Below are 57671 nucleotides of genomic sequence, written 5' to 3'. Positions count from 1 at the left end.
TGGTAAGCACGTAATCCCCCATTTTTACAGGTACCGTGAGATCATACAAAACAGCCACTGTTCCACCACCTTGTATTTCTGCTTTTATGTCCGAAATGATTGTCCCGTCTTTCTTCTGTATTTCAATATCAACTAATTTCATTATGCTATCTCCTTATCATTACCAACAAAACTGTACAGGCTTATCTTTTCTTCCCTAGCCTTGTAATGTTTTCCGTTTGTTTCCCATGTTTTTTTGATCCTGTTTTCCAAATCCAAGAATTGTTCTTCAGTAAGCGCTGCCATTTTCTTCTTGAAGTGCAACAGCCCAGTATTCTTGCCATAGAAACCCCACCAACGACCGACATTCTGGAATTCAGAGGGAACGACATGTTGATGTTCCTTTGCTTTTCCTTTCTCCTTTCCAATATACCATGCTAAATAACAGACCAATCCTTGCTTTGCCTTTCTGACCTTGTCAGCTTCGATACCAGCTTTCTTATGACTTGTAATTGCAAGCAATTTTTCTTCTTTGGTGTATTGATCCAGCGAGGTGATCCACTTTGCCACCAAATCAGGCCATGAGGCCAAGGCCCATGAACGTAGGTTTTCCACGGGAACGGGAAATCTGGTAATTATTATCAGATGAAAATGAGGCGCACCCCTTTTCTGAAATTCCAGTTTCCATGCAAAGGCTATCTGGCCGTATTCCTGCCCAAATCTTTTCAGTCTTTTTGCAAAGGCATCGAATTGTGATTTAAGCACTATGCCATCCTTGGGATAGATAGCTGGATACGTAAGAGTCAATTCCCGTATCGTATCCACTGGTATCAGTTCCCAGTCCATGGTAAGCAATGCCTCAAAGAATCGTTTACGACTTTTCATCGAATAATTTGTTATCGTACTCCTGTTGTATGCCTTATTGGCAGGAGGCAGATACATCTTCTTTTTAATAGTCAGCATATTTGGAGTGATCTCGGCAATATAGGTGATCTCTCCCCTTTCCCGATAGGCAATGCTTCTGAGTTCCAATTGATGCCATTCAATGGGAAATCCGTTGCGTTGCTCAAATCGTTCCGCTACTTGCCTGAAACTATATTTCTCTTCATTCTTGAGCAAGTATATTTGCTCAGCATTCAGTCCCTTCCATGAAGTTGATGGTTTTTGAACAAAAGGTATTTGTTCTTTCCTTTCGCCTGAAACGGCGAGATATGGAATAATAGATAAACCAGTGGATTTTTCATCCACCGATTCCATATCCTTCTTGGCATCACTATCTTCAAAAAGATCATATTGCTTCACGATCATTTTCAAAGCCCTCCATCGGCACTACTCCATGCCTATCCAACCAAGCAATAAGATGCGCTTCACTGAAACGCACGCTACCGCCTATCTTGTAGAAGGGAATCTTCTTTTGCGACGTGAGCCTATACATGGTAGGCTTGCTGACTTGAAGAAACGCAACCGCTTCTTCAACCGTTAATAATTTGTTCATTTCTGAACTCCCTCGAAAAGCGTGAGGGTTGCCAAAGTTTTCAACTTGTCGTATCTTGTATCCATCGACATACAACAAGTGCTCTTAGCACCTACTCGGCTTCGGTAGCGCCAACTATCGGAGCCGATGCTTTTCTAATAATGTTTTTCACTTCTTATCAAGTGTTGTCATTATTATAGGTGCGTTTTTGAAAGTGTCTCAAAATTTGAGACTAATTTTGTGAACTATTTTTTATTTCTTTTCTATATATATTGTTATAGTTGTATTGTTTTTATATAACTTTTCAAAAAATGTATTTTTCTATATTATAAATGGCTTGTTGTTCGCTTGTTAGCAAAGCACATAAGGCTGACCATCCTTTGCACCATCTTTATACCATTGTAATTTCGCATTCACTTTTTCTACATCAATGACAAGATGTAATCCTAGGAAATAATCGTACCCACCTTCATCTTTTCTTGTGGTAAAACCCATTAGCTTTTTATGATCTAGTTTCCAATCTCCTGAATTATTGGATTTTTTCATTTCGACTACTAGAATATTATCACTATTTACGAGTCTTCTATGAACTATAATATCGGGATATGTGGCAACTTCAGAAAAAAACATTTCCAACCTTTTTATATCTGCTTTCTCGTGTTCTTCTTTCAACATCCTTTCATACTCATCTTTTATGATATTCAAATATTTGGGTTGACGCACTCCTTTTTCATAATTTCTGTTATACTCTACATCAACATTTGCTTCCAAAAACAATTCTTCTTGTTGTAAGTATTCCGCTAATTTATGAGCTAAGGTTCTCTCTCCAATCGTATTAATAATTATTTCTTTTTCTTTCTCTAAGAGCATCTTAACGCATTTATTGGTCGTCTCTTTAATTGAATTCTCGGCTTCCAGTATTTTCCCTTTACCTTCTATTCTCATGTATCTTCCTCTTTATTAATTTGTACTGTTCCATCGAATTTAAAAGATCCTTAGTCTCAGGTTTTTTACATTGATATAAATCGCTATGAGAATGCCCTATCATAAATCTACAACATGTATCGTGAGCACTTTGTATCTGTTGTACAATTTCATAATCTATGTAGACTTTAGATAAGTTTCCAATTCTTATTTGCTCATCGAATCGGAGAACTACCCCGTTTAATAAATCATGTGAAACTAAAACTTCATAACAAGTTCGTAAAGCAGCAAATCCATTTTCGATAAAGGCTTCCCTCATTTCAGGAGATTCACATTTTATCGCTAATTCATAATATTGTTGGACTTTAGTTAGTTTTTGGAACCCTGCTTCATATGAAGGAGTATTATTTAAATGGACATATCCAGGAACCCCATCAATTTCCTCGATCCAATGGCAAGTCACTAATTCTTGATTTGCGATGTTTTTAATTAATAAATACATAAAAGACAAATCGTGGGTAAATATTATTACCTGTTTAGTGTCCACCTCTTTAACTATCCTATTTGCAATTTCTTCTTTTCTATATGCATCTAAGGAAGTAACTGGATCATCGAAAATAATTCCTTTATTAATTTCTGAAAGATATATTTCTGAAAAGAAATCAGCAAGAGCAATGATTTTTTTCTCGCCCTCGCTAAGTATTGCTTTAGGATCATGATCTTTCATTCTTAATTGGCGTAATGTTTTTCCTTTATTACCAGTTTGATTAATATCAATACCAAAATTTCCATTTAGGATTTCGCATTCTTCATTGAATTGTTTAATATATTTTTGACCATAATATTTTTCAGATAGATTTCGTTCAGTCTTAGTTATTTTAGTTTTTGTTTTAAGAAAATTTGTACTTTCAATTCTGTTTATCCATTTCAAATCTTCAACATAATTTTTTAATAATTCATATAGAGAGTTAAACTTTTCTTTATGTATTAGATAAGTTAATCCCGATTTCAAGTCTTTCATTTCAGAATTCAATTTGTCACTTGAAAGATTCACTATTTTTGCATCCAATTCCTTAACAACATTTACTAATTCAATATCATCTATAACAATATTTATAGAAGAAAATATTAATTTATTGTTTATATTATCGATAATTCTATTTGAAAATTCTTTTAAATTATCTATATGCCTTTGCAGCGATTCAAAACCTTCTTTTCTATTTTCCAACATCCATTCAGTTAAAACATCTTGTTTAGGAAAAATATTAAAATTTTGATCTATAGTATTTTGTTTTAAGTGTTCTAAATTTTGTCTCGCTTGTTTTGCATTTTCTTCTTTATGGGATTGAATAAATAATTTATAACTTTCAATTAATTTTATTGCTACGCCTGACAAAGGTTGTCTACAATATGGACAAATATCTCCATTTTCAGGAAATTTTTGTCCACTTGAATTTTCTTTTTTTGCAAACTCTTCTGCAGATAATATAAAAGCCTTCCACTCTTTAGTACCCAACTCTTTTATACCATATGCTTCTAATTTCTCTAAACCTTCTGCTTTTGCTTCTTCTTCTTTTTTAACACAATCTTCAATACTTTTACTTATAGTTTTCTGTTTATCGGAATTGAAATAATCGTTCAACAAACCAATTTTCATTCTTGCAGTTTTTATATAGTCAATTATTTTTTTGATCTTTATGATTTCATTCTCTTTCCCTTGATTTTCAAGTTTTTTTCTATCGTATTCATTTTGCAGATTTTCCTTTCTCTGTTTATCCTCTCCTGTATATAATGCGTATTTTTGTACATCTTCATCTTTAGTCTTTTCTGATAATTTTTCTACAAATGTTTTAATCTCAGATTCACCTTCAAACAAGACAGGAAAGCTATTTTCACGTCTTTTGGAATTTACTTCTTGGTTCTTATATTCTTCTATTTCGGAAACGGCTTTCGTCAATTCCGCAAAATAGTGCAATCCTGCAGGATGGAATCCAAATTCATTCTTATTTGATAGTTGCTGATCGATACCTTTATCATCAAAAACAACAAATTGATCAAATTCTGGTTGAGAATTTTCTGTAAACATTAAAGATTTTTCTTCTTTATCGATTTGAAATGTAAATTTTGCATTCGTTGCACAAGTTATGTTGTTATTTTTTATATTAGGTAATATATCTTCTTGATATTTTGAATGAAAAGCCTGTTTCAACAATCTAGTATATCCAGATTTTCCTGATCCATTTCTTCCATAAATAATCGTTAATTTCGGATTAAATTCAAGTATCTGATTGTTTCTTAGAGCATTTACTCCTTCAATATTTTCTAGTTTTGCTAAATATAAGTCAGAATTATATTTTCTTTCTTGTGAAAGTTTGTATTCTATTCTTAATTCCTTCTTTTCTACAAAATCACACAGCCCTAAGGATTCCTTTAGATATTCATATGTTTTATCAATATCATCTTTTTCAATCCTTCTTCCAGCAAGGATTATCTCTGATAAATACTTTGCCCAATAAGGTAATTCTGATACAAATTCTTTTATATCGTTTTCTAGAGTTTCTAATTTATCTGTCATTTTAATCCTCGATTTAATTTTCTAGAAATCACTATTTTATAACTTTAAGGTGATATATCATGCCTATGTATTTCTAATATTTTAGCATAGTTATTTCACAATTAGCCTATTTTTTGATTAATATTTTTAAATTGAATCTTTTTATCTTCTTTTTGTTAGCACAGTATTATAACATCAGAAGAATTTTTTGATGTTAAATTCTCACTATTTTTCCTACCCCGTTCTTCCTCGTTGAGCGCTTTATAAAAAGATTTTTGAAAAAACATCCAAAAATGCATCAAAAAGGGGAATATACATCAATTTTACTTGATAAACGTTGATAAACACTGACAAAACAGAATTTTTTAATTCCTTATTAATTAGTTAGTTATGATAGTTTATGATAAAATCTGATAAACCGTATGGGGCTCCTTCCAAGCTGAAGAAACGGGTTCGACTCCCGCAAGGCGCTTAAAAATTAAATCATTTATTTACAACTATTTACAAAACCTACACTTCAGCGTGTAGGTTTTTATTTGATTTCACATTGTTTGACTTGCATCATAACAACATCGCAAATGATTGGCTCAAATCATTTTCTTGCGGGATGTTGTCAAAAGATCAGTGATAGAATTGTATGCCAGCTTTTTATGGAAAACACCTTTCTTTGAGGGAATTGGGGACTCTTTTCCAACATCACGCGTTTGTAGCTTGACGAAATCAGAGATCAAGGTAAGGATTGCCCAATAGAGGATATGGATGGAAAAGCAATATATTGTTCTGAAGCTCAATAATATGGGTTACCGTACAAGAGAACTGGAAACGGGAAATATAGTGTCATTGAAGAGCGACATCGACTTCGAGACATTTGAACTTGAAACTATCACCGTTGAGGTTGAGAAAGAATGGATATTCAAAAAGAATTCCTATGTATCAGGAAAGTTGCTCAAACATGAGTTAATTCTTGCAAACCTCGATGTTCCTCCCCTTGAATATGAGAATATTGAAAGAAATAGGTATGTATTCAAGGATTATTCAGGCTATGGATTCTATACTCCCGGCAGAGATCCAATATCTGAGGCACTGAGAATGGACCCCAAAAGAGGGTACGATGCCCTAGCCAGGTTATGGGAGCATTATCCACAGTGCATAGATGCCCTTGTCCAGATGGGAATGATGAATTTTAATTCAACTGAAAGGTTTAAGGGTGCTTTCAATTGTTTCAGTGGAGCGACATACATTGCAGAGCAGAATTTCCCTGTAGATGAAACAGCACAGTTTCCTTGGTTCTTTAGCAACAACAGACCATATCTGCGTGCACTACTTGCTCTTTCCTGCTGGTATTGGAAGAATGGCGATTTTGATGAAGCAGCATTACTGGCAAGAAAGATTCTGAGGATCAATCTTAAGGATGACCAAGGAGCAAGGCACATTTTGGAGGCTGTCAGGAACAAAGAAGTGTTTAGGCCTGACTTCTAGACGGTAAATACGATAATTAGATACACGAGCATCAAACCACATAGGTCCTATCAACATGAAAATTCCATCCAGTATATTGGCTCTTTCCAGATAGTTTCTGATAAAATCTGATTAACCGTATGGGGCTTTTCCCAAGCTGAAGAAACCGGTTTGACTCCCGCAAGGCGCTTAAAACTAAATTAATTATTTATAACTATTTATAAAGCCTACACTTTAGCGTGTAGGTTTTTATTTGATTTTACAATGCTTGATTTATATCAAATTGGCATCAAGACAATGGCTAAGTCCAATAATTAGGGAACAATGTTTGTGATATGATGCATCCAAGAATCTTGGTTATTGAATTTCCGTCAGTTCCTGAATAACACGATCGAAGAAGGCTTTCCCAGGGGCAAGAGCTTCTCCCTCTCCTACCGCCAGGGAAAGTTCCAATTTGGTTCCTAGCGTTGCAATCCCGAGAATCTTGCTGTTATTGGGTACCAACGGAGGAACGAAACAAAAAGAGGAAAGATGGTAAGGACCATACTTCTCTTCAATGGGAATACGCATCAAGTTGGAAAGGCCTACCTGTCTGGGTTTGCCTTTATAACCGAACATTGCTTGCATCCTACTTGCGGTCTTGTTGGAATAGCCATCGTAAGCAGCAAAATATGCCGCATCGACCAAAGTCGGGCTCAAGGCTTGCAGAAATCGCAAAAGGAAATACAACTTCCCTTTATCACCTGTTTTTGCCTGAATCTGCTTCTGAACTGCCAAAGCATTCTCATGAAAACTTTTTTTATAATGGTAGCAATATTTAATTGTAATACCTGAAGCATAGTTTCCCATTCCTCTGTACCCTTCAGGACGGACACTGGCGGCCATTCCGAGTGCCATTGCCTTTCCTTCCGCCTTGAAACAAATGGTAGCAAGAATGCTATTAAGGGTAAGATGCCATTCCTTGGAATATTTCACTAGCTTCCCAAGGACTTCCGCCTGTATGGTATGACATAAAACCTTTAGTTGCCGATCGACCCAATAGTGATTGAACATTCTCCGGTAATCAGAAAACGAAAACACCTTACCAGTCTGTTCCCATTTGCGATTCAGGACATTGAGCATGAATCGAATCAGGGGAGAAGCAAATCGAACATTTTCAAGAGAAGAAGGAGAAAGCAAACATATTGGTTTTTCTTCAAGGGTTTTTCCTGCAAGGGACTTCATGATGTCCTCTACCAAAAAGACTATTGAAAGTCCATCTCCTGCAAGGTGATGGGCAATGATTACCAGACGTATAGTTTCTTTTCCCGGTAGTGCAAAGAAACGAATCAATTCCCCCGATTCAAGATCAAAGCTAATTTTGGATTGTTGGACAACGACAGTTTCCCAGGATTCTTCGGAAACACAAAATGAATATCTCCCTTTGCTCATCGGGCAATAGAAAGCTCGCCCCTCGGCATCAAGTTGAATTCGCGAATGAAGTATTTCGTTGGCCGATACAGCCTTTGCTATTGCCATTTCCAAGGCAATAAAATCCACTCTCCCCTTGATGTCGATCATTACAGCTACATTTATGCTTGGAGAAAAAAGATGCGTACGTTCAAACAGGATTTCGCTTTCCATAATTCAGAACCCCCTATTCATTCTTGCTTTGTCCGAAGGTGTTGCCACATATCCTGCATTTGTCCAACTGTCACAAAAAGCACATGAACAATGATAAAACGTGCTAATTAAAAGCAAATCATTCCTTTTTATCCAAATTGTCAGTTGCAAGACAAAACCGTATCCAGATTTTTTCAGCCTTGTTTTATTATATGATTCAAACAGTGAAAGTAAAGAAATCCCGGTAACTGATAAAGAAAAAGGTCATCTGTTAAGCAGATTGGCTGGTTCCCTTCATTCCATATTGGTTTTCAATGTAACTTTTCCAGCATAAAAAAGGCTGCTGCTTCATCGATGAGGCAACAGCGACAGTATTCTTGGATTTATTTTATTTATCCAAGGTCTTATGAGTACCATCACAGAAAGGTGGTGTCTTTGTGTGTTTGCATCCGCAAAGATAAGCAGTGCCGGTTTTTTCAGCAGTAAAGGCTACTGGAGTAAATTCTGTGCCATGATGGGAACCATCGCAAAACGGTTGGTTCTTACTTCGTCCACATGCACACCAATGGTAACTTTTGCCTGCCTTGAGTTCAACGGCAAAAGGTCCTTTCTGTGCAATTTTTGGCTCTTCCATTAATTTCTCCTTCAGAAAACACGTACTATTTTCCTTGATTCAAGTATATTCCTTTGGTCAGAAGAGTCAATCAACCTTTCATCTTGAAGGACTTGCCTTTTAAACCGGAGAACACTCCCTTTTCAGGAATTTTCTTGATCATTTGCTTTCTGAACCACTTTCTAATTTTCGGATAATTTATCAGGGAAGAAAAAAATATTCGATCAGATACATCGTTGCAGTAATTCCTGCATTCTGATAAAGCCTGTAGCTATTTATTTACAGCTATAAGTATAAATTAAACTTTGACAACGAAAACTATAGGGTGTTTAATAAAAGATGGTTCAAGTAATTTTTTAAGGAGGGACACGTTATGGATGTTGTATTGATTATGGTATTGGCTTTTGTCGGCTATATCATCGCATACAAACTATACGGTGAGTTTATCGGGAAAAAGATTTTCCAGATTTCAAACAAGAACAAGACCCCTGCAGAAGAATTCGAAGATGGTGTCGACTATGTGCCGACAAAGAAAGGAATCATCTTCGGGCACCATTTTACCTCGATTGCCGGAACAGGACCGATAGTAGGCCCGGCCATAGCCGTAATCTGGGGGTGGTTGCCTGCCTTGATCTGGGTTTTCGTAGGCTCTATTGTCATGGGAGCCGTGCACGATTTCTCGGCCTTGGTCATGTCCTTGAGAAACCAAGGAAGATCAATTTCCGAGATTTCTGCCCAATACGTAAGCAAAAGGATTCGCTATGTTTTCTTTCTTATCGTATTCATTGAATTGTGGTTATTCCTTGCAATTCTGGGCATGATCATCGCAGTCATCTTCCATATGTATCCTCAGGCAGTATTCCCTGTCTGGATGGAGATCCCCATTGCCGTAACCTTGGGCTGGGCAATTTACAAACGAAATGCCAATGTAACAAAAGTTACTGCCCTAGCCGTAGTGGCTATGTATATCACCGTAGTGCTCGGACACTGGATACCCTTGGATATGCCAGCTATCGGGAGCATGCCGGCTACAGGAACCTGGACAATCATATTGTTCATCTATGCCTTTATCGCTTCCACCTTACCGGTAACGACATTGTTGCAACCAAGGGATTATATCAATGCCTGGGAATTATTTGTTGCAATGGCCGTTCTTATTTTGGGTATCATCGTAGCAGCCTTCAGTGGGTTGCATTTCGTTTCCCCTACCGTACAGGCCCATCCGAGCGGGGCCCCTTCTCTGTGGCCGTTCCTGTTCATAACAATTGCATGTGGAGCCATTTCAGGATTCCATGCCGTGGTAGCCTCTGGAACGACAGCAAAACAAGTTGCGCATGAAGAGGATGCAAAATTCGTAGGCTACGGTTCCATGCTAATGGAAGGAGCCCTTTCCGTGTTGGTCATCATTGCAGCTACAGCCGGAATTGGCCTTGCAGCACGAGGAGATACCACATCCATTACAGGTTTGGCAAAATGGACCGAGCACTATGCTTCCTGGAGCACAGCCGCCGGGTTGGGTGCAAAGGTAGGAGCCTTTGTGGAAGGCTCAGCCAACATGATTACGTACATCGGAATTCCCAAATCACTTGGCTTGATCATCATGGGAGTCTTTGTAGCTTCCTTTGCAGGAACTTCCTTGGACACCACGGCTCGTCTCCAGCGGTACGTCATCCAGGAATTACTGGGAGCAAACCGTGTTGGGGCTTCCGATAAGAAAAATTTCTTTACCAACAAATACGGGGCTACGATCATTGCCTTGCTTGCTGCGGGAATCCTGGCTTTCTCAACCGGAGTCGATGGTACGGGAGCCTTGGCCCTTTGGCCGTTATTCGGGGCAAACAACCAAGCACTGGCTGCCCTGGCCTTGTTCACCGCTTCCGTGTACCTCAAACGCAATGGAGGCTTGAAGTATCTTGTAACCTTCCTTCCGGGTTGTTTCATGATGTTCATGACTACCTGGGCTTTGATAAGCAACGAGGTTACCTATGTTGGCACAGGAAAGATTTTGCTTGGTACCATCAACCTGATCATCATACTGATCGTCCTGTTTGTCGCTTTTGAAAGTTTCTTGGCATTGTTCAGGAAACCAGAGACAGCTGTACCAAAACCGGCCAAGGCCTAATTCTTTTCTTACGGGGAACAGGACAATCGCTTCTGATTGTCCTGTTTTCCGAAATCGAGAACCTATCAACGGATGGAAAAAATGAATGAAAGAATATTTCAAAAAATTAAGATAAAGGGATATCTTGCCATTGGCTTCTCCTTGGCAGGATTCCTTTTTGTGTTCGTTGTACATCGGTTTTTTCCATCCCTGCATAGAGGTCCTGGTGCCAGTCGGCTTAGTTCTATCATAGGCTTGATGGGAACGACACTATTCTGTGTTGCAATTCCCATCCTGCTTAGAACCGGTTTTTTTCAGAAAAGCACCAAGACCAAGGGACTGGACTCCAAAAAATTTATCCATATGGAACTCGCATGCATCATTTCAGTGTGTATCGGCGAACTATTCATGCTCGTTTCCTACTATATTCCCATTTATACCTATCATCTCTATTTGACTGTCCTTGTAGGAATCTATGGAATATATTCCATTTTTCCCTCCAAGGAATCCTACAAAAAGGAATTGAGCAGTTTTGGGGTACATGATGACAAAGATTAAACAACTTGCAAAAGCCCTTGGAGAATTCCTTGCTGGCATTCATACAGCTTCAATGTACAAGGCAACGGCACAGATAGAATACGAAATCAAGGAAATGGAAAACTCCTTTACCTTGATGTTGTTCGGAAATTTTGTTGGATTGCCCTCCCCGCCGATGCCCTTGGCCTTTGATCTATTGCCTTTCATGGCTGAGGATTTGGATAGGATGTTGCTTAGGGCTTCCCAAACGGGAAATGGACTGAGCGAACTGGCAAGTATAATGGGAGAACCCTAATGGCACATTTGCATATATTCATCGGTAAAGGAGGTGTAGGGAAATCCACTTGTTCCTCCTTGGAAGCCCTGAGGTTTGCCCAGGATACAAAGAAGGATATCCAATTGGTATCCATGGATCCTGCCCATAATCTTCATGACCTATTTGAAAGGAAACTCAGTCCAAGGCAGACAAGAGTATTGCCAAACCTTGCAGTCAAGGAATTTGACCTTGAGAAACAAAGCCGCGAATATATGGCTTCCACTCAACAGGAATTGAAGGGACTGTATCATTATCAACAAGCCCTGAACATAGATAAGTATTTTAACATCCTGAAGTTTGCCCCTGGCATGGAAGAGTATGCATCCCTCTTGGTTCTGGAAAAATGTTTCAAGGAGAAGAAATTCGATGAAATCATCATCGATACCCCTCCTACGGCCCTGACTCTCAAAACCTTGGCTTTGCCGAGTATCAACCTCCATTGGGTCACGCAGTTGATGAACATGCGAGAAGAAATAGTACAAAAGAAAAATTGCGTTGCAAACATTCGCAAGGAAAACCTCAATACCCTGGAGGAGGATCCTATTTATCGTAGGCTCCTGCATATGCAAGAACGGTATACTGCATTGAACGAGAAACTGCAGGATACGGCCTTTACCGAGATCGTGCTGGTAATGAACGAAGATGAGTTGAGCTTTGCAGAAAGCCTCATGATACAGAAACAACTGAAGATACTCGAAATCAAGATCAGCAAGGTTATCATCAATAAGAGTACGGGCCTTACAGAACGGGCAAGACTCATCTCAACCTCATTTTCCGAGGCTTCCATTGAACTGGTACCCTTGGAAAACAATCTGCTTCAGGGAGTGGAAAACTTGGGAATGTTTAGTAAAAAGATCTCAATATTCCAATAGTTTCCCATTATTTAAATACAAACGGCAACCACCAAGAAATGATTCCTCGTTTTTTCCTTTCAAAATGGGTAACCTGATGCCTTCCAGTCAGTAATTTGTTATACTATCCGCCGGAGGACCGATGGAAACTATATTGAGGCGTTATGCCCGTCTTATACTATCGACACAGCTTAAATTGGAGAGGGGTGATTCCCTTTCCATCAATACCGAAGGAACATTCATGGAATTCGCCAGGCTTCTTGCAAAAGTAGCTTGCGAAATGACCCTTCAGGTAGTAAATATCGTGGAAACCAATCATGGCAAAGTCGTACAGGTCCTACAGATAGACCCGGTTGAACCGGAAATATTCCGGCCAGAAACCAAAGGTTTTGTAATGTGCCATCTTTTTGGATTGGATGACACTCCCTATCGCGGAGAAGAAGAACCAAGCTCCCTGGCAAACAATGTAGGGCTTCTGGGCTCTTTTGGCTTGCTCAGCGAACCAGTCTTTCTGGATCGACGCATCGCAGTGCCTTGGGCCAATTTACCCCTTCCTGGACCGGAATGGGCCATGCAGCTCCTTGGTTCAACAGCCACTGAAACGGAAATGTGGAATCTGTTCGCAACATTATTCAGGCTTGAAGATGACAATGGTCCTGTTTTCTGGGATAGCCAAGCCAATGTATTGCATTTCCGCAAACAAAAGCTCAACAAACTCGGACCCTTGGCCCTTACTGTCACCGGATCAGGTTGGACGATCACGACAAATATGGCCAGGGATACCCTCTGGGCAGGAGGGATGCACACAGTCTCTTCCGGCAGAAAGTTCATTCCGGCCCTTCCTATGCAACAAGTATTCACATCCCTTGAGTGCACCAAGACTGAAGGGACAATTTCCAGTTCCCGTCCTTTCCTCTTGCTTGGAAAGACTGTTGAAGAAGCTATGTTTACCATTGAGGGCGGGAAAGTGACCAGTTACACTGCCGTCAAGGGAAAAGAAGCCCTTGATGCTTTCTTTTCAATTGATGAGGGATCGAGGCAAGTGGCGGAACTCTCCTTGGCTGACGATGATACCTTGGAAAGTCGTTACCTTGAAAAAGGAGTGCATGTTCACTTCAACAAGGCCATGACCAGTCATATCGTATTCGGTGGATTCAATCTCGCAACCCTTACTACCCAGAACTCAAGTGAGGCAATCGAGGCCTCGAGGCTCTCCCTTTCCTTGGTTCGACTTGAAGTTCCGGTTGGAAGCAACAGCCTTTCGGTGCAAGCCAGGGACAAGGAAGGTAACGAGACCCTTTTGATGGAAGAAGGTGTTTTCATAGATTAGGAGAATATAGAATGGATACCAAACTTATAGATACCTATGCTGACCTTGTCGTAAGACGAGGGATCAATCTGCAGAAAAACAAGAGCCTGGCTATAATGACCGGGCCAGGAACGTATTACTTTGCCAGAGCATTGTCAAAGGCTGCCTACAGGGCAGGAGCATTGCATACACAGATATTTCTTGATGACCTGGATGTACTTGCAGCAAGGCTTGATAACCAGGATGAAGAACAGCTGAAACAAAATCCTACCTTCATGAAGAATTTCGATTATGAAATGTGTTCGGAAGGTTGGGGATATATTCGCATTGACAGCACAGAGGACCGACTAGACCATGCTCACTTGGACAATGAGAAGAATCAAATCCTGGGCAAGGCCAAACGTCAGTTCTCGGCAACTCGTTTCGATAAATTGATGCGTCACCAACTTCCCTGGTGCGTATGTTGCGCCCCGGGGCCTTTATGGGCCAGGCAAGTACTTGGAGATGAGGCAACAACCGATGATATGTTTGAAGTCCTCAAACCCATTCTGCTTTTGGACAGAAAAGATCCTATCGCAGCCTGGGATGAGCATGACAAAAAGATCAAGGAACGCCAGAAAAAGCTCAATGAGCTGCATATCGACAGCCTGCATTATAAAAGCCCGGTTACTGACTTTACCATTGGTTTCGATACTCATTCCCGTTTTATCGGAGGCTCCGAGAAACTTCCTGACTCCAGGTCCTTTTTCCCAAACCTCCCGAGTGAAGAGCTGTTTACCACTCCTGACAGGAACAGGGCAAACGGATACATCACCACTACCCGTCCCGTTTCGGTGCTCAATACCAGGACAGAAGAGATCAGATTGGAATTCAAGGATGGATATGTCGTCGATTACCGTGCAAAGGTCGGCCAGGATGTGATGGATTCTTTCTTTTCAATAGATGAGGGAACCAAGCGTATAGGGGAATGTGCCCTGGTGGATGAATCAAACCCAATTGCAAAAAGCGGATTGATTTTTGATTCCATCCTGCTTGACGAGAATGCATCTTGCCATATTGCGCTGGGTGATGCCTATCCTTCGTGCCTGACCAATGGGGAAGAACTCTCCACCGAAGAAGAATTGCATTCCTTCGGATGCAATACTTCCTTGATGCATGTTGATTTCATGGTAGGGTCGAAAGAGATGGATATCATCGCTACAACCCGCGAAGGCAAGGAAATCCAAATAATGAAAAGCGGATTGCTTACGTTTTAGTTCAAATCGGAAATTAGCTTCAGCCCATCGAGCGTGTGCATCGGGGAAACCTGGTTAACGCGCGAGATGAGCGGAGCTATTGTACTGCTCAAGCCTCCGGTGGATATTACATACACCTCTCGCCCCAATTCCAGCTCGGTCTGGGAAATTATTGAAGTTACCATCCCGGCATACCCGAACATGATACCACTACGAATCGAATCCTGACTATTTCTTCCGATAACTGAAGAGGGAATCTTCAGTTCGACCTGCGGCAATTGGGCAGTATTGCCAAACAAGGCATTCACTGCAGTTACCAACCCAGGAGCTATGGAAGCCCCCGGTACAGATCCATCCACATCGACGATGCTGAAAGTAAGGGCAGTCCCGAAGTCAATGACGACCACGGCACTGTCAGGATGCAGATAATGTGCCTGGGAAAGATTGCAAATCAAATCCGCCCCGAGTTCTGGGGGAATCGTTTCATTCTTTAGCCCGGTCTTGACAAATCGGTCCACCATCAGCGGCTGAATACCGAACATACGGACGACATTTTTCTGTATTGCCCTGGTCAAATTGGGCACAACGGAGCTGATGATTGCCCTGTCGATATCCTTGGTATGCAATTGCGAATGAGAAAATAGGCTCTCAAGCACTACAAAATATTCATCGGAGGTTTTCCGCTGATCACTGTAGATACGAAAAGACTGCACCCAGTTCTTTCCATCATGAACGGCGATTACGATGTTTGTATTCCCAATATCTACGGCAAAAAGCATTCAAGCACCTCCCTACAGGGCAACGGTATGACTGGCAGTTGTGTATTTCTCATCACGTAATGCTTTTATGGTGTCATCATTGAAATAATCCTCGAACGTTATCATCCTGTCAATCGTGCCACCGGGAGTGAACTCGACTATTCTGTTGGCTATGGTATCGACAAACTGATGGTCATGACTATTGAACAATAATACACCTGTAAAATCAATGAGACCATCATTGAGGGCACTGATTGATTCAAGGTCAAGATGGCTGGTAGGCTCGTCAAAAATCATACAGTTTGCTTGTTGGAGCATCATGCGTGAGAGAACACAACGAACCTTCTCACCACCGGAAAGGACAGTACAATCCTTGAGAGCCTCGTCCCCGGAAAATAGCATTCTTCCCAAAAAGGAGCGCACATTGGTATCATCCTTGTCTTCGCTATAGGTCCGCAACCAGTCGGTTATGGAAACATGTTCTGTAAAGAGACTAGCATTGTTCTTCGGGAAATAGGCCAAACTTGTAGTCACGCCCCAGGTAAAGGTCCCTTCATCTGGTTCCATATTTCCACTGAGGATCTCGAACAAAACCGTCTTGGCATAATGATCAGGGCCTACAAAGGCAATTTTGTCACCACTATTGACCATAAGATCGAAGTTATCAAGAATTTTTACACCTTCGATGGTTTTCGTCAAACCACGTATTTCCAAGATATTCCGGCCACAATCTCGAAGTGGCTTGAAGGCAATATAGGGGAAACGCCTGGAGGACGGCTTTATATCATCAATGGTCAATTTATCTATCAATTTCTTTCGACTGGTAGCTTGCTTTGCTTTTGCCACATTGGAGGAGAATCGCTGGATGAATTCTTTCAATTCCGAAATTTTCTCTTCCCTACGCTTCTTGTTATCCTTCATTTGCTTGGCTGCAAGCTGACTTGACAGATACCAGAAGTCATAGTTTCCGACAAATAGTTGTATCTTGCAAAAATCGATATCGGCAATATGGGTACAGACACAGTTAAGGAAGTGCCTGTCATGGCTTACGACAATAACCGTGTTATTGAAATTTTCCAAGAAATCCTCAAGCCAATGAATGGATTCCAAATCAAGGTGATTGGTCGGTTCGTCAAGAAGCAGGATATCAGGGTTCCCGAAGAGAGCCTGGGCCAAAAGTACACGGACCTTTACGTTATCTTCAACCTCTGACATTTTCTTGTTTTGAAGATCAGTCAAGATTCCCAAGCCATCAAGCATCTGCGCGGCTTGGGCTTCAGCTTCCCAGCCACCCATATCGGCAAAATCGCCTTCCAACTCAGCGGCCCTGAGGCCATCGGCTTCCGTGAAATCTTCTTTTGCATAAATCGTGTCACGTTCCTTCATGACCGAGTAGAGTTCTTCATACCCCATGACAACGGTCTCAAGAACAGAATACTCATTGAAGGCAAAATGGTCCTGTCTCAATACAGCCATACGTTGCCCCGAAGAAATGATCACTTCACCAGTGTCAGACTCAATTTCCCCAGAGAGAATTTTCAGGAACGTAGATTTACCTGCACCATTCGCTCCGATAATACCATAACAGTTCCCGGGCGTGAATTTAATGTTAACTTCTTTGAACAGAACTTGCGTTCCGTAAGAAAGACCAATGTTTGAAGCAGTAATCATATCGCAATTATTCCTTATATCTCAGTATAGCTAAAAAAAAGAGCAACCTACAAGGTTGCCCCACAAAAACCTTTAGTTCCTAGGGGAATCGAACCCCTATTTAGAGACTGAGAATCTCCTGTCCTAACCATTAGACGAAGGAACCGTAAACTGGGATGGAGGGATTCGAACCCCCAAAGGCAGAACCAGAATCTGCAGTGTTACCATTACACTACATCCCAATAAGAAATCCTGTGCAAGAATACGGAAACGGTAGGGTTTTGTCAAGTAGCCTAAAAAATGTTCTAGGGATTATTCCCCTTTATATTCAAGCAATACATCAACCGGATACCCTTTGAGAACATCCTCATAATTAAGAAAAGGAAGTCCTATTACTCCCAAGAAACCTACGACCTGGGCACCATGTTCCTCAAAAAGAGCAGCGGCTGCCTTCAAGGTTCCCCCTGTTGCAATCAAGTCATCGACAAGCAATACCTTTGAGCCTTCAACGACATCGACTTCATGTACGCACACGGTGTCACTGCCATATTCCAATTCAAAACTTTTCTTGAAGGATTTTCCCGGAAGCTTTCCCAATTTCCGTACCAAAGCCAAGGGAACTCCCAGTCTTTCGGCCAAAGGAGCTGCAAACACAAAGCCTCGGGCTTCAATACCGGCAATGGCATCGAGGGGACGATCCTTGCAAAGTTCTTCCAACCGATCGATACAAAACCTGAAAGCCTCGGGTACTGCAAGAATTCCTGTGATATCGTAAAAGAGCACGCCCTCTTTCGGGAAATCGGGAACTTTCCGAATTACGCTGTCCAAATCATACTGTGTGTCCATAAGCCTCTCATCAAGGGTAGTTTTTTTTAAATGCACTTACACGAGCGCTAGCCGATTCATCAAAGGTGGAACGAAAACCATCACTAAGATACCGATAGGCAAGTCCTGCGATCATTGCTCCATTGTCAGTACATAGTTTCAAGGAGGGAAACGTAACTTCATAACCACCCTTTTCCAGGTCTTTCAACTCACTGCGAAGCAGACTGTTGGCAGCAACCCCGCCACCGGCACTGATTCGTTTGAGTCCTGTGTCTTCAAGGGCAAGCCTGACCCGCTTGAGCAACATACCTACCGCGGTACGCTGGAAGGAAGCGGAAATATTTTCGGGGCTCTTTTCGCTTTCACCATCCCAAAATTTATCCAATTGGTTTATTACAGCCGTTTTCAAACCACTGTAAGAAATATCATAGGGATGGTCACCTTTATTCAGGGAGGCTCCCGGGAAAAGGAAAGCATTGGGATTACCCGTCTTTGACAGACGATCAATAACCACTCCCCCGGGATAACCGAGTCCATAATGCTTGGCTACCTTGTCAAAAGCTTCTCCGATTGCATCATCGACGGTCGTTCCCAGAACTTCGATCTGGTCATAGCCTTCCACCCTGCAAATGACAGTATGTCCACCTGACACCAAGACACCTAAATACGGATAGGCAAGAGGCGTCTCTATCTGAGAGGCATAGAGATGAGCACGTATATGGTCAATGGTAATGAAGGGAATGTCCAGGGTAGCGGCAAATCCCTTTGCAAAATTCAAACCTACCAACAAGGAACCCAGTAGACCGGGCCTGTTGGTAACTGCTACCGCATCAATGTCCTTATTGGTCAATCCAGCCTTTGCAATGGCCGATTGCACTACCTGGGCAATCCATTCAGTATGCAGCCTAGAAGCAAGTTCCGGAACTACTCCTTCATACGGCTTGTGCAATTCAATCTGGGTGGCGATTACATTACTGAGAATCTCCCGTCCATCACGGACAACTGCAGCAGAACATTCATCGCAGGAGGTCTCGATTCCCAGTACGTTCATAGGTCATCCTCTTCTTCATTATCAAAATCATCATCAGTGAAATCATCGTCCTCGAAAATATCAAATTCAGATAATTCCAAAGGAAAATCATCCTCTGAAACCAATTCAGCAATATCACTGAGCTCCAGACCATGATCTAGTGCCCCTGGAAACATATCCAAGAGAAATTGGGCGACATCTGGCTGCCAACTCTTTCCTACCTTGGCAGTAACCTTGGATCTATTTGTATTCAACAGTACAACACATTCCTGAGCCACAGCATGGTTGAATATTTTATTTGTCTTCAATTTTCTTCCTCTTATCAGCAACAGCGTACTGACAATATCTTTGAAGGTCAAGGCAAGTTTACGCTTGCAATATCCAAGAGAATACTATAGGCAATCGTTGTTCGCAAGGATGATAACACGACTGTACAGCATCGAGAAAATCCACATGAATTGCTTCCCTATATCTATTCTACTTCATAAATGTGTATAATACAAATATATACAATTTTTAAAACAGGAGCAGATATAGTGAAGGTCCCAAAAAAAATAACGATTATAAGTTCCATTGCAATACTGATGATTGCTTCCTTGAACATGGGATGCACCGTTCTTCTTGCCAGACATCCACGGCATCCAAAACCAAATCCCATCATAAGAGTGGATATGGGAATCCAGAGCAACCCGGTTCCGCCGCCACCACCACCACCGCGCCTGTAAACAAATCTTTCCCAAAAAAACCTGATGTCAAGAAATCACTATGAGGATATCTTTAGTTAAAATCCTATATCCAAAACGAGATTTCTTTCAAGCTGGATAGTAAAAACAGGAACAGGAACGAACCTTTTATTCCTATTTTGTCACCATATTTTTACTGGTGACACTTTGTAACCACTTTTTTCGTATCCCATCTTTACCATGTCAGTCTTTTACGTTAATATGCTCACGTTAAACTGTATTTTTGTATGTAGATCTCCATTGTTTAACGGTAGGTAATTGCCAAAATAGCTCAGCGGTAGAGCAGCTCACTCGTAATGAGCAGGTCAAGGGTTCAATTCCCTTTTTTGGCTCTTTATTATAAACGGTAACCATGTAATATGTGGGTTACCGTTTTTTTCGGCCTTCCCGCCAGGCTATGCATCTTCAAGAGAGTAACGCATTGGCACAAAACGGATACCCTCTACTGTCTGTTCAGAAGTGAGATCCTCAAACCCAAGATGGTGATAGAAGGGAATCCCGTAAGGCGAGGAATTGACAGTAATCTCGTTTATTTTTGGAAATTGTCCCTTACTTTCAAATACCAATTGCTTGAAAAGGCCAGTTGCAATACCTCTCCTCTGATACTCCCTATCCGTAAAAAACAAACAGATATGAGACTTATTTCTCATAACCAGGACCGAAACTAGGGTATCCTGCACCAATCTTCCCCACATACGGTTGGTGCCGTTCTTACAGGACTCCCTGAAACCTTCGTTATCCAAAATTTCCTTGCGAAAAAAGGAGATGCCCTCTTGCGTATAATCCGGCGCTTCGAATTCCATGAAGGTTTTCCACACCAGGACTAGTACTTGATCAAGATACTCCATCCCCAATTGTTTCACGATATAGTCCATGCTCACCTCTGTCCTATTTCAAATCAGCTGTATCAGATTTTTCGCATTTTTTGATAAGTTCATCCAATTTCTGCCCAACTTCAGTATCGATCCTTCCTCCATGATAACAAACTATCAGGCAAGGATGCATATCCCGTATCTTTTGTATCGAGGCAAGGGTTTGTTCCATATCCAAGGTAAACTGCGGATTAGCAATGACAAAGGCACTATTCTCGATAGCCAAGGCATCACCGGCAAGCAATATTTCTTTTTCTTCCAGATACAATGATACATGCCCTGGAGTATGACCAGGAGTGAAGATCGCCATTATTCCCTCGGCAATATACCCTTCCTCCACTATTTCAGTATCTACAGGGCAAGGTTCAATCGTCCTCAGATAGGCAGAGAACTTCTCCCCAAATTCCTTGTAAGGTCCCTTGATCGTTTGATTGAAGGCATCGGCCTGCACAAGTCGCAATGAATGCTTCGTCCCATCGATATACGGAGTTTCTAAAGCACTTGCAATAATCTCGATTTGTCCAAATCTCTTCTTTATTGCTCTCAAGGATCCCATATGATCATGATCCTGATGGGAAATCACCAATTTAGTCACCTTAGGGAAGGAGGAAGCAACCAAAGCCAATTCCTTTTCAAAATCTTCCAGTTGATCAGGGAATCCTGCATCAAAGAGAATAACCTCTTTTCCGGTATCAATAAGTACAGGATGGATGCTGGTTATTGAAGCTCCAATCTGTTTTTCCAAATGCAATATGCTGTATTTCATTGCCTTACCTCCAAACAGAATTGGAAGTATACACAAGAAATCTAGATTTTATCAGAATTTTTCAAAAAAAATACATGAACCAAGGAAAGACGAACAAAACCCCAAGCCAAAAAGGCTCGAGGTTTTGATTGTTATCAATTTTCAAGAATCTTGCCGGTTATTTTTTCTTTGCCGCAATTACAGCCTGGGCAGCTGCAAGACGGGCAATGGGAACCCGGAAAGGAGAACAGGAAACATAGTTCAAGCCAACCGATTGACAGAAAGCAATGGTCTTGGGATCACCCCCATGCTCGCCGCAAATGCCAAGCTTGATATCCGGCCTGACTCCTCTTCCAAGATCAGCGGCTATCTTGACCATCTTCCCTACACCGTCGATATCAATGGTGGCAAACGGATCGTAATCATAGATCTGTTTGTCAGGATCATTGACATAAGGGCCAAGGAAGGAGGCTGCATCGTCTCTGCTGAAGCCACAAGTCATCTGGGTCAAGTCATTGGTACCAAAACTGAAGAACTCGGCTTCCCTGGCAATTTCGTCAGCAGTGATGGCAGCCCGGGGAACCTCGATCATAGTCCCGATCTTGTACTCAACATGCAAGGCCTGTTCGTCAAAGATCGTATCAATAACCTCGATGGCCTGTTTCTTGCAAAATTCAAATTCCTTGTAGTTTCCTACCAAGGGAATCATAATTTCGGGGAAGACCTCGATTCCTTTTCTCTTCACATTGATAGCTGCCTCAATGATGGCCCGTACCTGCATGCGAAGAATCTCTGGATAAATGATTGCCAGACGGCATCCACGGAAACCAAGCATTGGGTTGAATTCATGCAAGGCACTGGATTTTTGGGCGACTTCCTCAACGGAAATTCCCATCTGAAGAGCCAATTCATGACGACTGGTATGATCATTCGGAAGGAATTCATGCAAGGGAGGGTCGAGCAAGCGAACCGTTGCAGGAAGTCCATTCAATTCCGTAAAAATCCCTTCGAAATCGCCCCTTTGCATGGGGAGCAACTCTGCAAGAGCCTTCTCGCGTTCAACTATGTTGTTTGCTAGAATCATTTTCCTGATGGACATTATTCTGTTGCCACCAAAGAACATGTGCTCAGTTCTGCAAAGCCCGATGCCCTCTGCACCCAAGGCAACCGCCATATGGGTGTCGTTGGGAGTATCTGCATTGGTATAGACCCCCATGGTCTTGATTTCATCGACATATTCCATGAACGTCTTGTAGTTCTGGTACACAATCGATTCAGATTCCTTCATGTTATTGTTGAGTACCTGGACTATCTCTGAGGCACGGACAGGAATCTTGGAAGCATAGATTGCACCGGTAAACCCGTCGATCGAAAGGTAATCACCTTCGTTGAGCGTAACACCATTGACCTGCAGATATTTCTTTGGTTCATTGATCCGGATTTCACCGGCACCGGAAACGCAAGGGCATCCCATTCCCCGGGCCACAACTGCTGCATGGCTGGTCATACCACCACGACAGGTAACGACGCCCTTGGAAATAGCCATACCACCGATATCCTCAGGACTGGTTTCAGTACGAACCAAAATTACATCCTTGCCTTCGGCCGCCATCTCCTCGGCCTTGGCAGCAGTAAAATATATTTCACCGCTGGCTCCCCCTGGAGAGGCATTCAAGCCCTTGGTAACTTGCTGGAGATTCTGGTCCCTGATTACCTTGATATCGAGAATAGGAGCAAACAGCTTGCCGAATTCACCCGCAGGTACCCGACTTACTGCAGTTTCCTTGCTGATCAAGCCCTCTTCAACCATTTCTACCTGGGTTCTGAGCCAACTGAAGATAGTTCTTTTTCCGTTTCGGGTCTGCAGCATAAAGAGCTTCCCTTCCTGAATGGTGAACTCTACATCCTGCATATCATGGTAATGCTTTTCAAGAATTGAACGAATGCCTACCAATTGATCATATACTTCAGGGTTAACGGCCCGTAGGGTCTCAATGGACTGGGGAGTCCTTATTCCCGCAACGACGTCCTCCCCCTGGGCATTCATAAGATATTCACCGTAGAAACGATTTTCTCCTGACGAAGGATCCCGAGTAAAGGCAACACCCGTTCCACTGGTATCCCCCATATTGCCAAAAACCATGCACTGGACATTTACGGCGGTACCCAAGAGTCCCCTGATGTCATTCATTTGCCTATATTTAATGGCACGTTCATTATTCCAGGAACTAAAGACGGCATCGATTGCCTTGAATAGCTGGTCCTGGGGGTCTACAGGGAATTCTTCCCCTGTAAATCGCTTATAGAGTCTCTGATAACGTGCGATTACTTCATGTAGATCATTGCTGTCCAATTCAGTATCAAATACTTTGCCTTTTTCGTCTTTTACATCCTGCAAGGCCCGTTCAAATTCATGATGGGGAACACCCATTACGACATCACCGAACATTTGCATGAATCGTCTGTAACTATCCCAGGCAAATCGTTCATTCCCGGTCTTTGCAATCAAGGCTTCAACGGAATCCGGGTTCAATCCCAGATTGAGAATGGTGTCCATCATACCTGGCATTGATTGCGCAGCCCCGCTTCGAACCGAAACGAGCAAGGGATTCTTTGCATCCCCTAGCTTTGCACCCATCAATATTTCCAATCTGTTGAGGTTTTCAAGTATTTGCTCACGCATGTCCTTGGGGTATGCCCCCTTATTTGCGCTGAAATAAGCACAAGCCTCAGTGCTGATCGTAAACCCCGGAGGCACAGGAAGCCCGATGCTGGTCATTTCGGCAAGGTTTGCACCTTTTCCACCGAGGATATCCTTCATCTGGGCAGTTCCATCTGCCTTGCCGGAGCCAAAAAAATAGACATAGTTCGATTTCTTTTCCGTCATTCTTGACTCCTATCTTTTCACTTTTATTTGCAAGCAAAATCGTATCTGTTCGACAGGTAGCTGTCAATCAAATAAAATGTAAAACTCTATTTTTTTTTCATTCAATTTCTTATTAGATAAATATTTGTCGACTAATTAATTTGAAACAATATTCCAATTTCAGACAACAGGAGAATAAACAAGAGCAAAAAGGACATTGCAAATAGTTAGCATTGCATGAATTAGGGAGCCTTCCAGCCATATATAAAAAAAGATTTTTTTCGATGACTTTTTCCCTCATCTCTTTTTTCGGCAGGTTCCATCCAAGAAAATTGATTCCCTATGAAAACTCATTTTTTTAAGTTTCTCATTTTATGCAACGCAAAACCGCCATTTCTGGCGGCTTTGCAAAGTATTTGAATACAAGGAACAGGTAACCTTGCTTGCAAATTTCACTAGCTTGCAAGCAACAATACATCAACTATTCTGGTTGCTTGCCAATATAGGCCAGGATACCCCCGTCGACATACAGCACGTGCCCGTTTACGAAGTCAGAGGCTTCGGAGGCAAGGAACACCGCGGGGCCCGTCAGGTCCTCGGTCGTCCCCCACCGTGCAGCCGGAGTCTTTGCTACGATGAAGCTGTCGAACGGATGCCTGGACCCGTCTGCTTGCCTCTCGCGCAAGGGAGCTGTCTGCGGGGTAGCGATGTATCCGGGTCCGATCCCGTTGCACTGGATGTTGAACTGCCCGTATTCACTGCAAATGTTTCGGGTGAGCATCTTCAGTCCACCCTTTGCCGCCGCATACGCACTGACCGTCTCCCGACCCAGCTCGCTCATCATCGAACAGATGTTGATGATCTTTCCCTTGTTCCTCTCGATCATCGAGGGCAGTACTGCCTTCGATACGATGAACGGTGCATTCAGGTCAATGTCGATTACCTTGCGGAAATCGGCCACGTCCATCTCGATCATCGGCGTGCGCTTGATGATCCCTGCGTTGTTCACCAGAATATCTATGGGTCCCAGCTCCGCAGTTATCTTTGATACGGTCGCTATCACCGCCTGCTCGTCGGTCACGTCGCATACGTAGCCCTTGGCCTCGATGCCCTTCTCCTTATAGGATGCAAGGCCCTTGTCGACCAAGGCCTGGTTGATATCATTGAAGGCTATTCGTGCCCCGGCCTGAGAGAATGCCGTTGCCAAGGCAAAACCGATACCGTAGGAGGCGCCCGTAACGAAGGCTACCTTTCCCTTGAGTGAAAATTTCTGTGTAAAGTCCATAGTATGTCCTCTTTTCCCGATAACCTATAACAGGTCTTCAGTCTTGATCCCATCCATATCGGTATAGGTACGGTTTTCTCCGCACATCGACCAGATGAAGGTATAGTTGTTAGTTCCCGCCCCACAATGGATCGACCAGGACGGATTGATCACCGCTTCTTCATTATGCACGAGGATATGACGAGTCTCGCTGGGTTCTCCCATGAAATGGAAGACAGTCTGATCAGAAGGCACCTCAAAATAGAAATAGACCTCCATCCGTCTCTCATGGGTATGGGCAGGCATAGTATTCCAGATACTGCCTTCCTCCAACTGGGTAAGGCCCATGGACAGCTGGCAGGTATCCAGCACATCTGGATGGATGTATTGGTTGATCGTCCGCTTGTTACTTCCTTCCGTCGAGCCTGCCTGCACATGCTTTGCCTCGGCGAAAACAATCTGCTTGGCAGGAAAGGCCTGGTGAGCCGGCGTGGAGTTCATATAGAACTTGGAGGGGTTCTTCGCATCCTTGCTGGCAAAGGTGACCTCTTTGGTGCCCTTCGGCAGGTAGAGCCCGTCGAAATGCACGATATCATAGGTAGTCCCATCTGCAACGACGACGCCATCGCCACCGATGTTGATGATGCCCAGCTCCCTTCTCTCCAAAAAGTAGTTGACCCCGAAATCCTTCATTGGATCAATGTTCTTTGAAAGCGAGACTACCTGGCCAACCGGCATGACCCCCATGGTCACGATCCTATCTACATGCGAGTAGACAGCGCTTACATCGTTGGCCACGAAAATATTCTGGATGAGAAATTCCTTCCTCAATTCCTGCGTGTTCATGCGTGAAAACGGTTCTTTTCCTGTTGAATAGCGAATATCCATTGCAAATGCTCCTAAAATATAAGATAGAGGGCCTCATGAGCCCTAAAAATCATTCAAAGGGAACAGTTGTTTACCTTCGGCTCCCCTGTTTTGCATTTCTAAATTCCCCTGATCTGATCAATTACCTCAGTTTTCATATTCTTCAATGCAACTTGTAAATGATACATATCATTTCCCAAGATCAACATAGTAATACCTCTTCCTATTGCGGCCTCAATAGTAGCCTTAGTTGCAGGTACTACCGGACACATTACCCCTATTCCTCTTTTTGCTGCTCCTTCGGCCAGTTTCTTGTAAGCATCGGCAACACGAGGATCCTCTGTAGCATACCCTACCTTTGCTCCTATAGACAATGAGTAGTCGATCGGCCCGAAATTCACCGCATCGACACCCGGAACATCAAGAATTTCATCAAGGTTTTCTGTAAATTCAAAATCCTCGTCCATGGGAATGACCAAAGTATCTGCATTGCTCTTTGCTACATACTCAGCCCAGGAAAAGCCAGGGCCCCCGAACCCAGCGGAACGAACATTGGATTCAGCTCCACGTCGACCGAGCGGAGGAAACTTTGCACCATGTACGATTGCCTGGGCATCCTCTTTCGTACGAGTATGGGGAACGACAATTCCCTCGGCACCCATCTCAAGTACCTTGCGTATTTCCACTTCATTTGTTCCGGTCACCCGTACTACGGCAGGGATACCTGTCAGTTTTGCTGCCATTATGAGTTTTTCGATATTATTTTGCCCATCAAGCGGACAATGTTCCAAATCGAGATACACGAAATCATACCCCCAATTACCGATAGCTTCCACCGCACACGCTGCTGCGGTAAAAACGGTAATACCAAATACAGGACCTTTTTTCATTCTCTCACGCAATGTCATATATCACCTTCTCTATGCTAATTTCAATCGTATGGAAATGTTCTGTTCTCCCCTACATCAGACTCGGTAACCAAAGACTCAAGGAAGGTATAAAAGTAATCATAACCAGAACAATGATGTTGCAAGCAATAAACGGTATTGCTGATTTAAATATTTCAATGATAGGCATATTGCAAATTTTGCTTGCTACATTGAGACACATTCCTACTGGAGGAGTCACCAATCCAATGGCAAGACCTACAATGATAATTGCACCGAATTGCAGTTCATTCATGCCGAATTGCTCCATTACAGGAAGGAGAATGGGGCTGATAAGCAAAATACAGGGAGTGACATCCAAAAAAGTACCCAATACCAAAATGATGATATCCAGAAAAATATACACCAACCAAGATGGAATATTGGAACCCATAAGGAAACTTCCAATGTGGGCAGGAACTTGTTCCACTGCAAGGATCCAGGTAAATATCATGGTAAACCCACCAATGATCATTATGGAACTGGACATCATCAAGGTTTTTTTCAAGGCTTTGCCGACATCTTTCCATCGCAATTCCTTATAGACAAAGAATCCGAGAATAGAAGCATATAAAACCGCTACACCTGCCGATTCGCTGGCAGTTGCAATACCGGCTGAAACCGAAACAATGATAAGAATCGGCATAAACATAGCTAGCGAACCATCCTTGGTTATCTTTACCATCTTTTTCAATGCAATTTTCTCTTTCTTCGGATGGTATCCTTCTTTTCTCGATATTACATTGGTAATGATCAATTGGGTTGCCCCTACCAAGATGCCGGGAATCAGGCCAGCAAGAAACAGCCTTCCTACGGAGGCTCCCGATACCATCGCATACATGAGCATGGGAACACTTGGGGGAATAATCATGCCGATGGTCGATGAAGCAACGGTAATACCTGCCGCAAAGCTTTTCGGATACCCCTTCTTTACCATATCGGGAATAAGGATACTCCCAAGGGCTGACGTATCAGCAACGGATGAACCGGAAATGCCACCGAATATCATGGATGAAACAACATTCACTTCCCCAAGCCCACCTCCGAAAGGGTGTACAAGTAACATGGAGAAATCGATCAACCTTCTTGTCAATCCACTATGATTCATCAATTCACCGGTCAACATAAACAAGGGCATGGCAATAATGATAAAGCTTTCGGTTCCCGACCAAACTCTTTGGGGAAACGTAAGCAAGAAAGAGGGATTCGATAACAACATATAAAGCATACCTGAGCCGCCAATGGCATAGGCTATGGGCACTCCGATTACAAGAAAAACAATCAGCGTTACAAACATAAGGGACAGAACCATCATTCACCCCCCAGGACGATATCCTCGCCCAATTCAAAATCTTCTTTGTATCCCTTTAATGGCTTCTCGATAACTATAAATTCAGAAAGAATATTGATTACTGAATAAAGAATTGTAAGAAAAAAAGTTATGGGAATGATTGAATAGTAGATACCTTTGGGAATTCCCGTGGCAGGAGATGGTATCTTGCCTACTTTATGGATGATACGAAAACTATAATATATCATGCAAATTGATACGATTATAACGATTATCTGTGCAATTATTCTTAAAACGACCTTCACGGGAGCTGGCATTCTATCAACGAAGTTCGTAATGGTTATATGTTCCTTTTCTCGCATCCCAAGAGCTGCCCCGAAGAAAGTGGTTGCAACAAAAACCATAGTCAACAACTCTTCAGACCAAACGAACGAGATGGAAAAAACGTAACGCAATATTACTGAGGCAATAACGCCAACCGCGAGTATAGCCTCCAAGGTTTTACCTAAAACTGAAAGAATTGTATCACAATGGTGAATAATTTTGTTCATTTTACTCTCATGTCTGTTTACTGGTAGATAATCCCATCTCATTCGAGATGGGATTAGATCAGATGTCTCTATTTGGATGCAATGGCACGCATCTCATCCAAATCGGATTGCTTGAAAGTCCCTTTGTCGACAAAATACTTGTAAACTGGTTCGCAAGCTTTTACAAACAAGGCACGTTCTGCAGAGGTAGGTTTGTAAACCTGAACACCACCTTTGACAATCATATCGTAATAGTAATCATTCAAATCCCTTCTGAGTTTATTCTGGGCATCAGTATAGACCCACGCACCATCCTGAATAATCTGCTGGAGATCAGCAGGAAGAGAATTCCACATATCAAGGCCCATATCTATCGGTTCTGGATGAAATTGATAATCAATCAAAGTCATATATTTCTGGACTTCGTAGAATTTCATGTCTCCGATATTTGCCAAGGGATTCTCCTGACCATCGGCAACATTCGTTTTCAAAGCCATGTAGGTATCACCATAGGGAATGGATACTGCACTTGCGCCCATTGCTTCCATGGATTTAATTATGGATTCAATTGGTGGAGTCCTGATTTTCAGGCCTTTCATATCACCAGGAGTCTTGATAGGATGAGCATTGTTGGTTATCTGCCTAGAGCCACCATCCCCGATAGCGAGCATCTTTATACCATAGGGTTCAGCAGATTGCATAATTCTTTTTCCAAGTTCACTATGGGATACTTTCATCAAGTCTGCTTGAGTAGGAAAGAAGAAAGGCATAAGGTAGATTTCAAGCATCGGTGACTGTGAAGCAAAAACTCCACCGACAAACATCTCAAGAGTACCCAATTTCATTGCTTCGATCATGTCGGATTCATTTCCCAAAGTCGCCGCAGGATAAATCTCTATTTGTAAACGACCTTCCGATTTTTCCTCTACATACTTTTTGAATTCAAGCAATGCCTTGTGCCGGGTGGACTCTGTCGTAGAGGCATGCCCTACTTTCAAAGTGTATACTTTTTGAGTTGCCTGCTCGTCCTGTCCATTTGCAAATAGCAATGGGACGACCATTAACAAGCACAATACCAGAGAAACAATTTTCTTCATAAATCCTCCTATTAAATCCCATAATACGGAACTCATTTCTATTTTCATCAATTCTTCCCTTCTTTTTTTGATTTTTCCAAAATAAATTCATTTTATTTCCGTATTATGGAACTTGTTTCCATTATAACTGACATATTTAAGTTGTCAAGGCAAAAAAAATATCCTATAGTCTAACTATACAAAGGAAGTATACAGTGGCCCCAGAACTAAAAGTACAATCGCTTGATAGAACTTTTGATATATTGGAACTCTTGGCTAACGAACAAAACGGATTCAATTTAGTCCAAATTTCCGAAAGGCTCAGCTTGCCAAAAAGCACTGTCCACAGATTGGTCGGTGTTTTATTGCAAAGGGAATTCGTGCGAAAATCCCCTGATACCAACAAATATCGCCTAGGCCCTGGATTCATTGGCCTTTGCAGTCATTATCTCAACAGTCTGGAATTGAAAACTGAAAGTTCCCCATTCATTGAATCCCTTTCAGTGACAACAGGGAATGTAGTATTTCTTGCTATCAGACAAGAGACAAAAATGGTCTATGTAGATAGCAAGGAACAAATCAATAGCCTCCGGAAATATGCTATCATTGGACAGCAGAAACCTTTGTATTGCACTTCTTTGGGAAAGGCTTTGCTCATGGGATTGGAAGATGACGAAATTCGTTCGTTACTGGCACACGAAACCTTTGAGAAAAGAGGCCCTAAGACTCATGCCAATATGGAAAGTCTATTGCAAGATATAAGGGAATGCAGAAGACGTGGATGGACGTTGGACGACCAAGAAGCTGAACCAGCCATCAATTGTGTCGCTGCACCTATTCGTGATTATCGTGGACAAGTTATCGCTGCAATCAGTACCTCATGGATATTGGCACAACACCCTGAAATGGTTCCTGAAGAGATAGCGGTGCTAGTCAAGCGCGAGGCTGCCAATATTTCTTTCAATATGGGATACATCGGAGAATCCATCCGGTAATAAGCATTTTGCTTCCAGGTAAATGATTTCCATTAATAAGTTTTCAGATATTGACAAATTAAAAAACCGGGCAGAGAAAACTCTCTGCCCGGAAATCTATAGTATATGCACTTACAAGTGCAGTTAGGCTGTATAACTTTCCAAAAGCTTGCTTCTGGAAGGATTCTTCAATCTTTCCAAAGCCTTCTTCTCAATCTGGCGAATTCTTTCCTTGGTCAAGTTATACAACTCTCCGATTTCCTTGAGGGACATCGGGGCCTTGCCTTCCAAACCATAACGTAATTCAATAATGTCACGCTCTTTATCGCTGAGAGTTGAAAGCACACTGGAGATATCTTCCTTAAGAGAACCCTCAAGGAGGAAATCCTCAGGAGAACGTCCCAGGTCTTCAACGAAATCACCGACATTGCTATTTCCGTTATCATTGAAAACTGGAGCATCAAGGCTGATCATCTCACGGCTTATCGCAAGTAAATCAGCTACATGGGAAGGATCAAGACCGGTGAGTTTCCCGATTTCCTCCATGGTAGGATCTTCAGTACTCTTCTCGTGCATCAAGGATTTCTGGGCTTTCTGAATTTGCAACAATTCATTGGTCCTATTGAGCGGAAGTCTTACAGCCCGACTTTTTTCACAAATCGCCTTCATGATCGATTGCCTTATCCACCATACGGCGTAGCTGATAAAGTGATAGCCCTTATCCGGGTCAAACTTCTCCAGTGCCGTCATCAAACCGATATTACCTTCGTCGATCAAATCGATAAGGGGAATTCCCTGGTTCTGGTATTTTTTAGCAACATTCACCACAAAGCGAAGATTTGCTTCAATCATTCTCTTCCTTGAAAATTCGTCACCTTGTTGGACACGCTTTGCAAGTTTGAATTCTTCTTCATTGGTCAAAAGGGGAATCCTGTTGATTTCCTTCAAATACATTGTAAGAATATTGGCATCGTCATAGGCGAATCTATCATTATCATTATTCAGCATGTTTTGTTTAGCACTCATCATTATTCCCCTCCATTGGGTTATGAAATAATAGATGCATATTACGTGCCAACTTTATTTTTTATTATCTTTCTTTTTATGCTATATATGGTTATGTTATTTTTACTCTATTTTAAATAGAACTGATACTAACCTATGGAACACATATCGGTATTTTTAGTAGCAAAATGACTCAAAAAGAAAAAACACTTCTGAAATAGGGGTCAAAATGACCCATATCATCAAAAACGAGGTTTTTTTCCGTTACCCAATGGACCATTCCAGCCCACTATCATCCAGTTCCCAAGGAAAATCCAGGTCGAAAGAGGTAAACCAGGAATGGAGATCCTCACAACAGAAGGGAATCTCACTTTCCTCCATTTCCTTACGAATCTGTATATATTCATCCTTGAGAAAATCATGAATCATGTCTCCTTCGCAAAGGGAACAAGCAATGTTCTTCTTTCCCAATAAATAAACAGAAAACTGATGCCTAAAGAAATCAATCCATTCACGGTCCTCTGAATGTATTTCATTACCCCTGATCAAGAAGGTGTCTATAAAACACCCCAAGGAACTCGGGTAATTCCTGTATTTTGCAAAAAGGCAACCAAGTTCATAGAAATGTTGCCAAATTTGCTCAAGGGTTGCATCAGCGGATAAAAAACCCGGGGTGCTTCTGAGCGCTATCTGTTTCTCTTCTTTGGTTACATATTCCATAGTTTCCGTTTCCTTTTCCTTTCATACGGAATATAGTAAGGACCAAAAAAAATGGCAAGGTAAAAAAGTCACATTACTTCGCACTGCGCAAAAATATCACATCAATTAGGATTAAAAAACTGGTCAGAAATTCGACCAGTTCGAAATATATCATTTACCTTGCCACTACCCAGTGATTTCACTATATTAAGTGAGGCGTAGGCAATACCTCGCAACACACAAAACAAATATTTGTTTGGAGGAAGATACAATGACAATTAGACCTTTGGCAGACAGAGTATTAGTCAAGATTGAGGAAGTTCAGGAAAAGACTGCAAGCGGCATCTACATCCCTCAGACTGCTCAGGAAAAAACCCAGATCGGAACGGTTGTAGCAGTGGGAGAAGGAACCGACAAGGTTAAGATCACCGTCAAGGCCGGTGACCGTGTCATGCATGATAAATTCTCAGGAACCAGTGTAAAGGCAGATGGCCAGGAATACCTTCTTCTCAGTATGAAAGATATCCTTGCAATCATCGAGTAAACATTCTCGACCTTAGAGAAAGACGGAGTTGGAATACCAACCCCGTCTTTTTTTCTGTCTATAACCTACGTAGGTATTTTCCCATACGTTTCAAACAACCTTTCAGTAGGCAGTACAACTAATCAGCATAGAGAAAATTCTCGATCTTATCACATATTCCTGATGTTTCCGTATCAGGATGATAACTTTCTGGAAGAGAACGCATCATATACATACCATAATTCTTGGTGACTACCCTGCTATCAAGGATCAATACCACCCCGGTATCACCCGTGTTTCGCATAAGCCTTCCAAAACCTTGTTTGAGCTTCATGGTAGCTTCCTGCAAGGCAAGTTGGTAGAAGCCACTACCACCATTTTTGTCTATTGCCTCGCATCTTGCCTTGAATACAGGATCGGAAGGTACATTGAAAGGCAGTTTTACGATGATTACCATACGCAAGGTATCACCGGGGGCATCAATGCCTTCCCAGAAACTGGAGGTAGCAAAAAGCGTACTGTCCTTATCGGAAATAAAGGCATTGAGCAAGGTATACCTATCCATGTCCCGCTGGCAAAGCAATGCAAGTTTTGCTTGTTCAAACCGAGGAGATAGGCGTTCCTTGACCTTCTGCAACATTGCATAGGAGGTAAAGAGAACCAGGGCTCCACCGCCTGATGACATGACACTCGAGAATACGGTTTCGCACATGTAAGAAACGTACTGTTCCTCATTGTCCTTTGTCAAAAGAGGCGCATCGGTAGGAGTCAACAGGAGAAGACGGTTCCTGTAATCAAAGGGAGAGGTAAAGGAAGCGGTCTGGTAAGGGCGTATCTCATCATACGGAAGCCCTACCCGGCTTCCCCAAAAGACAAATTTATCATTCAAATCCAAGGTTGCTGAAGTGCAGATCACAGTATCAAGTTTCTTGAATACGGCATCCACCAGCAAAGGAGCGATGGAAAGCGGGGTAATCATGACTTGTACATTCCTTGTATTTCTGAAGGATTCAGCATTGAACCAATGAACCTCGTCACTCCAAGCAGGAAAATCACAAAAATGATTCAATACCTCACTCATGGTAGCTATCCGGGTTCCCCGCACTTTCAATTCGGTCACTTTCCCCTCAAGTTCCTCAGGAGCCTTGTTATGTTCAAGGAAAGCATTGATCTTTGCGGCAAGTCTTCCGCTTGCCTGGGATACCTTGGTCGCTTGCATCACAAAATCCGCCAGCCGTTGCTGGTGTTCCGGTTTTATCAAAACAGGCTGAAAATCATTCTTATTGAAAACCCCGAGAAGAAATTGATCCAAGGTCCCCACTTCCTGCAGGAGCAAATGGATATCATCATGAATCCTGTCAATCAAATCAGGTTCCTGGGCATATTGTCCAAGCTGCTCAAGCAAGGAATGGGATGAATATCTTCCAGACCGTTCAATCCAGCCAATTTGCCGAAGCATTTCTCTGGAATCATACATTGCCGTAAAATAATCAGAAGCATTCTGTTCAATATTATGGGCTTCATCAATTATCAACCGGTTATAGGAAGGAAGCACGGCTTCCTCTGTAAATTCCACCCCGCCTTCATAACGACTGCGGGCATCGGTAAATAATAGGTGGTGGTTACTTACAATAATTTTTGCTTCTTTTGTCTTCTGTTTTGCCTTAAAAAAGAAACAATCATGAAAATATTGACAGGAACGATTTGAACATAAGTCACCATCACAACAAATTTCCGACCAAATATCACCAAGTCGAAAAGGATAGTCACTTCTGAGACCTGTTTCTGTCTCACTTGCCCATTGGGTGAGTTTATACAAATCATTCTCCGGGTCCTGGGCTAATAAAGATGCATCGTTACGAACCTGGACAAATCGCTGGATACAGAGATAGTTGCTCCTGCCAACGGCAAGGGCAATCTTGCATGACAGATTCAACAATCTGAAAAGCATAGGAATATCTTTTTCGAAAAGCTGTTTCTGTAGGTTGATGGTAGAAGTCGCGATAACTGTTCGTTCATCCGGATTTTGCATGGCGTTGAACAAGGCAGGAACAAGATAGGCAAAAGACTTTCCGATCCCAGTCCCGGCTTCAATGGCAGCAATGGCATTGCGCTCGTAACTATCCCGTACCAGATCAGCCATCAAGAGTTGCCCTTCACGATACTCATAAGAAGGGAACCTCTCTTCCAAGGTTCCTTCTTTGTCGAAAATCTTGTATATATCAGTCTTGGTCAATTTTATAGTCCTGTAGCTTTCTATGCAGTGTCTTACGCCCAATTCCCAACACCTCGGATGCCTTGGTCTTATTGCCCCCGCACAAGGAAAGCGTAGAGACTATCAAACGTTTCTCGGCTTCCTCAAGGGTTATTCCCACTTCCATGGAAAGTTGCGAGGTATTTGCCACTTTGTTAACCGCTGGAGGCAAGTCATCCGGTTCTATTGTCATACTTCGAGACAAAACAACGGCACTTTCGATGCAATTCCGCAATTCCCGGATATTTCCCGGCCAATCATAGGCGAGCAAGGCACGCTTGGCGGCAGCGGAAAAACCTTCTATCTGCTTTTGGTTTTCCTGGTTGAAAAAGGTCAAGAAAGAAGTCATCAGCAAGGGAATATCTTCCTTGCGTTCCCGCAGCGGAGGTACGTCCAGATGGACGACATTCAAACGATAATATAAATCCTCCCGAAAATTTCCTTTTTCGATTTCCTTCAATAAATCCCTGTTGGTTGCACAGATAATGCGAACATCCACGGTAAGTGATTTTTCCCCGCCTACTCGCTCGAATTGCTTCTCTTGCAGGACGCGCAATAATTTCACTTGGGTGGAAGTGTCGATCTCTCCTATTTCGTCTAGAAATATCGATCCTCCGTCAGCTAGCTCAAACCGTCCTTTTTTCATGGCAACGGCCCCGGTAAAAGCACCTTTCTCATGTCCGAAGAGTTCACTTTCCAAAAGCGAGGAAGTCAAGGCAGCACAATGAACTTTTATAAAAGGTCCCGAGGATCTGTTGGATAGTTCATGGATGGCATCCGCTACAAGTTCCTTGCCTACTCCGCTTTCCCCTGTAATGAGTACGGAAGCCTTGGTAGGGGCAACCTGGGAGACAACATCCATCAGCTGAACCATTTTCTGGCTCTTGCCAACAATCCTGTCATACTTGTTGCGAGCTTTCAGCTGGGCAACTTCTTTCTTCAATTCCTCATGTTCGACAAAAAGATCATTGTTGGACAAGGCTTTTTTCACGACCAGGCTCAAACGATCGAGATCAACCGGTTTCGTAAAGAAATCGACGGCTCCCATGCGCATGGCCTCGACAGCTGTCTCTATGGTTCCATGTCCGGTGAGGATAACCACAGGAAGCCGGGGATAGGCAGCGGAAATCTTCTTCAAAAGGTTCTCTCCACTGAGATTGGGCATCCTAAGATCCGTAATGACCAGATCGACATCCTGTTTATTGATGAGATTCCAGGCCACAGAACCATCCTCGGCGGTAAGGGTGTTATAATTCTCCAATTCCATAGCCATGGCCAAGCCGTTTCTTATATTTTTTTCATCATCACAAATTAAGATTGTCCGCTTCATCGGCTACCTCCTCAACTTCATCGGTTACACCTGAAATAGCTTCTTGCCCCAGTGCAAGCCTCTCGCTTCTGGGAACCGGAAGAGACAAGGTGAAACAAGTACCCTCCCCCAATTTGCTCGTAACCGAAATATCGCCCTTGTGCTCCTTCATTATCTTATATACGACCGTCAATCCAAGTCCGGTACCGGCAGCCTTGGTAGTAAAGTACGGTTCGAAGATCTTCTGGATGGTCTCTTCGCTCATACCAGTTCCTGTATCGATTACCTTGATCGCAATCATATTACCGTCAAGTTTTGCCTGAAGGGTAAGTAAGCCACCATTTTCCATCGCGTTCATTGCATTCTTGATCAAGTTCAGCAAGGCCTGCTTGAGCAGATTCTCATCAAATTCAACTCTTGGTAGGGAGGTGGAAATATCGCGAACCAAGGTCACCTTGTTTTCATGGAGTTCCGGTTCAACGAAATTGCAGATCTCAACAAGGGTTTTCCCAAGAGATCCAAGGCGAAGACGCGTATCCATGGGACGTACGGCAAAGAGAAAATCCACGACAATCGAATTGAGGCGATTTATTTCTTCATCCAACACATCTATATAGCGTTGGGCATCGTCAAGGGTAAGGGAGGTATTCCGTACAAAAGCTTTTTTCAGCAGTTGCAAATGAATCCCCATTGCCGCCAAGGGATTCTTTATTTCATGGGCAACCCCTGCGGCCATGGTTGTCATGGAAGCAAGATTCTCAGTCCTTCTCAGCCTGGCCTCGTTTGCATTATGCTCAGTGACATCAATGAACCGTATCACAAAACTGGAAGAATCCTTCAGTTCCTTACTCTTGTAAATGGAAACGGTTACGGCAATAGTTTGTACTTTCTCACCTCTTTGGAAGGTAAATTCGTTATCGAGGTCATCGGCACGGTCATGGACGGCAAGCACAATGAATTTGGTTACTTGCCTATCCTCAAGGACCTTGCATAGGGGTAATCCTTCATAACTTTTCTTCCTTGCCATGGGAATCATGGAAGGACAATTGGAATTGGCATAGTTTATCACAAGATTGCTGTCAGTAAGGATTACGCCATCCTCGGTCGATTCCAGTACATTCTCCAGCATCTCCACATCATTGGCTTGGCTCTTAAGTAAATTGACAATCTGACGGGTATCCAACTGGTCGATCTTCAGAATTGCCCTATGTACAAAATTATTCATCGTAGCTCCATCATGGAATAATAAAGGGACTCAAACATCAGTTTCTTGTTCTGATTCAATCGCTCGGCATTGCTTACCGAGGAAGAGACAAGCAAATCAATTGATCGAGCCCGTTCAAAGGAAATCTTTCCTTCGATGAACATTTGTTCGACAGAGGAAAGGATTCCCTTGAGAAGATACTCATAACTATCATTCTCATCAACATTGGCAAGCAAGTCATTGAATTGGTCAGGACGAAGATAGACAGATCGCTCAAGGGAATCGGTTACCAGGGAAACCTGGTTTCTGGTACCTTCCAGATCCAAACCACCACCTTGGAGGAAAAACTGTTCCAAGCCATCAAATTTCTGGTTTCCCAAAAAGAATGGGGCAAGCAAGGTATCCACCGCCTGCGCCTTGAGGGGAGGAAAAGAATATCTTCGTACCCTGGAAAGAATGGTCTGCATAATTCGACCGGGATATTCCGATATAAGGGTAAAATACACATCGGCAGGGGGTTCCTCAAGCATTTTCAGCAAACTGTTTCTCGCCGAGGCATTGGTCTGTTCAAGCGATTCTATAAAGATGAACCGTTTCTGGGAACGGGCACTGGTCTCATTGATCCATTCCTCCAAGGCCCTGACTTGGTTTACCGTTATGGTGGTATTGCGCTTGGCAGAAAGGAAGAGAGGTTTCAGTGCCGCCCGAAAGGCTTGTACAATGGCCTTGGCCTCTTTCTCGCCAATCTCCGTTTTCACTGCACTAAGGTCCATAAGCAAGTCACTTACAGACGAGGCATTATCGAAATTTGAACTCTGGGATTGGGTTTGAGGTCCAACCATCAAGGATCCATGGTACTGTAACAGAAAAATACGAATATTCCTGATAAGGAAACGGCGAGAAAAATCATTCTTGAGCTTCAGAAAACTGTTGAGAGCTGTTTCTATGACTCGCTTGTGATCCCGTTGACTGATGATGACCAGATTCGGGACCGTAAGCAATTCAAATTTTTTGCAACTATCACACCTGCACTGTTCGCTCTTGTCCCCTGTACAGGATAAGAACCTGGCAGCATCGAGAGCCGCGGTCATCCTGAGACTATACCGCTCCCCCCCAAATAGATTTACCTGACCAAAGGTTCCTGTCTCCAGTTGGGTGGATAGTTGCTCGGCAATTTCAGGCTGGCTGGCAGAGAGTTCCTCAAACATTGGCACTGCTCACTTGGGTAGTAATCCAATTCACCGTAGCGGGAACCAAGGGTCTGACGAAACGCAAGACGAATTGACTTTTGTCAAGGATTTGAGAAAGGTCAAAAGCTTTTTGCAACTGCAATATATAAAGGATGAAACTCATCAATACCAACATTTCGAAAACGCCCCAGACAAAGCCAAGCAACGAATTGAGCGGGGTGAGACCAATTCCTGTCAAGGCCGTCTCCACCAGGTTACCGATGAAACGCAAGACCTCATAGCCCACCAGAAACAGAAGAATGAAAGAAATCAAGGTGGCAACGAAGATTGGCAGATTGAAGGATTCTACCAACAAATCAGCCAGAATCCGAGTAAACATCAAGCCGACCAAGAAGCCGGCCAAATACCCGGCCCTATGAGAAAATGAATCGGCAAACCCATTGAGGGCGCCACCGATACCGCCGATTATAGCAAAGGCAAAGACGATCACGTCGATCGAATTGAAATAGACAGACCCTATCGTTATTCCCCAATCCATAGTATGTATCTCCTCTATGTACGCGTTTGCTTTATTACTGATGCAATTTTATCAGCAGAACCTTCAATAACATAACTCTTTATGTTTTTGGATAGGATACTCCGTTTTTCTCCATTCTCCAACAGGTCAGTGACAGCTTCAAGAAAATTCTTGGCAGTCACGTCGTTTTCAAGGACGATGGCGGCTGAAGTCTTTTCCAACTTCCGGGCATTTACCACCTGGTCTCCCCTGCTTGCCTTAACTGGCAGGGGAATAAGTATACTGGCACACCCGAAATGGGCCAATTCACAGATTGATCCCGCACCTCCCCTGGAAACAATGACGGTGCTCTCCCTATACAGGGAACCCATTTCCTTGCCAACAATTTCCGTTGCAAAGTAATTGGCATGCTTGATTGCACGAAAATCACGTTTACCGCATTGGTGGTAGACAAAAGCCCGTTTACATAACTCATCCAGATTTTCTCTTACCAGTTCATTGATCTGTTGTGCTCCCTGGCTCCCTCCCATGATAAAGAGCAAAGGAACATCGCTTGCAATATCCAAGGTTTCCCTTATCGAGCCCAGGGGTTCATGTAACAGTTCCCCCCTGATTGGATTTCCAGTGACAATTGTTTTGTTCGCAGCAAAGCCTGAGGCCGCTTCAGCAAAACCAAGGCAAATATACCGGGCAAACGGTGCAATGAGTTTTGTTGCCAACCCAGGTGTTGCATCACTTTCATGGGTCACCACAGGTATACCCAGGATCCTGGCCGCAAAAACAGGGGGAACGGAGACAAAGCCACCCTTGGAAAAGAGAACATCCGGTCGTTTTTTCGCAAGGATTGCGAGGGCCTGAAAAAAGGCGACAACCAAATGAAAACAATCCGACAGGTTTCTCAAAGAAAAATACCTGCGAAGTTTTCCGCTCTGAATCGGAAAAAATTCTATATCCTCGTTTTCTATCGCGGTCCTTTCCTCATTATTTTCCCGGCCTATCCAGAAGCATTGATACCCTGGTTCTGTTTTGAGTATCTCATGTACGGCAAGGGCAGGGAGAATATGTCCAAAGGTACCGCCACCTGTAAAGCACACCATCATGGGCTGAGTATACCACAAATCCGAAAAGGAGGATATTCAAGTCGTATCATTTTGATACAATGCGGGTATTTTTGCCCCACAAATTTACAAAGGTTGGGCTTTTCTCTCCGAGTAGTTATGAGTATACTGGTACAGTATCGAATGTATGCATAATCTACCTCTAGAAGCGAGTCATCAATGGGAACATCATTTTTTACCAAGATTTTTGGAACAAAACAAGATAAAGATTTACGGGCACTTTACCCTTTAGTACTACGCGTCAATGCCGAGGAAGCTTGGGCAAAAGGCCTTTCCGATGAGCAATTCCCTATACAGACCGCAGATTTCAAGGCGCAAGTAGCAAAGGGAGCTTCACTGGAGTCTCTTCTTCCAAAAGCCTTTGCACTGGCACGGGAAGCAGCTCTCAGGGTTCTTGGCGAACGCCATTACGATGTACAGATCATGGGTGCCGTAGTTCTTCATCAGGGAAATATCCTTGAAATGAAAACTGGTGAAGGAAAAACCTTGACATGTGTTCCTGCAGCCTACCTGAATGCCCTTGAGGAAAAGGGCGTTCATATCATAACGGTCAACGATTACCTCGCTAACCGTGACTCCTCCTGGATGGGACCCGTATTCGAATTTCTTGGTTTGAGCGTAGGGGTAATTCTTTCCGATCTTGATAACGAAGCACGTCGCATAGCTTACAATGCCGACATAACCTATGGAACCAACAATGAATTCGGGTTCGATTACCTCAGGGACAACATGAAATGGTCCTATGCAGACAAGATCCAGCCCAAACACCATTATTGTATCATTGATGAAATTGACTCCATTCTCATTGATGAAGCCCGTACCCCACTTATCATCAGCGGACAAAGCGAGGATGATTCTGCCCAGGTCATGGGTGCCCAGAAAATTGCACCGTTCCTTGTTGAATGCGAGAAGAATCCCGACACCAATGATTATTACGAACAGGATCCCCTTGCCAGATTTGACAAGAATTCAGGTGATTTTGATGAACGGGGTGACTACAAGCTTGATGAGAAACAAAAAAAGGTATCCTTTACCAGTCAGGGTATGACCCATATGGAAGAGCTCTTGGTCAAGAACAACACCATCAGCGGTAGTCTCTATGATGACGAGAATTTTGAATATGTCCATTATGTCACCCAGGCTGTCAAGGCTCTCCGGCTTTATGCCAACGACGTGGATTATGTGGTTGCTGAAGGTCAGGTCCAGATCGTCGATGAATTCACTGGACGTATATTGCATGGCAGACGCTACAGCGATGGATTGCACCAGGCAATCGAAGCCAAGGAAAAAATAAAGATCCTGGGACAGAACAAGACCCTGGCAACCATTACCTTCCAGAATTTCTTCAGGATGTACGACAAGATCAGCGGTATGACAGGAACGGCCGATACGGAAGCCCCTGAGTTCCTCAAGATCTACAAACTTGACGTAATTGTCATCCCGACCAACAAACCGATCGTACGAAAAGACCTTGCCGATCTGGTTTATTATAACGAACAGTTCAAGTATCAGGCGATTTGCAATGAAATCGAACAGGTACACAAGAAAGGCCAGCCCATACTGGTTGGTACGATCAGTATCGAGAAGAGCGAGATGCTTTCTGTCCTTCTGAGAAAAATGGGCGTACGACATGAGGTTCTCAATGCAAAGAACCATGCCAGAGAAGCTTTGATCATTGAGGAAGCAGGAGCCAAGGGCGCAGTTACGATTGCAACGAACATGGCTGGACGTGGTACCGATATCAAGCTCGGAGGCAGCCTTGAGGCCCGGGCTCGTCGTCTTTGCGGTACCGAGGCAACTCCTGCGGAATTGGTGGAAGCAACCCAAAGAGCCTACCCTGCCTGGAAAAAGGATTATGAGGAAGTCAAGGAACTTGGCGGTCTCTATATCATGGGTACTGAACGTCATGAATCCAGACGTATCGACAACCAGTTGCGTGGACGTGCAGGACGACAGGGAGATCCGGGAACCAGCCGTTTCTATGTTTCCCTGGACGATTCTTTGATGCGTCTGTTCGCAAATGACAACATCAAGTCGATGCTTGGAAAAATTGGGATGCAGGATGGTGAACCGATTGAACACAAACTGCTTTCCAATGCCATTGAAAAGGCACAGAGACGAGTCGAGGATCGAAACTTCGAGATAAGAAAACATTTGCTCGATTATGATGATGTCCTTAATGAACAACGTAATTTCATGTACAACGAACGGGATACCATTCTTACCGAGGATCATCTGTTGCAACGTGTAATGACCAGTTGCCATGAAATCTCCGATGCCATTGTCGAAAAATGTTTTGCTGATACAAAGAACAGCGAAACGGACCCAGGTGTAAAAGTTCTTGAAGAAATTGATGCACAATTCCACCTTACAGTCCCTCCTTTGACAGCGGAAGCCAAGAAAGATGAATATAAGGCTCATCTTATTGAATGTATCGACAAAGAAGTGAATGACAAGGTAGAGATGACCGGAGAAAAACCCTTCAATGACTTCCTCAGGTTCAATTATCTCAGGCAGGTGGATATTCGTTGGCAAGATCATCTCATGGCCCTTGAAGATCTGAGGGATGCCGTAGGACTCCGTTCGTATGCACAAAAGAATCCTTTGGTGGAATACAAGGTCGAAGGCTTCGAGATATTCTCCCAGATGCTCGATGATATCAAGTCATTCATGGCAGAAACTCTTGTAAGGGTGCAGATTACCCACTCCGATGACCAATACAGCAGGAAAACAGCCAAACATAAAACGGTTGAATCCCATTCTGCTAAAGGAGCTTTCAGTGGTACCGCCGCGGCCGCCAGGGCCCAGGGACAGCAAAGTGGAGAGACCTCCCCTGTTACCGTCAGACGGACGACCCCGAAGGTTGGACGCAATGATCCCTGTCCTTGCGGGTCAGGCAAGAAATACAAGAATTGCCATGGCAAGAATGCGTAAAGGAAATTGAATATTACATTTAGTTGACCGAGATTAAATTAAAAATTTCATTGAGGAAGAAAAAAGGCTGAAACTAATGATTTCAGCCTTTTCCCATAAAGGTTAAAATTCCAAAGATATAATAATATTATTCTACTCTAAATATTTATCAAGCTCTGTCAAAGCCTCAATGATTTCTTTCATAGTCCCCTAGTCAAATTCTTCTCCTTCGCACTCTTCAGTGGTTCCCTTGATAAGGTATTGCCATTCACGAGGTTCTCCTCCACTACCAAGCAATTCCTCAAGGCTTTATAAAATTAAATCCTTCGAGCTATACGTAAAATTCATGTTCCGACATGCCTTACCTAATTTTTTGTTATTTCTTTATTCCCAATATTAATAAGAATTGTTCAAGCGTCTTCCTTGCTATTTTTCAAATCAGGGTTCAGACTAAAATAGTTATTGCTAAAACGCACTAATGAAAAATCTATTCCAGAGCTTTCTTATAATGCTAATTCCTTTTGGAATTAAAAATAATTTTTAAATATATGGATCATGTTTTTAAGAGGTGAGAATAGTAATTAATTTGCAAAGCTTGAATATTCAATTGGAAGGTAAAAAATAATGAAAGAAATTTTTCCAAATCTTTTTATCGGGAATCAAGAAGACTTTGACAGATTCGTTAAATTTCAACAAAACTGGGCAACGATTCATGCTTGCAAAGAGCCATATCACAGAAAAGCAGTCGGATATACAGGACGTTCTTGTTCTAAAGATAATGCTGAATATTTATTAGCTATTCGCGACGATGAATTGATGCTCAATCTTGTAGATGTGGCAGATCCTCTATGGATATCTCCCATCATTATTGATAAAGCAATTAGCTTTATTTCAGAAAAATTGGATGAGGGAAAAAAAGTATTGGTTCATTGCAACCAAGGTCATTCTCGTTCAGCGATAATCGGATTATTATTCTTGGCAAGCAAGGGTTATTTCTCAAAACTATCCTTTAAAGAAGCTGAAATCAAATATCTTAAAATTTATCCAGATTATTTTCCGGCAGGTGGAGTTAAAGGCTATGCAAGACAAGAATGGTCAAAATATCGAATTGATCTAGAATAAAGATTCTAAATTTTTATTGAACTATGACCTTTTTCTGTAAATATTGAAGGTGCATGGGAAAGGACTCTCAGCTTTAGTTGAAAATGTTATCAAAAAGCATGAGTAGAACTCTACTTCCCTTGCTTTATATAGCACATCCACTAACTGATAAAAACTTAAATCAATCTTTTTATACCTTTTCTAGAAGAACTGCGCAGGGTCAAGGAATATCCCCGATTGCTCTATGCTGAAGAAGAGCGTGGGCTTGTCGTAATCGGTACCGCTGGTTCCGATGCTTCCCAGGGTTTCACCCTTGGCGACTTGCACGCCTATCTTGACCTCTACATTCTCGAGGTGGGCGTAGGTGGTCCTGTAACCACCTTCATGACTAACCACTACGAATCTGCCTTTGCCCTTGGCTTCATAGCCTGCATCCACTACATTTCCCGCCGCGGCGGAAATTACGGCAGCTCCGGGTTTTCCTACAATCTGTATACCATTGGAACTCTCTGAATTACCGTTTGCAGGATTCTTGTAAGGCTGTCCAAACAAGAGGGTAATGGTTCCGCTTGCCGGACGTTGGAACTGAACCACCGCTACATCGGCCATTTGTGAAAGAGCAGGAGAAGAAGCATCAGGAATGAACAACCTCTGCCCGACTTGAATATTTTCGTTGGTGAGTCCATTGAGTTCCTGCAAAGTCTTCCATCCAAGATTTGGATTGAATTTTCGTGCAATGGAAGAGAGCATATCACCTTCCCTGACAGTATAGAGCTGACCATCCCTGTCAGGAATTCTCAAGACAGTACCTTCCTTGATCGCCTGGACATTACGAATCTGATTTACGCTGATCAAGGTCTGGGTTTTCAGACCGTACAACTGAGCAATGGAATTCAAATCCTCTCCCGTAGAAACGGTATGATCCGCATACTGAATTGTCTTGGTATTGGCAATCTTGCGCTCATTGTCCCCAAAGGACTTCGCCTGATTGTCAAGAACCACCGCATCAGGAGAATTTACATTTTGAGGGGAAGTGGCATCTGGTGCAGGAGAAACAGGGGCAAGTGGAATCGGAGAGGTTACAAGAGGAGCATCAGCTATGACTTCCACAGGTGTACTTGCCAAGGAAGTATCGGTTTTGACAGCGGGAGCAACCTGGGCATCATTGGGAAACAACCGATACCAAATAAAGATGACAACCACACAGAGAGCAATTCCCAGGAGCACGGTCCAAATGATCCCTCTCGAAGGTTTTCCTTCTGCATAATCGTATTTCGACCTTTTTGAAGATCGATCTATCATATCATCATAGTTGTCTTTTCCCATAACTCGACATTACCTTTCTTACATAGTATTATAAAACAATCATGGCTACCAGTCCAAAACAATCATATTACAAACTCTTTGCAATTTCCACCATCGTTATCTTTGCCCTTTTGCTGATTCGCGTCGGTTATATTGTCTTTGCAGGAAATCCTTCAAGAAAAATTTATCAGGACCCGAAAGTAGCCTCCACCGTAGTCAGGGGGACCATCTACGATCGCAACGGAAAAATATTGGCTATCCAAACCCCTTATTATGGACTCTATTTCCACCTTAATGAAATAGATGACTTGCAAAAGGCGGCCGAACTGGTTGCACCCTTTGTAGGAATGAATCCAGATCAAGTACAGCTTCAGGCATCCCATTATACAACCTATGCACAGATAAAGAGAAAAATAGATCCTGACAAGGTAGAACCCTTGCAACAAGTCATACAACGTGCGGGACTGAGCAGGGAACTTTCCGTTGTCAAGGAAATGGGAAGAACCTACCCTGCCCAATTCCATGCAGCCCAGACCATAGGCTTTACCGATAACGAAAACAAGGGGTTGGAAGGAATCGAATATACCCAGGAACAATATCTGGACCCTTTTCCTGAACTCGGGAACGAAGAAGTAACCTATGGACAGGATATAACCCTTACCCTCGATATAGACATACAATATCTGCTTGATCTGCAAATGCAATCAATTGCCGATGTCCACAATCCTGACTATGCCATGGGCATAATCCTGGATGCCAAGAACGGGGATATTCTCGCTCTATCGAGCTATCCTTGGTACAATACGAACGAAGTCAACCATTCCAACGACGAGGAAAGACTCAATCACGCTGTGAATTATCTCTATGAACCAGGGTCGGTATTCAAGATATTCAGTTTGGCAGCAGTAATGCAAGTAGGACAAGCAGACCTGCTCACCCCTTTCCAGTGTGATGGTTCCTATACCTTTGACAGCGGTAACGGAAAAATGGTGACTATAAATTGCACGGAACCACACGGAACGGTAAATCCCAGGACAATGATACAAAAATCCTGCAATGGGGCCATAGCAACCTGGGCAATGGAAACCAACAGCCAGGATTTCTATGAACTTCTCAACAAATTTGGTTTCAACCAAGCCTATGATATCAATCTTCCTTCAAAATCCAAAGGAAGCATACAAGATCCCTCAAAATGGTCAGGACGTTCCGAGGCAACCATTTCCTTTGGTCAGGAATTATCGTCCACGGCCCTGCATCTCGCTACAGCAGCCACCGTTTTCACAAATAAGGGAGAATTGCTTGCTCCCCATCTTATCCTCTCCAGAAGCGTCGGCAATGCCACGGGTAAACTCGGAAAGGTACTCTATGAACGAGAGCGCACCGTACAACGTCAGGTGGTCTCCGAATCAGTCGCATCAAAACTGCTTTCCTATATGCAAAGTGCCACAGAAAAAGGCGGTACTGCAATAAATACCGCAGTGGACGGAATCCTGGTCGGGGCAAAGACAGGAACCGCCCAGATTCTCAATAATGAGACCAACAGCTATTCCGATGGCACTGTACTTGCTTCCACAATGGCAATAGTTCCTGCAGATGACCCAAAATACATCATCTATATCGCAGCAGGAAATCCCAAAGGCAATACCATCTGGGGAAGCAACATAGCTGCACCGGCAATTGGCAAAGTAATAAAGGCCCTGGTGAGCCAAGGTAAGCTGACCAGTTCCAAATCCGTTCAATTATAAAGATTATTATTGCATGGAAGTACTTTGGGGAATTCCCATTGTACTGAAATCCAGAGAGAAACCCTGGAGAAACCCAAGGAGCAATTCATTTGAAACCTTATGCAAATCCTGAGGGACTTTCTGGCCATCAGTCATGAAGAGCAAAGGAAGTGAATGTTTCTTGCTGAAACTCAAGATATTACCCAAGTTTTCTGTCTCATCAGTCTTGGTAACAACCATTCCCGAAAGATTATAGGAACCAAGCAGTTGAAGATACCGTTCCATATCTCGCAATTTATGGGAAGCACTCACTGCCAGATAATAGACAGTATCATCCTTGGGCAAAACAGAAAGCATAGTCTTTACCTTAAGGGCCAATTCCCCTTCCTTGGGGCTTTTGCCCATGGTATCGACCAAGATCAAGTCATAATCTGCCAATTTTCCAAGAATTCCCGATAACTCCTCCTCTCCACTGCAGCAATACAAATCCAGATGCAAATCCTTGCAAAAGGCATTGATCTGGGCATAAGCTCCTGCACGAAAAGAGTCCAGGGAGAGAAAAGCAACCTTCAGCTGACAATCCTGGGGAACTATCTGGTTATAAAGCACTGCAATCTTTACCAAAGTAGTGGTCTTGCCTACTCCCGTAGGTCCCAACAGGACAAAAAACTTGGGAGGATGGGAAAAGGAAGCATGGTCTATTTCAATGTTATCTATGACGTATTCAAGAATTTGCATTTCGAAATCTTTCTTGGGAAGCAAAGGATCCTGTGAAAGAATCTTTTCTTCCGCAGAATCGATATACTCATCGCCAAAGTCATTTGCCTTTAGCAAATCCTCCAACATTTTCTTTCCCTGCGAGGGAGCAACCATCTCGGGAAGAAAATCGGACGAGGGTATTTTTTCCTCGACCACGGAAGGAGATACCTCTTCTTTCTTTTCCTCAACAGCAGGAATTATGTCTTCTTTTACAGGTTCAACAAGATAGAAAGTTATCTCACAGGTAGGTTTCTTTCCAAAGAGAGATCCACTTGTACAATCTTTTCTGGTATGGACTCTCACAGCAGGCCCGTATTCACTACGGGCCTGTTTGAGAGCCGAATCATAATCATTGGCAACGATCGTAATAAAATCCACTATCTTCCCTTTAAAGAATGAACTTGGAAAGATCCTGGTCCTGGACTACATCCCTAAGCCGTTCATCCACATAATGGCCAGTTATGGTAATCTGTTGACCGGAAAGCTCATCGGCACTGAAGGAAAGCTCTTCAAGCAATTTCTCCATAACCGTAAAAAGCCGTCTTGCCCCAATGTTATCATTGGTATTGTTCACCTCGTAGGCAATCTCGCTTACCCGTTTGATTGCCTCTTCGCTAAATACGATATCAACTCCTTCGGTCTTTAGCAACTCCCTATACTGCATCGTAATTGCATTCGCAGGTTCAGTGAGTATCCTGTAAAAATCTTCCGCAGTCAGGTCATCAAGCTCCACACGAAGGGGAAAACGTCCTTGCAATTCAGGTATCAGGTCACTCGGCTTTGCCACATGGAAAGCTCCGCTTGCTATAAAGAGAATATGGGTGGTATCGATTACTCCCCACTTGGTAGTGACATTCGTTCCTTCAATGATTGGCAGGATATCTCTCTGGACACCCTCACGGGAAACATCGGGACCGTTGCCACCTCCGCCACCGGTACTGGCAACCTTGTCAATTTCATCCAGGAAAACAATACCCATCTGCTCGACTCTTTCCTTTGCCTCATCTATGGCACGGTCATTGTCTACAGCCTTATCAGTCTCTTCCTCGGTGAAAACCTCACGAGCCCTCTTGACAGTCATCTTACGATTATGACCGCCCCTATTATTGCCAAAGATGGATCCAATGCTTTGCATTGCGTCCTGCAAGTCATCCATATTTGCCTGACCAAGGACTTCGATACCAACCTGTTTGCGACTCTGGACATTGACTTCAATTTCTCTGTCATCAAATTTTCCGTCACGCAACATTTGCCTGAACTTCTCTCGAGTCGTACTCTGTGTATCGGAAAAGGAAGTATCAGCGGGAATCACCTGGGTCTCTTCCTTGTTGAGGGAAGGAAGCAAGAGATCGAGAAGACGTTCCTCCACCCTTTGTGCAACCTGTTCTGTCTGGCTTTCGGCCAATTCTGCCTTTACCTGCTGGACTGCGATGCTCATCAAATCACGGATTATCGACTCTACGTCACGTCCGACATACCCTACCTCGGTATACTTGGTAGCCTCGACCTTGATGAACGGGGCATTCGATAGCTTGGCTATACGCCTGGCGATCTCGGTTTTTCCCACCCCGGTAGGTCCTATCATGATTATATTCTTGGGGGAAACTTCATCTCGGATATCCTCAGGCAACATTTTGCGTCTGCTCCTGTTTCTGATTGCTACCGCAATTGTTCGTTTCGCCTTGTTTTGTCCAATTATATATTTATCGAGCTCCTTCACGATTTGGGAAGGTTTCATCTCGTCAAGTTTTTTGGTACTGATATATTCCATATTCCTTAAAGCTCCTCAACGATGATCGAATCATCGGTATAGATGCAGAGTGTCGAGGCTATCAAAACGCTCTTGACAGCAATTTCCTTCGCTTCAAGCTCCGGAGACGCATCAAGATAGGCAAGAGCAGCAGCCAATGCATAATTTCCACCACTTCCGATACCAATCGCATCCTTCTCGGGATCTACGACATCACCTGCCCCGTTGATCAAGAAAATCTTTTTGCCGTCACTGACAAGCATCATGGCCTCGAGCTGCCTCAATTGCTTATCTGTTCTCCATTGCTTGGCCAATTCAACCGCAGAACGGGTCAAATCCCCATTGAATTGTTTCAGTTTTTGCTCGAAAAGCTCAAACAATGTAAAAGCATCAGCCGTGGTCCCTGCAAACCCCGTGATAACCTTGCCATCATACAAGGTCCTCACCTTATGGGCGTTTGACTTCAGGATTGTATCACCTGCGGTTACCTGTCCATCTCCGGCGATGGCTACATGACCATTCCTTCTAACCGCGACTATTGTCGTTCCCTTGAAACTACTCATTCTCTTTCCTTCCATGCGGATGACAGGATGCATATACCCTTGCCAGCCTTTTTTGTGTTACATGTGCATAAATCTGGGTCGTGGAAATACTTGAGTGACCAAGCAGTTCCTGGACCAAACGTATATCAGCACCGTTATCCAGCATATGAGTGGCATAACTATGCCTCAGCACATGCGGTGTAAAATCTTTTTGCCAACCAAGCTTGCGCTTATATGACTTGAAAATACTACCAACAGTGCTCATCGGCAACTGTTTTCCTGCATCAGAGCAAAACAACAAACTTGAAATCCGGGAATCAAGAATTTGTTTCCTATCCTGCAAGTCATGCTTCAAGGATAAATAATACGAAAGCCGATCCCTTGTAATGCCGGAAAAGAATACAAAACGAACTTTATTTCCTTTTCCCACAATCGGAATGCGTCCCTTTTTATAATCGATATTCCCTTCCCGAATGGACAACGCCTCGCTGATACGACACCCCGTATCATATAAGAAAGCAAACAACAGCAAATTCCTTGCCGAAGAAAAACCGACGGCTTCAAGGGAAAGCAATTGCCCTACCTCTCCTACGGTCAACACTGAAGGAAGGTGACTCAGTGCCTTTTTCAGGGAAATAAGGCCAAAAGGATTGGTTCGTATCAAGTCGATTTTTACCGCATGACGAAAAAAGGTGCGGGTCGCACTGAGAACGCGATTGACAGTTGCCTCGCTGTATTCCTTGGTATAGATAAGATACCGGACAAATTGTCTTGCATCATGTTCAGTCATGTCAATGACCTCAAGGCCAAGGCCCTTGGCAAAGGAGGAAAGCAAGTGCAAGTCCTTTCCATAGGAGAGTACGGTATTGGCACTGGACATCCGTACATTGGCAAGATAATCCAGAAACTTTGCAACTTCATCTTCCCTGGATTCATTCTGTTCCATGACTCAGACTATAACACGTGTTTCCGTAACGATACAACGCTTCCTTTTCACTGCAGACCTGCAAAGAAAGATTTCTTGGTAATCCCTGTGAGCTGGCAAAGGCAGGATATCCTGAAACCAAGGGGCAACCTTCGTCCTCCAGACGCCTTGTTCCTTCATTGACAGGAAGATTTCTGAGTCCTTGTTCATGGACAAAGACCTCTCGCCCCATGTCCAGGGCAAGCGAGGCACAAAGGAGTGCCCCGCTTTTGCAAGGAGCCTGCACTACCACCAGACAAGAGGAGAGCGCAACGGTAAGATAATTTCGACCGAGGCAACGCCATCGGGAAGCTTCTTGGTTCGGTTCAAACGGGGAAATGAGGTTACACCCCGCAAGGCCTCTGTTCTCCGTTATCCTTCGGGTACCCAGACCACAATCACAACAGACATAGGCACAGGTCCCTGCCTGCCGGGTACCATATAAGGCTGACCGATCAATTCCCCGGCTATGACTGGTAACAATATGAATATCATTCAATCCTGCCTCCAGAGCAAAGGAATAGCTGGCTTCCGCTCCCAAGGTATCAGGATATCGGGTACCGCATAGAGAGACCAGACATTCATTTTCTTCAGGAAGCCTTCCTCGATAGCAAAGTCGGAAAGGCGGATTGTCTTCCAGAGCCAACCTGGAGGGATAGCCCTTCATACCGAAAAAGATGATATGCATTTCAGTTTTTGAAAGAAAAGCGAGAAACTCATCCACTCTTTTACGCAAACCAAGCAGGTGATATCGTTTTTCCAAGTCCGAAAAAGAAGGAGTGCTTTTGACCAGGACGAGCTTTTCCCTACAGGAAAGGGGAAGCATGGAAATTGCAAGGACAATTGAAAGTCTCATACCCTGAAAAGGAAAGAAAAGCTATCGAACGCTTCATTGAATCCCGAGCATTCCAAGAACAACTTTTGCAAGCAACAGAAACAATACCAGCAGCAGTACGGGTTTCACTACCTTTGCCCCGCCTCTCAAAGCCAGGCCACTACCGATATAACCACCAAGGATGGAGCTGAAAGCACAGGGAATTGCAATGCCATAGTCGATATTCCCCCTGATGATGAAAGTCGCAAGGGCAGCAATATTTGAGGCAAGATTCACGACTTTCGCCGTTCCACAGGACTTGAGCAGATCAAGCCCTATTACCGAAGTGAAGATCAGGGTCAAGAACATACCTGTCCCCGGCCCGAAGAAACCATCATAAGCACCGATGACCAGGCCACTGGCCCCGCTCAGAAATAAGGTGGCCTGTTTGGTGCGTTCCCTGGCCTGTCCGAAGTTCGGTTTTACCATCATGAAAATGGCAATGGCAGGAACTAAAAAGACCAGAAGGTACTGCAAGTACAGATCTGCATACAAGGCAGCAAGATTGGAACCAATAAGGGAACCTGCAAAGGAGAGAATAACGGCAAGAGTACCTACCCTCCAATCAACCTGGCCACCTTTGATATATCGTATGCAGGCAATGGTCGTTCCACTCGTAGAGGCAAACTTATTGTTTCCCAGGGCTATCTGGGGAGGAAGCCCCACCGCAACGTAGGCTGTAAGAGTTATAAGCCCTCCTCCACCTGCTATTGAGTCGATGATGGCCCCGATTGCGACAATCGGACAGAGAATCCAGAGAACACTCATTTTTTTCCTTCCTCCGGATTTCCATGAAAAGCTGTATAAGCTCTCTTCAGGTCATCAGTATGCACATGGGTATAGATCTGCGTGGTCTTGATGTCACTGTGTCCCAGCAATTCCTGCACGGAACGTAAATCAGCCCCTCCCTCCAAGAGATGGGTTGCAAAGCTATGCCGCAAGGTATGGACTTTTGCAACAAGGCCAACCTTGTCACAGTATTGTTCGAATCGCTTATATACAGCCTGCCTAGTCAACGGATGCCCATTGCGTCCGACGAACAGAGCTTTTTCACAAAGATTTTCCTTCACCAAGTCCACCCTGATTTTCAAAAGGTACTCATCTACAAAAGACTGGGCTATTTCTCCTACTGGTACGAGGCGCATCTTGTTTCGTTTTCCCAGGACCCTGAGAGAACGTCCCTCGTAATCAGAGACCTTCAAGTCACAGGTTTCGCTGATACGCAGACCGCAGGAATAGATCAACTCAAACAATGCACGGTCACGAAAGCCCAGGGGATCCGACACATCGATAACGCTGAAAAGAGAATCAATCTCCTCCAAGGTTGCCACGGAAGGAAAGCGTGTGCCGATTTTTGGGTTCTCCAGTTGCATAACCGGATTGTCTTCCCTGATTTTGCTGATCTGGAGGTATATAAAGAAAGAACGCAAGGAAGAAAGGTTTCTTGCCAGCGTTCTTGCCGAAAGTTCACGGTCCTTTTTGGAAAGCGAGAGATAGGTCTCGATATCCTGAAGGGAAACAGAAATCACATCCAATGATAAAGATCGTAAATAACCCAAAAAAAGGGTTATCTCCTGGGTATACACATTCAACGTGGCTTTTGAGAGCCTTCGTTGCAACATCAAGTAATCACCGTAATCATCAATTAGCTGAAGATCTGCCTCATAAGACATACTTACTTCTCATCAGGGTTTCTGGTATACCTAAGCACAGCCGGAATGGAATAGTCACTTGAATTCCCCGTAGGAGCCTTGCCAATCTGCTTTTGCAGATCCTGCCAGCGATTCACCTGTATGGAACCGATATCGCCTTCCGTTTCGCTCTTGTGGGAATCTTGTGAAGACTCTCCCTCAGACCTATCAGTTGAGGCAGAAGATGTATATCGCCTCTTTGCAGTATTGATATCGGCAAGTTCCGCACCAATTACCTCATCCTTTCGTTCAAATCCAGTGGCAACCACGGTAACCTTGATCCTGTCACCCAATTCAGGGTTGAAAGCCTGACCGGCAATGATCAAGGCATCCTCGGCACAATTTTCCGTTATGATTTCAACTACATCCTGGTATTCCTGCAAGGTAAGGTTGTCGCTTCCCGAAAGGTTCACCAAGACACTCTTTGCCCCTTCTATGGTCGCATTCTCCAGCAAAGGGTTGCTGATCGCCTGACGGGCAGCATCCACGGCCCTATTGGCGCCTTCACCGAAGCCGATACCCATCAAGGCATCGCCCTTTCCCTTCATGACTGTCCGTACATCGGCAAAATCGATATTTATTTCGCCTGGTTCGGTAATGAGTTCACTTACCCCCTGGACTCCCATATACAGCACTTCATCAGCCATGAGGAATGCCTGCTTGATCGGGGTATTATTCTCCACGACCTTCAGCAGATATTGGTTGGGGATTATAATGAGTGTATCCACTTGCTTGCGGAGTTTTTCAATTCCAGCCTGGGCAAGCATCAACTTCTTCTTGCCTTCAAAGGCAAAAGGAGTCGTTACGACTGCAACGGTCAAGGCATTGCAACTCTTGGCTATCTCAGCTACCACAGGGGCAGCCCCTGTTCCCGTTCCGCCACCCATTCCGGCAGTGATGAAAACCATGTCCGCATTCTCGAGTTCATGGCGAATATCTTCCTTGCTCTCCTGGGCGGCTTTTTCACCCACCTCGGGAATGCCACCGGCACCCAAGCCCCCTGTCAGTTCCTTACCGATAGGAATCCTTATCTGGGCGTTTGAACGTTGCAGGGCTTGCATATCCGTATTCATGACTACAAACTGGACTTTTTTTAGCCCGCTTGCAATCATGCGGTTAACTGCATTTCCCCCGGCGCCACCAACACCAAGGACCTTGATGACTGTCGCAGTTGCCTGCTCGTCCTGAACCATATCCTCTACTTCAAACATTCCGAAATCCATATCAAAATCCTTTGCCACCAGGCTACAATTAAAACAAAGTCCTAAAAAATCTCTTTACCTTGGAAACAGGCCCATTCTCTTGCCTTCGGGGAGCATCCCTTTTAGCCTTGCCACCAGTTCCCACTTCCTTCACCTTCCGAGCCTCACTCTTGAGCAAACCAAGTACTGTAGTATAACAAGGACTGATGTAATTCCTGTCCAATCCACCAATTGCCTCGGGGAAACCCAATCGTGCGGGAAGACGGAAAATCTCGCTTGCAAGTTCAGTCACTCCACTTAAAAGAGATCCTCCACCCACAAGGACGACCCCGCCTCCAAACGAACCCTGTACATTTGCCTTTTCCAAGTCATTTTGCAGGCGGGAAAAAATCTCCGCCATACGGGGTTCGATCACCTTGCTCAATTCCTTTTTTGGCATCCTTATCGAGGGCAATCCACCAACCTGGGGAATGGTTACCATTTCCTCGCTCGAAACCGAAGGAACATAGCTATGACCTGATTCACATTTTATCTGTTCGGCCACCGCCCTGGTTTTGTTGAGTATATAGGCAATATCTGCTGTTACGGCCTCTCCACCAAAATTCACCCCACCTGTATAGACAGGGGCCCCGTGGGTATAGGCAATCATATTGGATACCCCGCTGCCAATATTGATGAGGATGGTTCCCATCTCTTTTTCCTCGGGACTGAGTACTACTTCAGAATCGGCAAGACTCTGCAGGACCATCCTTTGTACGGTAAGTCCCGAGCGCTGGATGCACTTGCGCTCATTCTGGCAGATGGAAGAGCTGGCAGTGACAATAAGCACCCTGCTTTCCAATCGATGTCCGAGCATGTCAATAGGGTCTTTTATTCCCACTTGGCCATCAATTTGAAAATCCTGGACAAGCGTATGCAATATTTCGCGATCCTGAGGAAGCTCAAAAGCCCGGGCTACCTCAAGGGAACGATAAATATCCTCTCTCTTGATTTCCTGGTCCTTGCTGTTTATCCCCACGACCCCGGTACTGGGGATACCAATAATGTGTTCTCCCCCTATACCAATAATGACTTCGGAAATCTCGGCCCCAGCCTGGAGTTCGGCCTCGTTGATCACCGATTGTATGGTTTTCAGGGTCTGCTCAATATTGACGATCGAACCTGCCCTGACACCCTCACTCGGACGTTCACATATGCTGTCAACCATCAGCAAGCCCTCTCGGCTCACTGAACCGATTACGCATCTGGTCCGGTTTGTGCCAATATCAAGCCCCATCAACATTTTATCACCAGCCATATTACAGCAACCTCCTAGCTGTTCGGTCTCAATATCTGCGTACCATTGCACTCTTATAAAGATCATAACGCAGCGGACCCGTGCTGAGGAAGGAAAGGGAATTCTCGCTATCCTCCACTACCAAGGCAACCGCAGAAGCAATCCTCTCGGTGCTTACGGGCTCCCTTACCCAAAGTTGGGCATTGATAGATGAGAATTCCAATACCATCTTTCCAAAGCTGTTACTACTATTATTATCGTATTTGATGCGAGTTATCAAGCTGGAATCTCCATCAAGGGACGAAGCAAGCTCCATTACCTTCAAAAAAGTCTCATCAGTACCATATTCCTGTAACATAGTAGCATATCTTTGCGGAACTT

General features: G+C 43.6%; 53 protein-coding genes and 3 tRNA genes (1 of these 56 running past the window's edge). 14 read left to right on the top strand and 42 right to left on the bottom strand.

Annotation, left to right across the window (positions count from 1 at the left end; translation table 11 throughout):
* The 5 genes from ACHZBG_RS17770 to ACHZBG_RS17750 all read right to left on the bottom strand — a co-directional run.
* A protein-coding gene (locus tag ACHZBG_RS17770) for a hypothetical protein (RefSeq protein ID WP_320130805.1) crosses the window boundary here: on the bottom strand, nt 1–142 show its 5' portion. Its footprint begins 140 nt before the window's first position; only the first 142 of its 282 coding nucleotides appear in the window; the start codon lies at nt 140–142; its stop codon lies off the left edge, out of view.
* Nucleotides 142–1287, bottom strand: coding sequence for a hypothetical protein (locus ACHZBG_RS17765; RefSeq protein ID WP_320130804.1), 1146 nt, complete (start codon nt 1285–1287; stop codon nt 142–144). The genes ACHZBG_RS17770 and ACHZBG_RS17765 overlap by 1 nt, the downstream gene beginning before the upstream one ends.
* The gene (locus ACHZBG_RS17760; protein ID WP_320130803.1) at nt 1268–1474 is read right to left on the bottom strand and encodes a helix-turn-helix domain-containing protein; all 207 of its coding nucleotides are present in this window, start codon (nt 1472–1474) and stop codon (nt 1268–1270) included. The genes ACHZBG_RS17765 and ACHZBG_RS17760 overlap by 20 nt, the downstream gene beginning before the upstream one ends.
* Nucleotides 1475–1804: 330 nt before the next feature.
* Entirely contained in the window at nt 1805–2398 is a 594-nt protein-coding gene (locus tag ACHZBG_RS17755) for a hypothetical protein (protein ID WP_320130802.1), read from the bottom strand.
* Entirely contained in the window at nt 2382–4952 is a 2571-nt protein-coding gene (locus ACHZBG_RS17750; RefSeq protein WP_320130801.1) for an AAA family ATPase, read from the bottom strand. The genes ACHZBG_RS17755 and ACHZBG_RS17750 overlap by 17 nt, the downstream gene beginning before the upstream one ends.
* Before the next feature lie 738 nt (nt 4953–5690).
* On the opposite strand from ACHZBG_RS17750, the gene ACHZBG_RS17745 reads away from it, so the two are divergent.
* The gene (locus ACHZBG_RS17745; protein ID WP_320130800.1) at nt 5691–6410 is read left to right on the top strand and encodes a hypothetical protein; all 720 of its coding nucleotides are present in this window, start codon (nt 5691–5693) and stop codon (nt 6408–6410) included.
* A gap of 336 nt (nt 6411–6746) precedes the next feature.
* On the opposite strand, the gene ACHZBG_RS17740 is transcribed toward ACHZBG_RS17745, so the two are convergent.
* Nucleotides 6747–8012 (bottom strand): condensation domain-containing protein, encoded by a 1266-nt coding sequence (locus ACHZBG_RS17740; RefSeq protein ID WP_320130799.1) that lies wholly within the window; start codon nt 8010–8012, stop codon nt 6747–6749.
* A gap of 367 nt (nt 8013–8379) precedes the next feature.
* Nucleotides 8380–8625 carry a CDGSH iron-sulfur domain-containing protein gene (locus tag ACHZBG_RS17735; protein ID WP_320130798.1) on the bottom strand — a complete coding sequence of 82 codons (246 nt, stop codon included), beginning with the start codon at nt 8623–8625 and terminating at the stop codon, nt 8380–8382.
* Nucleotides 8626–8977: 352 nt separating this feature from the next.
* Here ACHZBG_RS17735 and ACHZBG_RS17730 point away from each other — a divergent pair, with 352 nt between their 5' ends.
* The 6 genes from ACHZBG_RS17730 (at nt 8978) to ACHZBG_RS17705 (ending at nt 14974) form a co-directional block, all read left to right on the top strand.
* The gene (locus tag ACHZBG_RS17730) at nt 8978–10726 is read left to right on the top strand and encodes a carbon starvation protein A (RefSeq protein ID WP_320130797.1); all 1749 of its coding nucleotides are present in this window, start codon (nt 8978–8980) and stop codon (nt 10724–10726) included.
* Between the two features lie 81 nt (nt 10727–10807).
* On the top strand, nt 10808–11263 hold the full coding sequence (locus ACHZBG_RS17725; protein WP_320130796.1) for a hypothetical protein: 456 nt from the start codon (nt 10808–10810) through the stop codon (nt 11261–11263).
* Complete coding sequence (locus tag ACHZBG_RS17720; RefSeq protein WP_320130795.1) at nt 11250–11537, top strand: hypothetical protein; 288 nt, start codon at nt 11250–11252, stop codon at nt 11535–11537. The genes ACHZBG_RS17725 and ACHZBG_RS17720 overlap by 14 nt, the downstream gene beginning before the upstream one ends.
* Nucleotides 11537–12430: a TRC40/GET3/ArsA family transport-energizing ATPase gene (locus ACHZBG_RS17715; protein ID WP_320130794.1), complete on the top strand. Its 894-nt coding sequence runs from the start codon at nt 11537–11539 to the stop codon at nt 12428–12430. The genes ACHZBG_RS17720 and ACHZBG_RS17715 overlap by 1 nt, the downstream gene beginning before the upstream one ends.
* A gap of 121 nt (nt 12431–12551) precedes the next feature.
* Nucleotides 12552–13739, top strand: a complete 1188-nt coding sequence (locus ACHZBG_RS17710; protein WP_320130793.1) for an aminopeptidase — start codon at nt 12552–12554, stop codon at nt 13737–13739.
* An 11-nt stretch (nt 13740–13750) separates the two neighbouring features.
* Complete coding sequence (locus ACHZBG_RS17705; protein ID WP_320130792.1) at nt 13751–14974, top strand: aminopeptidase; 1224 nt, start codon at nt 13751–13753, stop codon at nt 14972–14974.
* Here ACHZBG_RS17705 and ACHZBG_RS17700 read toward each other — a convergent pair.
* The 7 genes from ACHZBG_RS17700 to ACHZBG_RS17670 all read right to left on the bottom strand — a co-directional run bounded on the left by ACHZBG_RS17700 (nt 14971) and on the right by ACHZBG_RS17670 (nt 19524).
* Nucleotides 14971–15732: a type III pantothenate kinase gene (locus ACHZBG_RS17700; protein WP_320130791.1), complete on the bottom strand. Its 762-nt coding sequence runs from the start codon at nt 15730–15732 to the stop codon at nt 14971–14973. The two genes, ACHZBG_RS17705 and ACHZBG_RS17700, sit on opposite strands and share 4 nt — an antisense overlap.
* Nucleotides 15733–15744: 12 nt before the next feature.
* Nucleotides 15745–17382 (bottom strand): ATP-binding cassette domain-containing protein, encoded by a 1638-nt coding sequence (locus tag ACHZBG_RS17695; RefSeq protein ID WP_320130790.1) that lies wholly within the window; start codon nt 17380–17382, stop codon nt 15745–15747.
* Between the two features lie 73 nt (nt 17383–17455).
* Nucleotides 17456–17527, bottom strand: a tRNA-Glu gene (locus ACHZBG_RS17690).
* A gap of 5 nt (nt 17528–17532) precedes the next feature.
* Nucleotides 17533–17603: transfer RNA gene (locus ACHZBG_RS17685), tRNA-Gln, on the bottom strand.
* A 70-nt stretch (nt 17604–17673) separates the two neighbouring features.
* The gene (locus ACHZBG_RS17680) at nt 17674–18207 is read right to left on the bottom strand and encodes an adenine phosphoribosyltransferase (RefSeq protein ID WP_320130789.1); all 534 of its coding nucleotides are present in this window, start codon (nt 18205–18207) and stop codon (nt 17674–17676) included.
* 10 nt (nt 18208–18217) lie between these two features.
* Nucleotides 18218–19237, bottom strand: a complete 1020-nt coding sequence (gene tsaD, locus ACHZBG_RS17675; protein ID WP_320130788.1) for a tRNA (adenosine(37)-N6)-threonylcarbamoyltransferase complex transferase subunit TsaD — start codon at nt 19235–19237, stop codon at nt 18218–18220.
* Entirely contained in the window at nt 19234–19524 is a 291-nt protein-coding gene (locus ACHZBG_RS17670; RefSeq protein ID WP_320130787.1) for a hypothetical protein, read from the bottom strand. The genes tsaD and ACHZBG_RS17670 overlap by 4 nt, the downstream gene beginning before the upstream one ends.
* Nucleotides 19525–19752: 228 nt before the next feature.
* Between ACHZBG_RS17670 and ACHZBG_RS17665 the strand changes: the two genes are divergently transcribed.
* Both ACHZBG_RS17665 and ACHZBG_RS17660 read left to right on the top strand, forming a co-directional pair.
* The gene (locus ACHZBG_RS17665; protein WP_320130786.1) at nt 19753–19941 is read left to right on the top strand and encodes a hypothetical protein; all 189 of its coding nucleotides are present in this window, start codon (nt 19753–19755) and stop codon (nt 19939–19941) included.
* A 278-nt stretch (nt 19942–20219) separates the two neighbouring features.
* Nucleotides 20220–20291, top strand: a tRNA-Thr gene (locus ACHZBG_RS17660).
* Between the two features lie 63 nt (nt 20292–20354).
* On the opposite strand, the gene ACHZBG_RS17655 is transcribed toward ACHZBG_RS17660, so the two are convergent.
* The 9 genes from ACHZBG_RS17655 to ACHZBG_RS17615 all read right to left on the bottom strand — a co-directional run bounded on the left by ACHZBG_RS17655 (nt 20355) and on the right by ACHZBG_RS17615 (nt 30417).
* Nucleotides 20355–20834: a GNAT family N-acetyltransferase gene (locus ACHZBG_RS17655; RefSeq protein ID WP_320130785.1), complete on the bottom strand. Its 480-nt coding sequence runs from the start codon at nt 20832–20834 to the stop codon at nt 20355–20357.
* Between the two features lie 13 nt (nt 20835–20847).
* The gene (locus ACHZBG_RS17650; protein ID WP_320130784.1) at nt 20848–21597 is read right to left on the bottom strand and encodes an MBL fold metallo-hydrolase; all 750 of its coding nucleotides are present in this window, start codon (nt 21595–21597) and stop codon (nt 20848–20850) included.
* A 157-nt stretch (nt 21598–21754) separates the two neighbouring features.
* Entirely contained in the window at nt 21755–24463 is a 2709-nt protein-coding gene (gene ppdK / locus ACHZBG_RS17645; protein ID WP_320130783.1) for a pyruvate, phosphate dikinase, read from the bottom strand.
* A gap of 460 nt (nt 24464–24923) precedes the next feature.
* Nucleotides 24924–25727 (bottom strand): gluconate 5-dehydrogenase, encoded by an 804-nt coding sequence (locus tag ACHZBG_RS17640; protein WP_320130782.1) that lies wholly within the window; start codon nt 25725–25727, stop codon nt 24924–24926.
* A 24-nt stretch (nt 25728–25751) separates the two neighbouring features.
* A complete protein-coding gene (gene kduI / locus ACHZBG_RS17635; protein WP_320130781.1) occupies nt 25752–26594 on the bottom strand; it encodes a 5-dehydro-4-deoxy-D-glucuronate isomerase in 843 nt (280 codons plus the stop codon).
* Between the two features lie 98 nt (nt 26595–26692).
* Nucleotides 26693–27481: an aldolase/citrate lyase family protein gene (locus ACHZBG_RS17630; RefSeq protein ID WP_320130780.1), complete on the bottom strand. Its 789-nt coding sequence runs from the start codon at nt 27479–27481 to the stop codon at nt 26693–26695.
* Nucleotides 27482–27533: 52 nt separating this feature from the next.
* Nucleotides 27534–28814: a TRAP transporter large permease gene (locus tag ACHZBG_RS17625; protein ID WP_320130779.1), complete on the bottom strand. Its 1281-nt coding sequence runs from the start codon at nt 28812–28814 to the stop codon at nt 27534–27536.
* On the bottom strand, nt 28811–29341 hold the full coding sequence (locus tag ACHZBG_RS17620) for a TRAP transporter small permease (protein WP_320130778.1): 531 nt from the start codon (nt 29339–29341) through the stop codon (nt 28811–28813). Before ACHZBG_RS17620 ends, ACHZBG_RS17625 begins: the two co-directional genes overlap by 4 nt.
* 68 nt (nt 29342–29409) lie before the next feature.
* Entirely contained in the window at nt 29410–30417 is a 1008-nt protein-coding gene (locus tag ACHZBG_RS17615) for a TRAP transporter substrate-binding protein (RefSeq protein WP_320130777.1), read from the bottom strand.
* Between the two features lie 194 nt (nt 30418–30611).
* Between ACHZBG_RS17615 and ACHZBG_RS17610 the strand changes: the two genes are divergently transcribed.
* Complete coding sequence (locus ACHZBG_RS17610; protein WP_320130776.1) at nt 30612–31391, top strand: IclR family transcriptional regulator; 780 nt, start codon at nt 30612–30614, stop codon at nt 31389–31391.
* A gap of 123 nt (nt 31392–31514) precedes the next feature.
* Here ACHZBG_RS17610 and ACHZBG_RS17605 read toward each other — a convergent pair whose 3' ends face one another.
* Both ACHZBG_RS17605 and ACHZBG_RS17600 read right to left on the bottom strand, forming a co-directional pair.
* Entirely contained in the window at nt 31515–32396 is an 882-nt protein-coding gene (locus ACHZBG_RS17605) for a sigma-70 family RNA polymerase sigma factor (RefSeq protein ID WP_320130912.1), read from the bottom strand.
* A 243-nt stretch (nt 32397–32639) separates the two neighbouring features.
* Nucleotides 32640–33095, bottom strand: a complete 456-nt coding sequence (locus tag ACHZBG_RS17600) for a hypothetical protein (protein ID WP_320130775.1) — start codon at nt 33093–33095, stop codon at nt 32640–32642.
* A gap of 250 nt (nt 33096–33345) precedes the next feature.
* Here ACHZBG_RS17600 and ACHZBG_RS17595 point away from each other — a divergent pair, with 250 nt between their 5' ends.
* Nucleotides 33346–33618, top strand: coding sequence for a co-chaperone GroES (locus ACHZBG_RS17595; protein WP_320130774.1), 273 nt, complete (start codon nt 33346–33348; stop codon nt 33616–33618).
* A 118-nt stretch (nt 33619–33736) separates the two neighbouring features.
* Here the strand turns inward: ACHZBG_RS17595 and ACHZBG_RS17590 are convergent, their stop codons facing one another.
* The 6 genes from ACHZBG_RS17590 to murG are packed head-to-tail and all read right to left on the bottom strand — an operon-like array spanning nt 33737 to nt 41171.
* Nucleotides 33737–35875, bottom strand: a complete 2139-nt coding sequence (locus ACHZBG_RS17590) for a helicase C-terminal domain-containing protein (RefSeq protein WP_320130773.1) — start codon at nt 35873–35875, stop codon at nt 33737–33739.
* Nucleotides 35820–37181 carry a sigma-54 dependent transcriptional regulator gene (locus tag ACHZBG_RS17585; protein ID WP_320130772.1) on the bottom strand — a complete coding sequence of 454 codons (1362 nt, stop codon included), beginning with the start codon at nt 37179–37181 and terminating at the stop codon, nt 35820–35822. Before ACHZBG_RS17585 ends, ACHZBG_RS17590 begins: the two co-directional genes overlap by 56 nt.
* Nucleotides 37156–38385, bottom strand: coding sequence for an ATP-binding protein (locus ACHZBG_RS17580; RefSeq protein ID WP_320130771.1), 1230 nt, complete (start codon nt 38383–38385; stop codon nt 37156–37158). The genes ACHZBG_RS17585 and ACHZBG_RS17580 overlap by 26 nt, the downstream gene beginning before the upstream one ends.
* Nucleotides 38382–39572, bottom strand: coding sequence for a hypothetical protein (locus ACHZBG_RS17575; RefSeq protein ID WP_320130770.1), 1191 nt, complete (start codon nt 39570–39572; stop codon nt 38382–38384). The genes ACHZBG_RS17580 and ACHZBG_RS17575 overlap by 4 nt, the downstream gene beginning before the upstream one ends.
* Entirely contained in the window at nt 39565–40092 is a 528-nt protein-coding gene (locus tag ACHZBG_RS17570; RefSeq protein ID WP_320130769.1) for a CvpA family protein, read from the bottom strand. The genes ACHZBG_RS17575 and ACHZBG_RS17570 overlap by 8 nt, the downstream gene beginning before the upstream one ends.
* A gap of 14 nt (nt 40093–40106) precedes the next feature.
* Nucleotides 40107–41171: an undecaprenyldiphospho-muramoylpentapeptide beta-N-acetylglucosaminyltransferase gene (murG, locus tag ACHZBG_RS17565; protein ID WP_320130768.1), complete on the bottom strand. Its 1065-nt coding sequence runs from the start codon at nt 41169–41171 to the stop codon at nt 40107–40109.
* Nucleotides 41172–41348: 177 nt separating this feature from the next.
* Between murG and secA the strand changes: the two genes are divergently transcribed.
* Together secA and ACHZBG_RS17555 are read left to right on the top strand one after the other, a co-directional pair.
* Nucleotides 41349–44123 (top strand): preprotein translocase subunit SecA, encoded by a 2775-nt coding sequence (secA, locus tag ACHZBG_RS17560; protein ID WP_320130767.1) that lies wholly within the window; start codon nt 41349–41351, stop codon nt 44121–44123.
* Between the two features lie 603 nt (nt 44124–44726).
* Entirely contained in the window at nt 44727–45224 is a 498-nt protein-coding gene (locus ACHZBG_RS17555) for a dual specificity protein phosphatase (protein WP_320130766.1), read from the top strand.
* Between the two features lie 180 nt (nt 45225–45404).
* Here the strand turns inward: ACHZBG_RS17555 and ACHZBG_RS17550 are convergent, their stop codons facing one another.
* Nucleotides 45405–46529 (bottom strand): M23 family metallopeptidase, encoded by a 1125-nt coding sequence (locus ACHZBG_RS17550; RefSeq protein ID WP_320130765.1) that lies wholly within the window; start codon nt 46527–46529, stop codon nt 45405–45407.
* A gap of 41 nt (nt 46530–46570) precedes the next feature.
* Between ACHZBG_RS17550 and ACHZBG_RS17545 the strand changes: the two genes are divergently transcribed.
* Entirely contained in the window at nt 46571–48253 is a 1683-nt protein-coding gene (locus tag ACHZBG_RS17545) for a penicillin-binding protein 2 (protein ID WP_320130764.1), read from the top strand.
* A gap of 6 nt (nt 48254–48259) precedes the next feature.
* Here the strand turns inward: ACHZBG_RS17545 and ACHZBG_RS17540 are convergent, their stop codons facing one another.
* The 10 genes from ACHZBG_RS17540 to ACHZBG_RS17495 form a co-directional block, all read right to left on the bottom strand.
* Nucleotides 48260–49369, bottom strand: a complete 1110-nt coding sequence (locus ACHZBG_RS17540; protein WP_320130763.1) for a hypothetical protein — start codon at nt 49367–49369, stop codon at nt 48260–48262.
* 10 nt (nt 49370–49379) lie between these two features.
* The gene (gene hslU / locus ACHZBG_RS17535; RefSeq protein ID WP_320130762.1) at nt 49380–50762 is read right to left on the bottom strand and encodes an ATP-dependent protease ATPase subunit HslU; all 1383 of its coding nucleotides are present in this window, start codon (nt 50760–50762) and stop codon (nt 49380–49382) included.
* A gap of 5 nt (nt 50763–50767) precedes the next feature.
* Nucleotides 50768–51304, bottom strand: coding sequence for an ATP-dependent protease subunit HslV (hslV, locus tag ACHZBG_RS17530; protein ID WP_320130761.1), 537 nt, complete (start codon nt 51302–51304; stop codon nt 50768–50770).
* Nucleotides 51297–52229 carry a tyrosine-type recombinase/integrase gene (locus ACHZBG_RS17525; protein ID WP_320130760.1) on the bottom strand — a complete coding sequence of 311 codons (933 nt, stop codon included), beginning with the start codon at nt 52227–52229 and terminating at the stop codon, nt 51297–51299. Before ACHZBG_RS17525 ends, hslV begins: the two co-directional genes overlap by 8 nt.
* On the bottom strand, nt 52216–53103 hold the full coding sequence (locus ACHZBG_RS17520) for a DNA-processing protein DprA (RefSeq protein WP_320130759.1): 888 nt from the start codon (nt 53101–53103) through the stop codon (nt 52216–52218). Before ACHZBG_RS17520 ends, ACHZBG_RS17525 begins: the two co-directional genes overlap by 14 nt.
* Nucleotides 53104–53136: 33 nt before the next feature.
* Complete coding sequence (locus ACHZBG_RS17515; protein ID WP_320130758.1) at nt 53137–53889, bottom strand: TSUP family transporter; 753 nt, start codon at nt 53887–53889, stop codon at nt 53137–53139.
* On the bottom strand, nt 53886–54794 hold the full coding sequence (locus ACHZBG_RS17510; protein ID WP_320130757.1) for a tyrosine recombinase: 909 nt from the start codon (nt 54792–54794) through the stop codon (nt 53886–53888). Before ACHZBG_RS17510 ends, ACHZBG_RS17515 begins: the two co-directional genes overlap by 4 nt.
* Before the next feature lie 2 nt (nt 54795–54796).
* A complete protein-coding gene (gene ftsZ / locus ACHZBG_RS17505) occupies nt 54797–56035 on the bottom strand; it encodes a cell division protein FtsZ (RefSeq protein ID WP_320130756.1) in 1239 nt (412 codons plus the stop codon).
* 28 nt (nt 56036–56063) lie between these two features.
* Entirely contained in the window at nt 56064–57311 is a 1248-nt protein-coding gene (gene ftsA, locus ACHZBG_RS17500; protein ID WP_320130755.1) for a cell division protein FtsA, read from the bottom strand.
* Nucleotides 57312–57339: 28 nt separating this feature from the next.
* A partial coding sequence (locus tag ACHZBG_RS17495) for a hypothetical protein (protein WP_320130754.1) occupies nt 57340–57671 on the bottom strand: 332 nt, incomplete at its 5' end.

The sequence above is a fragment of the uncultured Sphaerochaeta sp. genome (assembly GCF_963676625.2).
In the GTDB taxonomy this organism is placed as follows: Bacteria; Spirochaetota; Spirochaetia; order Sphaerochaetales; family Sphaerochaetaceae; genus Sphaerochaeta.
The sequence above is the reverse complement of the archived record's forward strand: the minus strand, read 5'-3'. Positions and strand labels throughout refer to the sequence as shown.

Bases quoted from the DNA above. Each gene is read 5' to 3' on its own strand.
- ACHZBG_RS17765 (WP_320130804.1), bottom strand. From the start codon at position 1,287: ATGATCGTGAAGCAATATGATCTTTTTGAAGATAGTGATGCCAAGAAG.
- ACHZBG_RS17760 (WP_320130803.1), bottom strand. From the start codon at position 1,474: ATGAACAAATTATTAACGGTTGAAGAAGCGGTTGCGTTTCTTCAAGTC.
- ACHZBG_RS17755 (WP_320130802.1), bottom strand. From the start codon at position 2,398: ATGAGAATAGAAGGTAAAGGGAAAATACTGGAAGCCGAGAATTCAATT.
- ACHZBG_RS17750 (WP_320130801.1), bottom strand. From the start codon at position 4,952: ATGACAGATAAATTAGAAACTCTAGAAAACGATATAAAAGAATTTGTA.
- ACHZBG_RS17745 (WP_320130800.1), top strand. From the start codon at position 5,691: ATGGAAAAGCAATATATTGTTCTGAAGCTCAATAATATGGGTTACCGT.
- ACHZBG_RS17740 (WP_320130799.1), bottom strand. From the start codon at position 8,012: ATGGAAAGCGAAATCCTGTTTGAACGTACGCATCTTTTTTCTCCAAGC.
- ACHZBG_RS17735 (WP_320130798.1), bottom strand. From the start codon at position 8,625: ATGGAAGAGCCAAAAATTGCACAGAAAGGACCTTTTGCCGTTGAACTC.
- ACHZBG_RS17730 (WP_320130797.1), top strand. From the start codon at position 8,978: ATGGATGTTGTATTGATTATGGTATTGGCTTTTGTCGGCTATATCATC.
- ACHZBG_RS17725 (WP_320130796.1), top strand. From the start codon at position 10,808: ATGAATGAAAGAATATTTCAAAAAATTAAGATAAAGGGATATCTTGCC.
- ACHZBG_RS17720 (WP_320130795.1), top strand. From the start codon at position 11,250: ATGACAAAGATTAAACAACTTGCAAAAGCCCTTGGAGAATTCCTTGCT.
- ACHZBG_RS17715 (WP_320130794.1), top strand. From the start codon at position 11,537: ATGGCACATTTGCATATATTCATCGGTAAAGGAGGTGTAGGGAAATCC.
- ACHZBG_RS17710 (WP_320130793.1), top strand. From the start codon at position 12,552: ATGGAAACTATATTGAGGCGTTATGCCCGTCTTATACTATCGACACAG.
- ACHZBG_RS17705 (WP_320130792.1), top strand. From the start codon at position 13,751: ATGGATACCAAACTTATAGATACCTATGCTGACCTTGTCGTAAGACGA.
- ACHZBG_RS17700 (WP_320130791.1), bottom strand. From the start codon at position 15,732: ATGCTTTTTGCCGTAGATATTGGGAATACAAACATCGTAATCGCCGTT.
- ACHZBG_RS17695 (WP_320130790.1), bottom strand. From the start codon at position 17,382: ATGATTACTGCTTCAAACATTGGTCTTTCTTACGGAACGCAAGTTCTG.
- ACHZBG_RS17680 (WP_320130789.1), bottom strand. From the start codon at position 18,207: ATGGACACACAGTATGATTTGGACAGCGTAATTCGGAAAGTTCCCGAT.
- tsaD (WP_320130788.1), bottom strand. From the start codon at position 19,237: ATGAACGTACTGGGAATCGAGACCTCCTGCGATGAATGTTCTGCTGCA.
- ACHZBG_RS17655 (WP_320130785.1), bottom strand. From the start codon at position 20,834: ATGGACTATATCGTGAAACAATTGGGGATGGAGTATCTTGATCAAGTA.
- ACHZBG_RS17650 (WP_320130784.1), bottom strand. From the start codon at position 21,597: ATGAAATACAGCATATTGCATTTGGAAAAACAGATTGGAGCTTCAATA.
- ppdK (WP_320130783.1), bottom strand. From the start codon at position 24,463: ATGACGGAAAAGAAATCGAACTATGTCTATTTTTTTGGCTCCGGCAAG.
- ACHZBG_RS17640 (WP_320130782.1), bottom strand. From the start codon at position 25,727: ATGGACTTTACACAGAAATTTTCACTCAAGGGAAAGGTAGCCTTCGTT.
- kduI (WP_320130781.1), bottom strand. From the start codon at position 26,594: ATGGATATTCGCTATTCAACAGGAAAAGAACCGTTTTCACGCATGAAC.
- ACHZBG_RS17630 (WP_320130780.1), bottom strand. From the start codon at position 27,481: ATGACATTGCGTGAGAGAATGAAAAAAGGTCCTGTATTTGGTATTACC.
- ACHZBG_RS17625 (WP_320130779.1), bottom strand. From the start codon at position 28,814: ATGATGGTTCTGTCCCTTATGTTTGTAACGCTGATTGTTTTTCTTGTA.
- ACHZBG_RS17620 (WP_320130778.1), bottom strand. From the start codon at position 29,341: ATGAACAAAATTATTCACCATTGTGATACAATTCTTTCAGTTTTAGGT.
- ACHZBG_RS17615 (WP_320130777.1), bottom strand. From the start codon at position 30,417: ATGAAGAAAATTGTTTCTCTGGTATTGTGCTTGTTAATGGTCGTCCCA.
- ACHZBG_RS17605 (WP_320130912.1), bottom strand. From the start codon at position 32,396: ATGAGTGCTAAACAAAACATGCTGAATAATGATAATGATAGATTCGCC.
- ACHZBG_RS17600 (WP_320130775.1), bottom strand. From the start codon at position 33,095: ATGGAATATGTAACCAAAGAAGAGAAACAGATAGCGCTCAGAAGCACC.
- ACHZBG_RS17595 (WP_320130774.1), top strand. From the start codon at position 33,346: ATGACAATTAGACCTTTGGCAGACAGAGTATTAGTCAAGATTGAGGAA.
- ACHZBG_RS17585 (WP_320130772.1), bottom strand. From the start codon at position 37,181: ATGAAGCGGACAATCTTAATTTGTGATGATGAAAAAAATATAAGAAAC.
- ACHZBG_RS17580 (WP_320130771.1), bottom strand. From the start codon at position 38,385: ATGAATAATTTTGTACATAGGGCAATTCTGAAGATCGACCAGTTGGAT.
- ACHZBG_RS17575 (WP_320130770.1), bottom strand. From the start codon at position 39,572: ATGTTTGAGGAACTCTCTGCCAGCCAGCCTGAAATTGCCGAGCAACTA.
- ACHZBG_RS17570 (WP_320130769.1), bottom strand. From the start codon at position 40,092: ATGGATTGGGGAATAACGATAGGGTCTGTCTATTTCAATTCGATCGAC.
- murG (WP_320130768.1), bottom strand. From the start codon at position 41,171: ATGATGGTGTGCTTTACAGGTGGCGGTACCTTTGGACATATTCTCCCT.
- secA (WP_320130767.1), top strand. From the start codon at position 41,349: ATGGGAACATCATTTTTTACCAAGATTTTTGGAACAAAACAAGATAAA.
- ACHZBG_RS17555 (WP_320130766.1), top strand. From the start codon at position 44,727: ATGAAAGAAATTTTTCCAAATCTTTTTATCGGGAATCAAGAAGACTTT.
- ACHZBG_RS17550 (WP_320130765.1), bottom strand. From the start codon at position 46,529: ATGGGAAAAGACAACTATGATGATATGATAGATCGATCTTCAAAAAGG.
- ACHZBG_RS17545 (WP_320130764.1), top strand. From the start codon at position 46,571: ATGGCTACCAGTCCAAAACAATCATATTACAAACTCTTTGCAATTTCC.
- hslU (WP_320130762.1), bottom strand. From the start codon at position 50,762: ATGGAATATATCAGTACCAAAAAACTTGACGAGATGAAACCTTCCCAA.
- hslV (WP_320130761.1), bottom strand. From the start codon at position 51,304: ATGAGTAGTTTCAAGGGAACGACAATAGTCGCGGTTAGAAGGAATGGT.
- ACHZBG_RS17525 (WP_320130760.1), bottom strand. From the start codon at position 52,229: ATGGAACAGAATGAATCCAGGGAAGATGAAGTTGCAAAGTTTCTGGAT.
- ACHZBG_RS17520 (WP_320130759.1), bottom strand. From the start codon at position 53,103: ATGAGACTTTCAATTGTCCTTGCAATTTCCATGCTTCCCCTTTCCTGT.
- ACHZBG_RS17515 (WP_320130758.1), bottom strand. From the start codon at position 53,889: ATGAGTGTTCTCTGGATTCTCTGTCCGATTGTCGCAATCGGGGCCATC.
- ACHZBG_RS17510 (WP_320130757.1), bottom strand. From the start codon at position 54,794: ATGTCTTATGAGGCAGATCTTCAGCTAATTGATGATTACGGTGATTAC.
- ftsZ (WP_320130756.1), bottom strand. From the start codon at position 56,035: ATGGATTTCGGAATGTTTGAAGTAGAGGATATGGTTCAGGACGAGCAG.
- ftsA (WP_320130755.1), bottom strand. From the start codon at position 57,311: ATGGCTGGTGATAAAATGTTGATGGGGCTTGATATTGGCACAAACCGG.